The 57,671-nt window shown below is 58.6% G+C and carries 48 protein-coding genes and 4 tRNA genes (2 of these 52 running past the window's edge); 13 read left to right on the top strand and 39 right to left on the bottom strand.

The features are described from left to right. Positions 1-945 carry the 3' portion of a glycerol-3-phosphate transporter gene (glpT, locus tag D8B20_RS00755; RefSeq protein WP_145886228.1) on the top strand. Its footprint begins 396 nt before the window's first position, so 945 of the gene's 1,341 nt are visible here — the last part of the coding sequence; the start codon falls outside the window, past its left edge; it ends in the stop codon at positions 943-945. Positions 946-1,011: 66 nt separating this feature from the next. Here the strand turns inward: glpT and yigL are convergent, their stop codons facing one another. Both yigL and pldB read right to left on the bottom strand, forming a co-directional pair. Next, positions 1,012-1,812, bottom strand: coding sequence for a sugar/pyridoxal phosphate phosphatase YigL (gene yigL / locus D8B20_RS00750; protein ID WP_145886226.1), 801 nt, complete (start codon positions 1,810-1,812; stop codon positions 1,012-1,014). Positions 1,813-1,845: 33 nt separating this feature from the next. Further along, entirely contained in the window at positions 1,846-2,841 is a 996-nt protein-coding gene (pldB, locus tag D8B20_RS00745) for a lysophospholipase L2 (protein WP_145886224.1), read from the bottom strand. 104 nt (positions 2,842-2,945) lie between these two features. Here pldB and rhtB point away from each other — a divergent pair, with 104 nt between their 5' ends. Continuing rightward, the gene (gene rhtB, locus D8B20_RS00740; protein WP_145886222.1) at positions 2,946-3,569 is read left to right on the top strand and encodes a homoserine/homoserine lactone efflux protein; all 624 of its coding nucleotides are present in this window, start codon (positions 2,946-2,948) and stop codon (positions 3,567-3,569) included. Positions 3,570-3,613: 44 nt separating this feature from the next. On the opposite strand, the gene rhtC is transcribed toward rhtB, so the two are convergent. The 3 genes from rhtC to pldA are packed head-to-tail and all read right to left on the bottom strand — an operon-like array spanning position 3,614 to position 6,972. Continuing rightward, a complete protein-coding gene (gene rhtC, locus D8B20_RS00735) occupies positions 3,614-4,237 on the bottom strand; it encodes a threonine export protein RhtC (RefSeq protein ID WP_145886220.1) in 624 nt (207 codons plus the stop codon). A gap of 12 nt (positions 4,238-4,249) precedes the next feature. Then, positions 4,250-6,073 (bottom strand): ATP-dependent DNA helicase RecQ, encoded by a 1,824-nt coding sequence (gene recQ / locus D8B20_RS00730; protein WP_145886218.1) that lies wholly within the window; start codon positions 6,071-6,073, stop codon positions 4,250-4,252. Positions 6,074-6,093: 20 nt separating this feature from the next. Next, positions 6,094-6,972: a phospholipase A gene (pldA, locus tag D8B20_RS00725; RefSeq protein ID WP_145886216.1), complete on the bottom strand. Its 879-nt coding sequence runs from the start codon at positions 6,970-6,972 to the stop codon at positions 6,094-6,096. A gap of 167 nt (positions 6,973-7,139) precedes the next feature. On the opposite strand from pldA, the gene D8B20_RS00720 reads away from it, so the two are divergent. Both D8B20_RS00720 and rarD read left to right on the top strand, forming a co-directional pair. Further along, the gene (locus D8B20_RS00720) at positions 7,140-7,610 is read left to right on the top strand and encodes a thioesterase family protein (protein WP_145886214.1); all 471 of its coding nucleotides are present in this window, start codon (positions 7,140-7,142) and stop codon (positions 7,608-7,610) included. 44 nt (positions 7,611-7,654) lie between these two features. Next, complete coding sequence (rarD, locus tag D8B20_RS00715; protein ID WP_145886212.1) at positions 7,655-8,554, top strand: EamA family transporter RarD; 900 nt, start codon at positions 7,655-7,657, stop codon at positions 8,552-8,554. Here the strand turns inward: rarD and D8B20_RS00710 are convergent. The 9 genes from D8B20_RS00710 to D8B20_RS00670 form a co-directional block, all read right to left on the bottom strand. Continuing rightward, positions 8,525-9,577, bottom strand: a complete 1,053-nt coding sequence (locus D8B20_RS00710; RefSeq protein ID WP_145886210.1) for an AbrB family transcriptional regulator — start codon at positions 9,575-9,577, stop codon at positions 8,525-8,527. The genes rarD and D8B20_RS00710 overlap by 30 nt on opposite strands. A gap of 142 nt (positions 9,578-9,719) precedes the next feature. Then, positions 9,720-10,673, bottom strand: coding sequence for a magnesium/cobalt transporter CorA (gene corA, locus D8B20_RS00705; protein ID WP_145886208.1), 954 nt, complete (start codon positions 10,671-10,673; stop codon positions 9,720-9,722). 317 nt (positions 10,674-10,990) lie between these two features. Then, a complete protein-coding gene (gene uvrD / locus D8B20_RS00700) occupies positions 10,991-13,153 on the bottom strand; it encodes a DNA helicase II (RefSeq protein ID WP_145886206.1) in 2,163 nt (720 codons plus the stop codon). 168 nt (positions 13,154-13,321) lie between these two features. Further along, entirely contained in the window at positions 13,322-14,038 is a 717-nt protein-coding gene (gene yigB, locus D8B20_RS00695) for a 5-amino-6-(5-phospho-D-ribitylamino)uracil phosphatase YigB (RefSeq protein WP_145886204.1), read from the bottom strand. Beyond that, positions 14,038-14,946: a tyrosine recombinase XerC gene (gene xerC, locus D8B20_RS00690; RefSeq protein WP_145886202.1), complete on the bottom strand. Its 909-nt coding sequence runs from the start codon at positions 14,944-14,946 to the stop codon at positions 14,038-14,040. Before xerC ends, yigB begins: the two co-directional genes overlap by 1 nt. Further along, positions 14,943-15,647 (bottom strand): DUF484 domain-containing protein, encoded by a 705-nt coding sequence (locus D8B20_RS00685; RefSeq protein ID WP_145886200.1) that lies wholly within the window; start codon positions 15,645-15,647, stop codon positions 14,943-14,945. The genes xerC and D8B20_RS00685 overlap by 4 nt, the downstream gene beginning before the upstream one ends. After that, positions 15,644-16,468: a diaminopimelate epimerase gene (gene dapF, locus D8B20_RS00680; RefSeq protein WP_145886198.1), complete on the bottom strand. Its 825-nt coding sequence runs from the start codon at positions 16,466-16,468 to the stop codon at positions 15,644-15,646. The genes D8B20_RS00685 and dapF overlap by 4 nt, the downstream gene beginning before the upstream one ends. Positions 16,469-16,497: 29 nt before the next feature. Further along, positions 16,498-16,704 carry an LPS translocon maturation chaperone LptM gene (lptM, locus tag D8B20_RS00675; RefSeq protein WP_145886196.1) on the bottom strand — a complete coding sequence of 69 codons (207 nt, stop codon included), beginning with the start codon at positions 16,702-16,704 and terminating at the stop codon, positions 16,498-16,500. A 125-nt stretch (positions 16,705-16,829) separates the two neighbouring features. Further along, positions 16,830-19,388, bottom strand: a complete 2,559-nt coding sequence (locus D8B20_RS00670; RefSeq protein WP_145886194.1) for a class I adenylate cyclase — start codon at positions 19,386-19,388, stop codon at positions 16,830-16,832. Positions 19,389-19,705: 317 nt separating this feature from the next. Here D8B20_RS00670 and hemC point away from each other — a divergent pair, with 317 nt between their 5' ends. The 4 genes from hemC to hemY are packed head-to-tail and all read left to right on the top strand — an operon-like array spanning position 19,706 to position 23,737. Beyond that, positions 19,706-20,647 carry a hydroxymethylbilane synthase gene (hemC, locus tag D8B20_RS00665; protein WP_145886192.1) on the top strand — a complete coding sequence of 314 codons (942 nt, stop codon included), beginning with the start codon at positions 19,706-19,708 and terminating at the stop codon, positions 20,645-20,647. Beyond that, positions 20,644-21,384, top strand: coding sequence for a uroporphyrinogen-III synthase (hemD, locus tag D8B20_RS00660; protein WP_145886190.1), 741 nt, complete (start codon positions 20,644-20,646; stop codon positions 21,382-21,384). The genes hemC and hemD overlap by 4 nt, the downstream gene beginning before the upstream one ends. 23 nt (positions 21,385-21,407) lie before the next feature. Next, a complete protein-coding gene (gene hemX, locus D8B20_RS00655; RefSeq protein ID WP_145886188.1) occupies positions 21,408-22,538 on the top strand; it encodes a uroporphyrinogen-III C-methyltransferase in 1,131 nt (376 codons plus the stop codon). Positions 22,539-22,540: 2 nt separating this feature from the next. Further along, a complete protein-coding gene (hemY, locus tag D8B20_RS00650) occupies positions 22,541-23,737 on the top strand; it encodes a protoheme IX biogenesis protein HemY (protein WP_145886186.1) in 1,197 nt (398 codons plus the stop codon). A gap of 925 nt (positions 23,738-24,662) precedes the next feature. Here the strand turns inward: hemY and D8B20_RS00645 are convergent. From D8B20_RS00645 to trxA, 18 genes are all read right to left on the bottom strand, one after another. Further along, a tRNA-Pro gene (locus D8B20_RS00645) sits at positions 24,663-24,739 on the bottom strand. Positions 24,740-24,781: 42 nt separating this feature from the next. Next, positions 24,782-24,868, bottom strand: a tRNA-Leu gene (locus D8B20_RS00640). A gap of 16 nt (positions 24,869-24,884) precedes the next feature. Continuing rightward, a tRNA-His gene (locus D8B20_RS00635) sits at positions 24,885-24,960 on the bottom strand. Between the two features lie 87 nt (positions 24,961-25,047). Next, positions 25,048-25,124, bottom strand: a tRNA-Arg gene (locus D8B20_RS00630). A 159-nt stretch (positions 25,125-25,283) separates the two neighbouring features. Beyond that, the gene (gene wecG, locus D8B20_RS00625) at positions 25,284-26,018 is read right to left on the bottom strand and encodes a lipopolysaccharide N-acetylmannosaminouronosyltransferase (protein WP_145886185.1); all 735 of its coding nucleotides are present in this window, start codon (positions 26,016-26,018) and stop codon (positions 25,284-25,286) included. Further along, positions 26,005-27,390, bottom strand: a complete 1,386-nt coding sequence (gene wzyE / locus D8B20_RS00620; protein WP_145886183.1) for an ECA oligosaccharide polymerase — start codon at positions 27,388-27,390, stop codon at positions 26,005-26,007. Before wzyE ends, wecG begins: the two co-directional genes overlap by 14 nt. Beyond that, complete coding sequence (gene wecF / locus D8B20_RS00615; RefSeq protein WP_145886181.1) at positions 27,387-28,457, bottom strand: TDP-N-acetylfucosamine:lipid II N-acetylfucosaminyltransferase; 1,071 nt, start codon at positions 28,455-28,457, stop codon at positions 27,387-27,389. The genes wzyE and wecF overlap by 4 nt, the downstream gene beginning before the upstream one ends. Beyond that, positions 28,454-29,707, bottom strand: a complete 1,254-nt coding sequence (gene wzxE / locus D8B20_RS00610) for a lipid III flippase WzxE (RefSeq protein ID WP_145886179.1) — start codon at positions 29,705-29,707, stop codon at positions 28,454-28,456. Before wzxE ends, wecF begins: the two co-directional genes overlap by 4 nt. After that, a complete protein-coding gene (rffA, locus tag D8B20_RS00605) occupies positions 29,707-30,837 on the bottom strand; it encodes a dTDP-4-amino-4,6-dideoxygalactose transaminase (RefSeq protein WP_145886177.1) in 1,131 nt (376 codons plus the stop codon). The genes wzxE and rffA overlap by 1 nt, the downstream gene beginning before the upstream one ends. Continuing rightward, on the bottom strand, positions 30,837-31,532 hold the full coding sequence (rffC, locus tag D8B20_RS00600) for a dTDP-4-amino-4,6-dideoxy-D-galactose acyltransferase (protein WP_145886175.1): 696 nt from the start codon (positions 31,530-31,532) through the stop codon (positions 30,837-30,839). The genes rffA and rffC overlap by 1 nt, the downstream gene beginning before the upstream one ends. Continuing rightward, positions 31,510-32,391, bottom strand: coding sequence for a glucose-1-phosphate thymidylyltransferase RfbA (rfbA, locus tag D8B20_RS00595; protein WP_145886173.1), 882 nt, complete (start codon positions 32,389-32,391; stop codon positions 31,510-31,512). The genes rffC and rfbA overlap by 23 nt, the downstream gene beginning before the upstream one ends. A 23-nt stretch (positions 32,392-32,414) precedes the next feature. Next, complete coding sequence (gene rfbB / locus D8B20_RS00590; RefSeq protein WP_145886171.1) at positions 32,415-33,491, bottom strand: dTDP-glucose 4,6-dehydratase; 1,077 nt, start codon at positions 33,489-33,491, stop codon at positions 32,415-32,417. Beyond that, positions 33,488-34,747: a UDP-N-acetyl-D-mannosamine dehydrogenase gene (gene wecC / locus D8B20_RS00585; RefSeq protein ID WP_145886169.1), complete on the bottom strand. Its 1,260-nt coding sequence runs from the start codon at positions 34,745-34,747 to the stop codon at positions 33,488-33,490. The genes rfbB and wecC overlap by 4 nt, the downstream gene beginning before the upstream one ends. Before the next feature lie 2 nt (positions 34,748-34,749). After that, a complete protein-coding gene (wecB, locus tag D8B20_RS00580; protein ID WP_145886167.1) occupies positions 34,750-35,874 on the bottom strand; it encodes a non-hydrolyzing UDP-N-acetylglucosamine 2-epimerase in 1,125 nt (374 codons plus the stop codon). A 10-nt stretch (positions 35,875-35,884) separates the two neighbouring features. After that, positions 35,885-36,934 carry an ECA polysaccharide chain length modulation protein gene (gene wzzE / locus D8B20_RS00575; protein WP_145886165.1) on the bottom strand — a complete coding sequence of 350 codons (1,050 nt, stop codon included), beginning with the start codon at positions 36,932-36,934 and terminating at the stop codon, positions 35,885-35,887. Positions 36,935-36,959: 25 nt separating this feature from the next. Then, positions 36,960-38,048, bottom strand: a complete 1,089-nt coding sequence (wecA, locus tag D8B20_RS00570; protein WP_145890324.1) for a UDP-N-acetylglucosamine--undecaprenyl-phosphate N-acetylglucosaminephosphotransferase — start codon at positions 38,046-38,048, stop codon at positions 36,960-36,962. A 263-nt stretch (positions 38,049-38,311) separates the two neighbouring features. After that, positions 38,312-39,571: a transcription termination factor Rho gene (gene rho / locus D8B20_RS00565; protein WP_021506991.1), complete on the bottom strand. Its 1,260-nt coding sequence runs from the start codon at positions 39,569-39,571 to the stop codon at positions 38,312-38,314. A gap of 342 nt (positions 39,572-39,913) precedes the next feature. Then, a complete protein-coding gene (trxA, locus tag D8B20_RS00560) occupies positions 39,914-40,246 on the bottom strand; it encodes a thioredoxin TrxA (protein ID WP_008105741.1) in 333 nt (110 codons plus the stop codon). A gap of 116 nt (positions 40,247-40,362) precedes the next feature. On the opposite strand from trxA, the gene rhlB reads away from it, so the two are divergent. Continuing rightward, positions 40,363-41,658, top strand: a complete 1,296-nt coding sequence (gene rhlB, locus D8B20_RS00555) for an ATP-dependent RNA helicase RhlB (RefSeq protein WP_145886163.1) — start codon at positions 40,363-40,365, stop codon at positions 41,656-41,658. A 6-nt stretch (positions 41,659-41,664) separates the two neighbouring features. Further along, on the top strand, positions 41,665-43,149 hold the full coding sequence (gene gppA / locus D8B20_RS00550) for a guanosine-5'-triphosphate,3'-diphosphate diphosphatase (protein WP_145886161.1): 1,485 nt from the start codon (positions 41,665-41,667) through the stop codon (positions 43,147-43,149). Positions 43,150-43,206: 57 nt separating this feature from the next. On the opposite strand, the gene rep is transcribed toward gppA, so the two are convergent. Beyond that, positions 43,207-45,228: a DNA helicase Rep gene (gene rep / locus D8B20_RS00545; protein WP_145886159.1), complete on the bottom strand. Its 2,022-nt coding sequence runs from the start codon at positions 45,226-45,228 to the stop codon at positions 43,207-43,209. 196 nt (positions 45,229-45,424) lie between these two features. Between rep and ppiC the strand changes: the two genes are divergently transcribed. Then, positions 45,425-45,706 carry a peptidylprolyl isomerase PpiC gene (gene ppiC / locus D8B20_RS00540; RefSeq protein ID WP_145886157.1) on the top strand — a complete coding sequence of 94 codons (282 nt, stop codon included), beginning with the start codon at positions 45,425-45,427 and terminating at the stop codon, positions 45,704-45,706. Here ppiC and D8B20_RS00535 read toward each other — a convergent pair whose 3' ends face one another. Together D8B20_RS00535 and pdeH are read right to left on the bottom strand one after the other, a co-directional pair. Beyond that, positions 45,707-47,767 (bottom strand): AsmA family protein, encoded by a 2,061-nt coding sequence (locus D8B20_RS00535; RefSeq protein ID WP_145886155.1) that lies wholly within the window; start codon positions 47,765-47,767, stop codon positions 45,707-45,709. A 61-nt stretch (positions 47,768-47,828) separates the two neighbouring features. Further along, a complete protein-coding gene (gene pdeH / locus D8B20_RS00530; RefSeq protein WP_145886153.1) occupies positions 47,829-48,602 on the bottom strand; it encodes a cyclic-guanylate-specific phosphodiesterase in 774 nt (257 codons plus the stop codon). 283 nt (positions 48,603-48,885) lie between these two features. On the opposite strand from pdeH, the gene kdgK reads away from it, so the two are divergent. Together kdgK and D8B20_RS00520 are read left to right on the top strand one after the other, a co-directional pair. Continuing rightward, positions 48,886-49,824, top strand: coding sequence for a 2-dehydro-3-deoxygluconokinase (gene kdgK, locus D8B20_RS00525; protein WP_145886151.1), 939 nt, complete (start codon positions 48,886-48,888; stop codon positions 49,822-49,824). Between the two features lie 392 nt (positions 49,825-50,216). Beyond that, positions 50,217-51,089: an alpha/beta hydrolase gene (locus D8B20_RS00520; RefSeq protein WP_145886149.1), complete on the top strand. Its 873-nt coding sequence runs from the start codon at positions 50,217-50,219 to the stop codon at positions 51,087-51,089. 104 nt (positions 51,090-51,193) lie between these two features. On the opposite strand, the gene D8B20_RS00515 is transcribed toward D8B20_RS00520, so the two are convergent. From D8B20_RS00515 to bcsG, 4 genes are all read right to left on the bottom strand, one after another. Then, positions 51,194-52,684 (bottom strand): M16 family metallopeptidase, encoded by a 1,491-nt coding sequence (locus D8B20_RS00515; protein WP_145886147.1) that lies wholly within the window; start codon positions 52,682-52,684, stop codon positions 51,194-51,196. Between the two features lie 245 nt (positions 52,685-52,929). Then, a complete protein-coding gene (locus D8B20_RS00510; RefSeq protein ID WP_145886145.1) occupies positions 52,930-54,210 on the bottom strand; it encodes a dicarboxylate/amino acid:cation symporter in 1,281 nt (426 codons plus the stop codon). Positions 54,211-54,441: 231 nt separating this feature from the next. Next, a complete protein-coding gene (gene hmsP / locus D8B20_RS00505; protein WP_186454417.1) occupies positions 54,442-56,454 on the bottom strand; it encodes a biofilm formation regulator HmsP in 2,013 nt (670 codons plus the stop codon). Between the two features lie 210 nt (positions 56,455-56,664). Continuing rightward, on the bottom strand, positions 56,665-57,671 hold the 3' portion of the coding sequence (gene bcsG / locus D8B20_RS00500) for a cellulose biosynthesis protein BcsG (RefSeq protein ID WP_145886142.1). Its footprint extends 631 nt past the window's final position; 1,007 of the gene's 1,638 nt are visible here — the last part of the coding sequence; its start codon lies off the right edge, out of view; its stop codon occupies positions 56,665-56,667.

The raw sequence follows: 57,671 nt of genomic DNA, 5'->3' as shown, positions 1-57,671 counted from the left end.
TTCCAGGGAATGGGCTGGCCGCCCTGCGGTCGCACGATGGTGCACTGGTGGTCGCAGAAGGAGCGCGGCGGCATCGTATCCGTCTGGAACTGTGCGCATAATGTTGGCGGAGGGATTCCGCCGCTGCTGTTTCTGCTGGGGATGGCGTGGTTTAACGACTGGAAAGCCGCGCTCTATATGCCGGCGTTCGCCGCTATTCTGGTCGCCGTCATCGCGTTTGCGCTGATGCGCGACACGCCGCAGTCATGCGGGCTGCCGCCGATTGAAGCCTATAAAAACGACTATCCGCCTGACTATAACGCCGCGCATGAACAGGAGCTGACCGCAAAGCAGATTTTCATGCAGTATGTGCTGCCCAATAAGCTGCTGTGGTACATCGCCCTGGCCAACGTATTTGTCTACCTGCTGCGCTACGGCATTCTCGACTGGTCGCCCACTTACCTGAAGGAGGTGAAGCACTTCACGCTGGATAAATCCTCCTGGGCCTACTTCTTTTACGAATACGCCGGCATTCCCGGCACGCTGCTGTGCGGCTGGATGTCCGATAAGGTGTTCCGCGGTAATCGCGGGGCGACCGGGGTGTTCTTTATGACGCTGGTGACGCTGGCGACCGTGATTTACTGGCTCAATCCGCCGGGCAATCCGGGCGTTGATATGGCCTGTATGATCGTTATCGGTTTTCTGATTTACGGCCCGGTGATGCTGATTGGCCTGCACGCGCTGGAGCTGGCACCGAAGAAAGCCGCAGGCACCGCGGCGGGCTTTACCGGCCTGTTTGGTTATCTGGGCGGATCTGTCGCGGCCAGCGCCATCGTGGGTTATACCGTGGACTATTTCGGCTGGGACGGCGGCTTCCTGGTGATGATTGCCGGCTCGGTGATGGCGGTACTACTGCTGCTGCTCACCATGATCAATGAGCATAAACATAAAGTATCGCGGGCATGATAGCGACGGGTAGCCGGTCAGGCTGCCCGTCTGTTGCTGCGGTAGCCGGAAACGGCCGCCGCGCGCTTACGCCAGAAACAGCTTGCGCAGCGTGTGCGGCACGGCATCCTCGGCGTTGCTGCCAATCACTTCCAGCGTCGGCAGCGTCTCTTTCAGCCGCTGGTGGGCGTTGCGCATAATGCAGCCTTTGCCCGCCATACTCAGCATCTCCACATCGTTCATGCCGTCGCCAAACGCGATGCAGGCTTTCAGCGAATGGCCCAGCTGCTTCGCCACCGCTTCCAGCGCATGGCCTTTGGAGACGCCGCCGGCCATCACTTCCAGGCAGGTGGGCAGCGAGAAGCTTACGTTCACCCGATCGCCCCAGCGCGCTTCGATAGCCTGCTCCAGTGGAATCAGCCGCTGCGGATCCTCACAGGTGAAAAACACTTTGCTGATACCGTCCGTCGCCAGCATGCCGGGCTCATACACCTGATAGGTGAACACCGACTCGCGGAAGAAATCCACTTCATCCGGATCGTGACGGCTCATGAACCATTCATCATCGCGATAAACGTGGGTGAGAATCCGGGCATCCTGATACTGCAGGGCATACAGTTCGCTGGCGATATCCGCGTCCAGGTTATGGCTGAACACCAGCTCGCCTTCGGCGTTGTGCACGCGTGCGCCGTTTGAGGTGATCATATACGCCGGAATACCCAGCTTGTCGCGCATCTGTCCGACGTCGATATGGTGACGACCGGTGGCAAAAACAAAGTGGACGTCGCGCGCTACCAGCTGCTGCAGCGTGGTGCGCGTGAACGGCGTCAGGCGATGATCGGGGGAAAGCAGCGTGCCATCCAGGTCGGATGCAACGATGTGGTACATGTCAGCCTCGGGTATTGGTGTCAAAAGGGTCATTCAGGAAACGTGGCGCTCGAAGAAATCGACCACCGCGTTAAGCGCTTCGGCACGCATGGCGTCTGTTTCAAACAGGATCTCGTGACGCGCGCCCTGGATTACGTACGGTGTGGTGCCCTCACACGGATGTCCTGCCGCGGCCATCGCCGTACAGAACATATCCTGCGAACGGTTATCCACCACATCGTCTTCACTCGCCTGCAGCAGCAGCACGGGCGTGGTGATTTTATCGGCCTGGCTGATGATGCTGCGTCCGGCCTGGATGCCTTCACGCACCCAGTGAAAGGTTGGCCCGCCGACGCGAATGGCCGGGTCATCGGCGTAGAAACGCAGATTGCGGCGATAGCGCTCGCGGCTGTGCGTCAGGCGGTTGATGCCAAACGGGTGAGCACGCCAGCGGCCGGTGCCCGGCGCATAGCCGTCGCGCAGAACCGGTAATTTTTCTGCCCAGTCGAGAATGCGGTGGGCCAGAAACGGCGGCAGCGGCAGCACGATGCCAAACATCGGGGCGCAGAATACCGCTGCGTGAAACGCCTGCGGCTGACGCGCCAGAAACAGCGCCAGAATCGCGCCACCCATCGAGTGCGCCAGTACGTAGCGCTGCTGATAATGGTGGCCGACGATCTCTTTCAGATAGAGCGTTTCCAGATCGTCAACATAGTGGCTGAACGCCGCCACATGACCGCGATGTGAATCCGGCAGCAGGCGGTCGGAACGGCCCTGGCCACGGTGGTCAATGATCACCACATCATAGCCGCAGTGGAACAGGTCGTACGCCAGTTCCGGGTATTTGATATAGCTTTCAATGCGACCGGGAACGATCAGGATGACACGATGATGGTGCGGTGAGGTGAAACGGGCATAGCGAATCTTCAGGTTGCCGACGCCGGTAAACTCACCCTCTTCACGCTGACGCCAGAAGTCGAGCAGCGGGCCGGTGGCAAAGGCAGAAAACCCTTTTTCCCGTCCGAGCCAGCTCTGTTTATGCTGCTGCATCCGTCCCCCTGAAAAAAACGTCCCGCGCGGGTTGTCGCTGAATAGCCTGCCGCGATGTTCTGGCGTATTGTGTCACACTTCGCTCTCTTCAGGGAATGTCACGCATGACCATTGAATGGTGGTTAACCTATCTGCTTACCACAACCATCCTCAGCCTCTCACCCGGCTCAGGGGCCATCAACACCATGAGCACGGGCATCAGCCACGGCTATCGCGGGGCGGCAGCATCCATCACCGGTCTGCAGCTTGGCCTGGCGGTGCATATTGTGCTGGTGGGGGCCGGTCTCGGTGCGCTGTTTTCCCGCTCGATGCTGGCGTTTGAGGTGCTGAAGTGGGCCGGTGCCGCTTATCTGGTCTGGCTGGGCATTCAGCAGTGGCGCGCCGCGGGCGGTATCGATCTGAATGCGGTGGCGAAAGCCATGCCGCGCCGTCGCCTGTTTCAGCGCGCCCTGCTGGTCAACCTCACTAATCCCAAAAGCATTGTGTTTCTGGCCGCGCTGTTTCCGCAGTTTATTTTGCCGCACCAGCCGCAGCTGATGCAGTACCTGGTACTGGGCGTGACGACCATTGTGGTTGATGTGATTGTGATGATTGGCTATGCCACGCTGGCAACGCGTATTGCCGGCTGGATCAAAGGGCCAAAGCAGATGAAGCTGCTCAACCGGATATTTGGCGGGTTGTTTATGGCGGTAGGTGCGCTGTTAGCCAGTGCGCGGCGCATCGCCTGATGCGCAACCGGGTGCAGCTGTTGGCGCACCCGGTAAAGCAGACGTTAGCGCGAAATAATCAGATGAATGCCGAAGCCGGCAAACAGCACGCCCGCCATGCCGTCGACCCATTTCGCCATGCGCTGATATTTCTCCCGCATCCACGGCAGGGCAAAAATGGCGGCCACCAGCGTAAACCACGCGAAGGTTTCCCCGATAATCAACAGAAACAGTCCCCAGCGCGCCATCGTTCCCACATCATTACCCACAAACAGCGAGAATACGCTGCCGAAGTAGATAATCGCTTTCGGGTTGGAGAGATTGGTCAGGAACCCCTTCAGAAAGCTCATACCGCGTTTCGGCAGTGCCACTTCCGGGGGCGCGCTCTGCGGGTGACGGTGACGCTGCCGCGCCGAGCGCAGCAGTTGCCAGCCCATCCACAGCAGATACAGCCCGCCGCCCACCATGATAATCTGATGCAGCCACGCCATTTTCTGCAGGATCAGATGCAGGCCCATCAGGGCAACGCCGGCCCAGATCACAATGCCCAGCGTAATGCCAAGCACGCCCATCATCGCCTCTTTGCGTGACCGGCTGGCGGCCGTCTGCGATACAAAAAAGAAATCCGGCCCCGGGCTCATCAGCGCCACCAGATGGACCAGCGCAACGGTAGCAAATAACATCAGCATGCGTTAATTCCCTTATTCTTCATCAAGATGTTCTTTAATCATTACCAGAAACGGCCGGCCAAAACGCTCCAGTTTGCGATGCCCGACGCCGTTCACGCTGAGCATTTCTGACGCGCTGACCGGCAGCTGCTCGGCCATTTCTATCAGCGTGGCGTCGTTGAACACCACGTACGGCGGAATATTCTCTTCATCGGCAATGGCTTTGCGCAGCTTACGCAGTTTGGCAAACAGCTTGCGATCGTAGTTGCCGCCATACACCTTTGGCGCACTGCTGCGGCTTTTCACCGTGGCCACGCGCGGCACCGCCAGCATCAGCGGCACTTCCGCCCGCAGCACCGGCCGTGCGGCTTCCGTCAGCTGCAGCGCCGAATGCAGCGCAATGTTTTGGGTGACCATGCCCAGATGAATCAGCTGACGCAGCACGCTGACCCAGTGCTCCTGGCTCTGGTCCCGGCCCAGCCCGTACACCGGCAGTTTGTCGTGGCCGTTGTCGCGCAGCCGCTGATTGGTGGAGCCGCGCAGCACCTCAACGATATAGCTCATGCCAAAACGCTGCCCGGTGCGATAAATCACCGATAGCGCTTTCTGCGCTTCCACCAGCCCGTCGTAGCGGCGCGGCGGATCGAGACAGATGTCGCAGTTGCCGCAGGGCTGCTGGCGACCTTCACCAAAGTAGTTCAGTAGCACCAGGCGGCGGCAGGTTTGCGCTTCGGCAAATGCCCCCATCGCATTGAGCTTGTGGCGCTCAATGTCCTGCAGTGGCCCCGGCGCTTTCTCTTCCAGACATTTGCGCAGCCACGCCATATCCGCCGGATCGTACAGCATCATCGCTTCCGCAGGCAGGCCGTCACGCCCGGCGCGGCCGGTCTCCTGATAGTAGGATTCGATGTTGCGCGGGATATCAAAGTGCACCACAAAGCGCACGTTGGGTTTGTTGATCCCCATACCGAATGCCACGGTCGCCACCACGATCTGCAGGTCGTCACGCTGGAAGGCTTCCTGCACGCGTGCCCGCTGTTCACTGTCGATACCGGCATGATACGCCCCGACGCTGATGCCACGGCTCTGCAGGCGCGCTGCGGTGTCTTCTACCTTGGCACGGCTGTTACAGTAGATGATGCCGCTTTTGCCGCGCTGATCCTGCACATAGCGCAGCAGCTGATCGGTGGGTTTAAATTTCTCCACCAGCGTGTAGCGGATGTTCGGCCGGTCAAAACTGCTGATCTGAATCAGCGGATCGTGCATCTGCAGCAGATGCGCGATGTCGTTGCGCGTGGTTTCGTCGGCGGTCGCGGTCAGCGCCATCACCGGCAGATCCGGGAAGCGCTGGCGCAGCTGGCCAAGCGCACCGTATTCCGGGCGGAAATCATGGCCCCACTGCGAAATACAGTGCGCTTCATCTACGGCCAGCATCACCGGATTCCAGTGGTGCAGGCTGTCGAGGAAGTTGTCCATCATCAGCCGTTCCGGCGCAATGTACAGCAGCTTCAGTTTGCCGCTGCGGCAGTCAGCAAAGACCTGCTGCTGCTGCTCCCGCGTCTGCGTTGAGTTCAGGCACGCCGCCGCCACGCCGTTGGCCAGCAGCTGGTCAACCTGATCTTTCATCAGTGAAATCAGCGGAGACACCACCAGCGTCAGCCCCTCGCGCACCAGCGCCGGAATCTGATAGCACAGCGATTTGCCGCCGCCGGTTGGCATCACCACCAGACAGTCACGCCCGGCAAGGGCGGTTTCAATGATGGTTTGCTGACCCGGACGGAACTGCTGGTAGCCGAAGGTATCCTGTAATACCTGCTGCGCCAGCGTTTCCTGATTAAGCACTGCCGATGTTGCCACGGTAATCCTGTTTTGACTGGTTAGAACAGATCGTTCAGCGTAACGCCTACGCCCAGGCGCGTCTGGCGATGGTTATAGTCGATAAGCGATTCGCCATAGCCGCTGAACAGCTGCGTATAAAAACGCACATGTTCGGTGATGGGATAGCTCCAGGCGAAGGTTGCGCCGCCATAGCCGCTATTCCAGTTGTAGTTGCCTTCCACGCTGAAAATACTGTCGCCCAGCATATAGCCAAGCTTCGCGCGGTAGTAACCCATGTATTTGGTGATGTCCGGATTGTCGTCATTGCTGGCGCTCTCCGGCAGGCGGTACCAGGGCTTGATCTCCGCCAGGAAATTGCCGTTTTCCGCCATCAGACGGGCATAGACCCGGTTCCAGCTGCGGGATGTCGGATCGCTGCGGCCGTTCGACTCATGGTTCAGGCCCAGTTCGACATCGCGCAGCGTCCAGCCGCCCAGGGAGTAATCGGTCGCCCAGCCGAGGAAAATCTGCGGCTCATAGTTGGTTTCACGGAAAGGTGACGATGCGCCGCGGTTCGACAGCTGCCACCACGAACGCTGAGTATAAGATGCCGCCAGTACCGAGTTGTCGCCCAGAATGCCACGCCACAGTGGAAATGCCAGGCTGAGCTGGAATTTTACTTCATCTTTTTTCGCTTTGTCTGCCCAGCTGTAAGAAGAGATTGCCTCTTTATTCATATCGCTGGTGTAGGTGTAAAGCAGGTAGTTGTTTTCATAAGGATAAAGCACGAACGGGTTATCGTGTTTTTCCAGCAGGTTAGCAATAATGCTGCCCTTCACTGCCGGTGCGTCATGCACCTCTTTGATGGTGGCTTCATCAGCCTGCGCCAGCGCAGGCATGGCTAATGCCGCGGCCAGCAAGGCGTATTGCTTACGCATAAAATTCTCCAGTGCGCTGCTCAGGGATATCGTCGGGGCGACGGTGTAAAAAGCAGGTCATTCTACACGCAAAGCGGCGGGTTGATTAGCCTCGTTTTCGGAAACTGGAAAGCCGCCGGAACGCGGCATAATATACACAATTCTTTAACATCTGAAGGCCAGGAATTATGTCATCTGCGATGCTGACACAGCAGGAAGCGCGCCGGCTGATCGGCGAAATTTTTGTCTACCACATGCCGTTTAATCAGGCGCTGGGTCTGGAGCTGGATCGGCTGGAGGCCAGCTACGCTGAACTCGGCTTTGCCAATAAAACCATGCTGGTGGGCAATGCCGCGCAGCAGATTCTGCACGGCGGGGTTATTGCTTCCGTGCTGGATGTGGCTGCCGGGCTGGTGTGCGTCAGCCATGCGCTGTCGCGCCAGGAGAGCATCAGCGAAGCGGAGCTGCGCCAGCGTCTGTCCCGTATGGGCACGATTGATATGCGCGTAGACTATCTGCGCCCCGGCCGCGGTGAACGCTTTGTTGCCGCCAGCAGCCTGCTGCGTGCCGGTAACAAAGTGGCGGTTGCCCGTGTGGAGCTGCACAACCAGCAGGGCGATTATATCGCCACCGCTACCGCCACCTATCTGATTGGTTAACCCCGTGCGGCGCGCTCTGGCCCGCCGCCTTACCGGAAAACAACATGGATTCGCAACAAACCCGCCACGGCATTTTTTATGCGCTGGGCGCCTATTTTATCTGGGGCATTGCCCCGGCCTACTTCAAGCTGATCAGGGAAGTACCGCCCACGGAGATCATGACGCATCGCGTAATCTGGTCAGCGCTGTTTATGCTGGTGCTAATCACCGTCAGCCGCGGCTGGCACCAGGTGCGCAACGTCATCGCCCAGCCCAAAAAAGTGCTGCTGCTGGCGTTCACCGCGCTGACTGTTGGCGCTAACTGGCTGCTGTTTATCTGGGCGGTGAACAATCAGCACATGCTGGAAGCCAGCCTGGGCTACTTCATCAACCCGCTGATTAACGTTGTGTTTGGCATGCTGTTTCTGCGTGAGCGCTTTCGTCGTCTGCAGTGGCTGGCGGTCGCGCTGGCGGCGACCGGCGTGCTGGTGCAGCTATGGCAGTTCGGTTCGCTGCCGGTGATTGGTCTGGGGCTGGCGCTGAGTTTTGCCCTCTACGGGCTGGTGCGGAAGAAGATTCAGGTTGATGCGCAGAGCGGTATGCTGATTGAAACCGCCTGGCTGTTTCCGCTGGCCGCGCTCTATCTGTTCGGCTTTGCCGACAGCGCCACCAGCCACCTCAGCGCCAATCCGCTCAGCCTGAATCTGAAGCTGATTGCCGCCGGCATCATTACCACCATCCCGCTGATGCTGTTCGCCGCCGCCTGTGCGCGCCTGCGGCTCTCGACCGTGGGCTTTTTCCAGTACCTCGGCCCGACGCTGATGTTCCTGCTGGCGGTGCTGTTCTATGGCGAAAGCCTGACGCCGGACAAAATGGTTACCTTTGGTTTTATCTGGCTGGCGCTGGCGCTGTTTATCCTTGACGCCGTGCTGTTTTCAGCGCGAACCCGCGTGCGCAAAGCGTGAGATAAAACGCGCCATCGCCGGGCCGGTCAGCAGAATGGTGAACAGGCGCAGCGTCTGTAGGGCCATGACAAAGGCAATGTCGACCCGGCTGCCCGCGGCAATGATCGCCACCGTGTCCAGCCCGCCCGGGCTGGTGGCGAGATAGGCGGTCATCAGGTCAACATGCAGCACGCGCGTCAGCATCCATGCCAGGCCGCCGCACAGCAGCATCAGGCCAATCACCGATGCAATCATCTGCGGCAGCGTGCGCAGCGCCAGCAGGAAAATCGGCCGGGTAAAGCGCAGCCCCACGCTCCAGCCAATCAGCGCATAGGCCAGCGCCAGCAGCCACTCCGGTACCTGCAGGGTAGCCACCCCGGTGCCCTGCAGCGTGGCACCCGCCAGTGCCGGCAGCAGCAGCGCGCCGGAAGGAATACGCCATCGCTGTCCAAGCCACGCACCCGCCACCATGACCAGCAGCGTCAGCAGAAAGCCACTGTGCAGCGCCGGGAACCACAGCGTCTGCGCCGTGTCGCCGTCGCTGCCGAGGCCAATGCGCGCCACCACCGCCGCCGCCGTGGCGACAAACAGCACGCGCAGATACTGCATAAACGCCACCAGACGCACGTCCGCGCCAAAATCGCCGGCCATTGCGACCATGGCCGATGCGCCGCCGGGCGACGATCCCCATGCGCCGGTGGGTCCCGGCAGATCGCTGAAGCGGACCAGCAAAAAACCGGAGAGCCCGCTGGCGGCCAGCGTCAGCAGCAGCACGGCCAGTACCACCGGCCAGTCCTGCAGAAGCGGGGTGAGAATCGAAGGAGAGAGGCTCTGACCAATCATGCAGCCCAGCACCGCCTGCGCCAGCACGAAAAAACGTTTATCGATGCGCACCGTAGCACCGCACAGGCCCATAACGGTGCCCACGATCATCGGGCCCAGCAGCAGCGCCGCTGGCAGGTGAAACAGCTGGAGCACAAGGCCCAGCACAAGGGAAGCCGTCAGCAGTAGCGTCCACTGCAGCCGCAAAGAGAAACGCGTCATAAGGTGGCAATCAGAAAATGAGCAGAGGCAACAGGTTAGCAGATTTGCGTCAGCGCGTCAGAGCAGGAACCCATCCGCCGCGGAAAGCAACGGAAGCAAGGCGCCTTAACGCCGGGTGCGCGCGGCTGCGCACCCGCGCAGATTAGAGCCAGTTTTTACGTTTGAAGTAGAGGTAGGGAGCCAGGCCGGCGAGGATCATCAGGCCAATCGCGCCCGGATAGCCAAAGCTCCACTTCAGCTCCGGCATAAACTCGAAGTTCATACCGTAGCTGGAGGCCACCAGCGTAGGCGGCAGGAACACCACGGAGACCACCGAGAAGATTTTGATAATGCGGTTCTGCTCGATGTTGATAAAGCCCATGGCCGCCTGCATCAGGAAGTTCACCTTCTGAAACAGCGATTCGTTATGCGGCAGCAGCGATTCGATATCGCGCAGGATCTCCCGCGCCTGCTCCAGCTGATTTGCCGGCAACCGCGCTTTACGCACCAGGAAGTTCAGCGCGCGCTGCGTATCCATCAGACACAGACGCACCTTCCAGCCGATGTCTTCCAGCTCGGCAAGGCGTGACAGCGCGTCGTCGTACTCTTCGCCCTGCTGACCTTCCATGATGACGCGGCTGAGTTTCTCCAGCGCGCTGTAAATGTTCTCGATCTCATCCGCCAGCTGTTCGATTTTGGTTTCAAACAGATCCAGCAGCAGCTCATAGGCGTTGCCGTCACTCAGCTGCTGGTTGCGCGCACGCATGCGGTAGAGGCGGAACGCCGGCAGTTCACGCTCACGCAGCGTATAAAGGCGATCTTCGCGAATGGTAAAGGCCACCGTGGAGTTGCCGGCGTGGTCTTCCGCATCTTCGAAGAAGAAGAAGGAGTGAATATGCAGGCCATCTTCGTCTTCGAAGAAACGTGCCGAGGCTTCGATGTCTTCCAGCTCAGGTCGCGTGGCCAGGCTCTGCCCCAGCTCGGTTTGCACGCGCTCACGCTCGCTGTCATCAGGTTCGATCAGATCGACCCACACCGAGGTGTTCAGGTTATCGTTATGGTCTTCCAGCTCAATACGCGTCAGACGATCGCGTTCAAGTTTAAATGCGCTCAGCATAGCAATACTCCCCATTGCAGATGGAATGGGACAAGGCGGTGAACCGGTGCACCAGAGGCACAACGGGCACGGCAAAGCCTGAACGCGGAAACTTTCGCTTCAAGGGTAAATCAGTGCTGACTCATGCGACGGGATAGAAAAGGGAGGTCGCTGATAACCGCTAAGGCTACCAGCGTAAAGAGGTAGCCTTAGATGTTCCTGTTAACCAGGGGGTAGAGCCAGCATCGACTGGGCGCGTCCAAGGCATTGTCCTCTCATGATAATAGTGCGCGCATGTTACGCTGAGACGAAAAAGTCGTCAAGGTAGCGCAGCCGCACTAGAGGGTTTCCAGCCGGGCATAAGCCGCCACCAGCCATTTGATGCCCTGCCCCTGAAACGCAACCTGCAGGCGGCTGTGTTCGCCGCTGCCTTCCAGGTTAACGATGGTGCCTTCACCGAACTTCGCATGCCGCACGCGCTGGCCGAGCGTGAAACCACTGTCATTTTTCGCCACCGGCGTGCCCATGCGCTGATGGCTGACCGGACGGCTGACGCTGGCGCGCAGCCGCACTTCCTCCACGCACTCTTCCGGCAGTTCGCCGATAAACCGTGATGGGCGGTGATACACTTCCTTACCATAAAGCCGGCGGGTCTCGGCGTAGGTCAGCGTCAGCTTCTGCATGGCGCGCGTTACGCCAACGTAGGCCAGACGTCGCTCCTCTTCCAGCCGCCCGCCTTCATCCAGCGACATCTGGCTCGGGAACATGCCCTCTTCCATGCCGACGATAAACACCTGGCTGAACTCCAGCCCTTTGGCCGAGTGCAGCGTCATCAGCTGCACCGCATCCTGCCACTTGTCCGCCTGGCCTTCACCGGCCTCCAGCGCGGCATGGGATAAGAACGCCTGCAGCGGCATCAGGTCTTCATCTTCATCCTGATAGCTGAACTGGCGCGTGGCGGTGACCAGCTCTTCTAAGTTTTCGATGCGCGCCTGGCCCTTTTCGCCCTTCTCCTGCTCGTACATCAGCCACAAGCCGGAGTCTTTGATTACGCGGTCGGTCTGCACGTGCAGCGGCATCTCTGCTGTTTCACTGGCAAGTGCATCTACCAGCTCGCAGAAGCGCTGCAGCGCCGAGGCGGCCCGTCCGGCCAGCGCTTTGGCCTGCAGCAGCTCACGCGTCGCCTGCCACAGCGTCAGCTGACGTTCGCGCGCCGTCTGGCGCACCACGTCCAGCGTGCGATCGCCCACGCCGCGCGTCGGCGTGTTCACCACGCGCTCAAAAGCCGCATCGTCATTGCGATTCGCCAGCAGACGCAGATAGGCCAGGGCGTCTTTGATCTCCTGGCGTTCGAAGAAGCGCATGCCACCGTAGATGCGGTACGGCATGCTGCCCTGCAGTAACGCCTCTTCCAGCACGCGCGACTGGGCGTTGCTGCGATAGAGAATGGCGCAGTCCTGCAGCGCGTTGCCGTTCTCATGCCAGGTTTTGATGCGGTTAACGACATAGCGCGCTTCGTCCAGCTCGTTGAAGGCGCAGTACAGCGCAATCTTTTCGCCGTCGCTGCCGTCCGTCCACAGCTCTTTACCCAGACGGCCATTGTTATTGGCAATCAGGGCGTTAGCCGCTTTCAGAATCGTATTGGTCGAGCGATAGTTTTGCTCCAGGCGAATCGTCTCTGCGCCAGGGAAATCCTGCAGAAAACGCTGAATGTTTTCGACCTGCGCGCCACGCCAGCCATAAATGGACTGATCGTCATCGCCCACAATGATCACCCGGCCACTGTCGCCGGCCAGCATTCGAATCCACGCGTACTGGATATTGTTGGTGTCCTGAAATTCATCCACCAGGATATTGCTGAACCGCTCGCGGTAGTGATGAAGAATCTGCGGTTTATTGAGCCACAGCTCGTGCGCCCGCAGCAGCAGTTCGGCAAAATCGACCAGACCGGCCCGGTCGCAGGCTTCCTGATAAGCCTGATAAATGCGCAGCCAGGTTTGCTCTACCGGATTGCCATAGCTTTCGATGTGTTTTGGCCGCAGACCTTCATCTTTTTTGCCGTTGATGTACCACATCCCCTGACGCGCAGGCCACTGCTTCTCATCGAGATTCATCGCCTTGATCAGGCGCTTCAGCAGGCGCAGCTGATCTTCGCTGTCGAGAATCTGGAAATCCTGCGGCAGACCGGCATCCAGGTGATGCGCGCGCAGTAAACGGTGCGCCAGACCGTGGAAGGTACCGATCCACATGCCGCCCTGGCTGGTACCGATCAGCTGTTCGATACGATGGCGCATTTCTGCCGCCGCTTTGTTGGTGAACGTCACCGCCATGATGGAGTACGGCGAGCAGTTCTCCACCGACAGCAGCCAGGCGATGCGGTGCACCAGCACGCGCGTTTTGCCACTGCCTGCTCCGGCCAGCACCAGCAGGTTGCTGCGCGGTGCGGCGACCGCCTCGCGCTGTTTATCATTCAAGCCGTCAAGCAGATCAGAAACGTCCATAAGTACCGTTCTCGCAAGGAGTGTGAGGCGTATCCGGCATCCTTCGATGGGCAGCCGGGCGGCGCGCCGTGGCGGCTATCCGTCAGGTAACCGGGCCGGCCGCTCGCGGCTCGCGCGACGGCAAGCCGAAGGATGGCAGATACAACTGTATAAATTTACATGCGTGGATTATAACAGCGAGGTCAGCGATGCCAACTGATGAATTTCCACATGCGGCACCTGACGTGCATCCGCCATCTGCATCAGATTGCCGCCGCGCAGGTTGATCCAGCAGGCCTGCAGGCCGGCGCGCAGCGCACCGGCGACATCGGTGGTGAGATCATCACCAACGTGCAGTATCTGTCCCGGCGGCAGGGCCAGCCGCCCGGCTGCAAGGTGATACATATCCTGCCACGGTTTCGCCCGTCCATGCGGCCCGGCGCGCAGCGCAAAGTGAAAATAGTGGCTGATACCCAGTTTTTCCGGGTCAGCATTACCGTTGGTGATGGCCACCAGCGGCACGCGTTCAGCCAGCCAGGCCAGCGTCTGATGCGTCTCTTCCGGCATCTCTACCACGCTGCGCCACTGATGAAACACCTTCATCACTTCATGCGAACCTGCCGTGGCTTCCGCCGCGGGCAGCCCGACGTTGCTGAGCGCCAGCTCCACCGAGCGGCGACGCCATTCAGACACATCGTGATAAATCTCCGGCTCGCGTGCCAGCAACTCATCACGCAGCGCCTGATACTGCGCCGGGGTAAAATCACGCAGTGCCGGATGATAAGCCTGCAGCGCGGCGTGGGATTCCAGCGCGGTCTTGCGGATCACCGGATGGTTATCATACAGCGTATCGTCGAGATCAAAGGTGATCGCGCGGATCGCGCCGAGCGGACGATAAAACTTCATTAAGACTTCCCTCGTTTGGCACGTGGATGCGCTGCATCATACACCGACGCCAGATGCTGGAAATCCAGGTGGGTGTAGATCTGCGTGGTGGAAAGGTTGGCGTGGCCAAGCAGTTCCTGTACCGCGCGCAGATCGCCGCTCGATTCCAGCAGATGGGTGGCAAAAGAGTGACGCAGCTTGTGGGGATGAATGTGGCTGGCAACGCCCTGTTTGATGCCCCATTCGGCAAAGCGCTTTTGTACGTTACGCGCGGAAATGCGGCTGCCGCGCGTGGAAACAAACACCGCATCATCCTGAGGCGCAAAACCACTGCGCAGCGGCAGCCAGTGCTGCAGCCAGGTCACGGCGGTGCCACCAATCGGCACGCGGCGCTCCTTGCTGCCTTTACCCACCACCCAGACTTCGCCGGCCTCCAGATCCAGATGGCGGCAATCCATCCCTGTCAGTTCCGACAGACGCAAACCGCCGCCGTACATCGTCTCCAGCATGGCGCGATCGCGCACCGCCAGCGGGTCGCTCAGGTCGATTTCCAGCAGCTGACTGACTTCATCGACATCCATATTTTTAGGCAGATGGCGTGCGTTGCGCGGGGTCGCAATGCCTTTTGCCGGATTGGCGCTCAGCATGCCCTGGCTGACCTGCCAGTCGAGAAAGCTGCGCAGCGCCGACATGCGTAACGCCAGGCTGCTGGCCTGCAGGCCGCCGCGCCGGCTGCGGGCCGCCAGCTGGCGTACCTGTGCCGGTTCCAGCTGCGTCCACGCCGTCAGGCGCATCTCATCGGCCATGGCGATGATTGCCTGCAGCTGACGGGCATAATTTTTTTGCGTAAGCGGGCTGAGCTGGCGTTCAACTTTTAGATAACGCAGAAAGCCCTCAACGGCCGGCAGCAGCGGGCTGGGGCTGCTCATGCCCGTTCAACCCAGCGCGCCAGCAGGTCCGGCAGCATTTGTGCCAGATGCTGCAGCAGCAGCGTGCCCATGCCCGCCTGATAGTGCTGATTGTCCCGGCTGCTGAAGATCAGCACGCCCAGATCGCCGCGCTCACCCATCAGCGACATCGCCACTGAACCGATGGCTTTGCCCTGCGGCAGCAGCAGCAGCAGCTCCGGGCCGTTCAGGCTACCGAGGTAGTGGTGTTCATGACCAAAGCGCTGAATGCGCAGCGGCTCAAAAGCCTGCCGGGACAGGCCCAGCTGGGTAAAATCAGAGGGCGCACCAATGTGCCATTTGTCGCTGAACAGCCGCACGTTCGCCCCCGCCAGCCCCAGCTCGCGTGCCCAGCGATGCAGGCGCGTCAGCATCTCCTGCAGGCTATCCGCCGCCGCCAGGTGGCTTTGCAGCGACAGCAGGCGATCAAACAGCTGATGGTTAGCCGTGGCCTGCTCCATCAGCAGCGTAATCTCCTCTTCCAGCTGCTGGATATGGTTGCGCTGGCGCGCCATGTGCCACTCCACCAGCGACACGCTGCCGCGCACCGGATGCGGCACCATCATCTGCTCAACCTTACGGGCGTTCCGGATAAAGAAATCGGGGTTCTGGCGCAGAAAAGCGCTGACCGAGTGATCGTCCAGCAAAACCGGGCTATCGGTTTGCTCGTCGATATTTTTCATAGATGAATAAACCCATCGTAAACATGTGTGGCCGGACCGGTCATAAACAGGGGCTGTCCTGGCCCTTTCCAGGCGATATGCAGCGTGCCGCCGGGCAGATCGACGCGCACATTCTCCGCCAGGATGCCCTGCTGAATGCCGCACGCCACTGCGGCACAGGCGCCGCTGCCGCAGGCCTGCGTTTCGCCGGCACCGCGTTCATACACGCGCAGGCGAATGTGCTCCGGATTGACCACTTCCATAAAGCCAACGTTGACGCGTTCCGGGAAGCGTTCATGGCTTTCCAGCGCCGGCCCCAGCGTTTCCACCGCTGCGGTTGTGACGCTCTCCACCTGCATCACGCAGTGCGGATTACCCATAGAAACGGCACCAAACATCACCGTTTGCTCGGCAACGCGCTGCAGATAGAGGTTTTCTGCTTTGTTGGCACGCAGGGGCACCTGCTGCGGATCAAAATTGGGTTCACCCATATTCACGCGCACCAGCTCTTCGCTGTTAACGCTGAGCACCATGCGTCCGGTCTGGGTGCTGACGCGGATGTCGCTTTTGTTGGTCAGCCCTTTCAGCCGCACAAAGCGGGCGAAGCAGCGCGCGCCGTTGCCGCACTGCGCCACTTCACTGCCGTCAGCGTTGAAAATGCGATAGTGGAAATCAAGGTCCGGATCGTAGGGCGGCTCGACGATCAATAGCTGATCAAAACCGATCCCCAGATGCCGATCCGCCAGCCGGCGAATCAGTTCCGGCGAAAAAAAGACGTTTTGCGTCACGGCGTCCACGACCATGAAATCGTTACCGAGACCGTGCATTTTCGAGAACTGCATTTTCTGCTCCGCCGGGTTGCTCATTACGTTTAGTTCGCTTGCGTACCAGCAGATTTGCCGGTCACCAGACCGCCGGTGTCAGCCTGCTTTGCCGCTTTTTGCTGCTGCGCAGTAGCCTGCTGACTCTGGGGTTGTGACTGATCTTTGGGCGGGAAATACAACGGTCCTTTCAGGCCACAACCTGCCAGGCTGACCAGCGCCAGCGCCATGCCCAGCTGGCTCATCACTCGTATCATTCTGTCTGCTCTTTTTGTCCAAATCCCAGCTGCTTATCATCGCAGTTGACGATGTAAAAGCAACAGGAAATATCCGGCAGTCAGTGTGAGGCGCGGCGCAGTTCCGTGCAGCAATACGGGCGGGATCAGTGCATCTGATAACGCGGCTGGAAGTCGCCGTTGTCGTTGTCCGGCTGCGTGGCGCACAGCTGCGTCAGCGTCTGGCTGCGGAACGGAATCACCTGGAAGCGATCGCCGGTGTTCACAATCTGATAGAACTGCGGCAGGTTGAAGTTAATAAAGCTGGAACCGTAGGTAAAGCGATCGTGCGACGATGAATAGAAACGGCTGACGTCACGAACCAGCTCTTCTTTGCTGCCTTCGCAATGGTGATAGACCTCAACGCGATTGGTCTCATCAAGGATATAAATGTTGAAACCGCGATCGTCGCTGGTGTCTTCAAAGAAGAACTGAATAATGCCTTCACTGGCGTAGCCGTTAACCACCGGCGGCAGCGGCGTCTGGTTCGATTCGACTTTGATCGACAACCCGTGCAGTTTGTTATTGGAAATCGCACCGTAGAACTCGACGGCGTTTTCCAGCTTCTGCACCGAGACACTCATACGTTCAAAGAACAGGCCCCAGGTCTGTCCGGCCATGCGCAGGGCTTTGAAGCGTCCCGGCTCCTGACGCGTACTCGACAGGCGCAGCTCAATGCATTCAGAGACCAGCTGCTGCACGCGGGTGCGAATCAACCCGCGCAGATGCTGGCTGTAGCAAAATACCTCAACCGTATCCGGCGGGGCGGCATCCTGATGCATTTTACCCAGAATGGTCTTCAGCGCGTCGATCATCGCCTGCTCGCCGCTGAAGTGCAGCGTGCGCACTTCATTCCAGGAGTTGCGATAGAGCAGGTCAATGCTGCCAATCAGGCACTGCTGCTGCTGACCGAAGCTGAACACATCCAGCTTGCGGAAATCAAAATGCACCACCTGATTACGGAATGCGGAAGTTGGATCGTGCTCCAGATTGACGATAATCGCCAGGTGACGAATTTCGCACGGGCTGTAGAGCGCTTTCGGCGTAGGCGCAGGCAGGCGCAGCGGGAAGTGTCCCGATACGTCATTTACCAGCTCCTGCAGGCGCGGCAGATCGCACAGCTCGTTGCCCTTCATATGCAGGCGGGTTTTACGCGTCAGCAGACCGTTGAACCACGCCCAGGCCACCAGCTTGTTAAGATAGCGGTTATATTCCAGCGGCTGATGGCTGATGATGGAGCTCATGTCCGGCGCCTGATTGTACAGATACCAGCCCGCTCGGTTGGCGCGCCCTTCAGGCACGTGAATAAAGGTCAGGTTCTCTTCGGAGAGATCGGGCGAGATCTGCGGGTTAACCAGCGTCACCTTTCCCGGCAGCGCTTCAAACGCAGCATACAACTTACGCGTCAGCACGCCGATATCCTGCGGGCTGGCGCTGACGCTTAAATTGTTGCGACGGGCAAAACGGATCAGGTTGCGATAACTCTGCATCATCGCATCCAGCAGTTCATTGTGCGCTTCGCGGACACGCTCAATTTTCCACTGCGCGCGGTTATCCAGCACGGCGAGTTTGTCATCATCCCAGCCCCACGCTTTCACCAGCTGCGACAGAATTTCCCGCCGCCAGCCGGAACGCGAATGCGGCTCTTCGCTGGAGAGCTTCTCGCACACTTTCAGATAGAAACAGCGACGAACTAAATCAAGCCGCGCCGTATCTTCCACGCTGGTTAGGTAACGCGTGACGCGCTCCAGCATCATGCAGTAAGGATCGAGGCCGAAGCAGACAATTTCGCCGTCGTGCAGGCGCTGTTTGATATCCATCGCCAGCAGTTGCGTATTCGGGTATTCCCAACTGTACGCCTCCAGCAGCAGGGTTTTCAGCACGGCTTTGTAGGGCGAATCGATACTTTTATACAGCTGCCACAGGCTGGCACCGAAGTACTCTTCTGCCGATAGCGTGCCAAGGCCGCCCAGGTCCAGCCACTCATTGGGCGTCAACACGCCCTGCGAATAGAGCGACATCACGTAATCGTCGTAGTGATGCTCCTCATCGCCTGGCACCATATTCCACAGAATGCGTTTCCCGGCCATGCGCACGGCTGTACGGTAAAACTCATCCAGCAGCAGGATGTGCTGGGTTGAACCACAGTCTTCACCGCCCAGGCTGCCGCTCTCGTTATGGCGGAAACGGTTTTCGTCGATCAGGAAGAAACTCACTTCCACACCCATCGACACACACCATTTCTGCAGCAGCGTACACTTACGCTGCAGATTGAGGCGCTCTTCATTATCCAGCCACGACTGATGGCACACCCAGATATCCAGATCGGACACGCTGTTCTGCCCGACAGAAGAGGTGCTGCCCATGGAGTAAATGCCGGTGATTGGGCGTTCACCGTTTACGGCCGTGCTGAGGTCAAGCGGCTGATCGCCGGCTAAGGCCTGTAATAACTGCTGCTGGTTTTCATCAGGCGTGAAGAAGCTGACGCCGTGGGGAACGCTACCTTCAAGGTAACCCGGCATCAGCGGATGATGATAATGCAGTAATGTTGGCAGCAGACTGTAGACGTGCTGGAAAGCAGGTCCCATGGCAGCCAGTGCGCGATCGACACGCAGCTGGTTAATTGCATCCAGTCTCTGTTTCAGTGTCTCAATGTAGAGGTACAAGACGTTTCGCCTGATTGTCCCAGTGTTAAGCACCCTGTTTCCACAATCTGCCGCTTAATAATAAAGATGTCGGGCAAATTATTGCTGGAAACGTGATCAATCTAACACCTGGAAGATTGACCGTAAAGAAAGTTGCGCTACCTGACAGTTTAGCACGTTCCGCACGTCGTCCTGCTTTTTATGACTTCTATCCCGGATTGTCGCGACCGTTCACGCGGGCGCGGGTCCGGGATGGCGGCCTTTTCAATCCGTTGAAACTGACAGCATTCCCCTATCGATGATAGGATAATCGATGAACGATCAAAATGGTTAACAGCATGTTAAACAAAATTTTCAGAATTGCTACCAGACAAAGTCCTCTTGCTTTATGGCAGGCACAATATGTCCAACAGCGCCTGATGGCGGCTCACCCCGGCCTGCAGGTTGAGCTGGTGCCGATGGTGACCAAAGGGGATGTGATCCTGGATACGCCACTGGCGAAAGTGGGCGGTAAGGGATTGTTTGTCAAAGAGCTTGAGCTGGCGATGCTGGAAAACCGCGCCGATATGGCGGTGCATTCGATGAAAGATGTCCCGGTTGATTTCCCGGAAGGTCTGGGGCTGGTGACCATCTGTGAGCGCGAAGATCCGCGCGATGCCTTCGTCTCAAATCACTATCACTCTGTTGATGAACTGCCGCAGGGCGCAGTGGTGGGAACATCCAGCCTGCGCCGTCAGTGCCAGCTCAGCGCCCGCCGCCCTGACCTGGTGATCCGCTCCCTGCGCGGCAACGTGGGCACGCGCCTCGGCAAGCTGGATGCCGGCGAGTATGATGCCATTATTCTGGCCGCTGCCGGACTGAAACGTCTGGGGCTGGAGGATCGCATTCGCCAGGCGCTGCCTGCGGAACTCTCGCTGCCTGCTGTGGGCCAGGGCGCAGTCGGCATTGAATGCCGCCTTGATGACGATGCCCTGATCACGCTGCTGCAGGCGCTGAATCACGATGATACCGCCGTCTGCGTACGGGCGGAGCGCGCGATGAATACCCGCCTGGAAGGCGGTTGCCAGGTGCCCATCGGCAGCTTTGCCGTGCTGGAAGATGACCAGCTGTGGTTACGCGGTCTGGTGGGTGCCCCCGATGGCAGCCAGATGGTGACCGGCGAACGTCGCGGCCCGCGCGATCGCGCGACAGAAATGGGGATTTCGCTCGCTGAAGAGCTGCTGGACGGCGGCGCGCGCGAGATCCTGCGTGACGTCTATCAGGGGCAGCCGCCAGCATGACCATTCTCGTGACCCGACCGGAACCCGCCGCCAGCGAACTGGCTGCACGCCTGCGCACGCAGGGCAAGCTGGCGTGGACGCTGCCGCTGATTGAATTTACCCCGGGTCGCGATTTACCCCAGCTGCCGCAGCAGTTAGCTGCTCTGCAGCCCGGAGATTTGGTCTTTTTACTCTCGCAGCAGGTGGTGCATTTCGCCCAGCCTGCGATGCAGCACAGCGCCAGCGCATGGCCGGCGTTTCTCGACTATTATGCGATTGGGCGCAGCACCGCACTGGCGCTGCATACCGTCACGAATCTGAAAGTAGACTATCCTCATGCGCGGGAAACCAGTGAAGAACTGGTCCGCCTGAACCGACTGCAGCAGGTCAGCGACAAGCGCGCGCTGATTCTGCGCGGCAGCCCCGGACGCGAATTGCTGGCGGAAACGCTGATCGCACGCGGCGCACAGGTGCAATACTGTGAATGCTATCAGCGCTGTGAGAAGCATTATGATGGCGCTATTGAGGGCCGTCGCTGGCGCGATCGTGGCATTACTACCCTGGTGGTAACCAGCGGCGAAATGTTACAACAACTGTTTGCGCTGTTTCCGCCGATTGATCGTCGGGAATGGCTACTGCACTGTCGATTAGTGGTCGTCAGTGAACGTTTGGCTACCCAGGCCGCTGAACTCGGCTGGCAGGAGATTGTGGTAGCCGATGGTGCCGATAACGATGCGCTGCTGCGCGCGTTACGCTGAACTTAACAATGGGATGAGCCATAATGACGGAACAAAAAGCCGCCTCCGCCATGGTTGAAGAGACCACCCCAGCGGACACTTCCCCGACGCCAGAAACCCCGCCGCCGCGTGACAACAAGCGCGATGGCAAAGTGCTGAGCGCGGTGGCAATTGTCATTGCGCTGGCGATGGGTGCGGGACTTTACCTGAACGGGAAACACCAGGCCGACTTACAGGCTCAGACTAATCAAAACCTTAGCGAACAGCTGAGCGCCCTGCAGCAGCAACTGGGCAGCGACAAACAGCAGCTGACACAGCAACTGGCCAACGCCAATACGGCGTTACAGGAAGCGCGCTCCCGCCAGGATAACAGCGCCAAAGAGCTGGAAAGCCTGCGTGAGAAGGTTGCCACTATTTCCGGTAATGATACGCACACCTGGCTGCTGGCGCAGGCGGATTACCTCGTCAAACTGGCGGGCCGCAAACTGTGGAGCGATCAGGATGTCACCACCGCGGCAGCGCTGCTGAAAAGCGCGGATACCAGCCTGGCGGAGATGAACGATCCCAGTATCATGAATGTGCGCCGCGCACTGACACAGGATATCAGTTCCCTGTCGGCGGTCAGCCAGGTGGATTATGACGGCATTATCCTCAAGCTGAACCAGCTGTCGAACGGCGTGGACAATTTGCGTCTGGCAGATAATGACAGCGATGATTCGCCGATGGATGCCGACGGTGGCGAGCTGTCCAGCTCCCTGCACGAATGGCGGCAGAACCTGGTGAAGAGCTGGCATAACTTTATGGATGACTTTATTACCATCCGTCGCCGCGATAACACGGCTCAGCCGCTGCTGGCACCGAATCAGGATGTCTACCTGCGGGAAAATATCCGTTCGCGCCTGCTGATTGCTGCCCAGGCGGTACCGCGCCATCAGGACGAGATCTACAAACAGTCGCTGGATGCGGTCTCAAGCTGGGTTCGCGCCTGGTACGATACCAACGATGCCGCCACTAAAGCCTTTCTCGCCCAGCTGGATGAACTGAGCCAGCAAAGTATCTCAATGGACGTGCCGGAAACCCTGGAAAGCCAGGCGCTGCTGGAAAAACTGATGCAAACGCGCGTGCGTAATCTGCTGGCGCAGCCTGCTGCTGCGGCCGATCAACAGGGAGGCTAAGCATGCTGAAAGTATTGGTGCTTTTCCTGCTGCTGATCGCCGGCATTGTGCTGGGGCCGATGATTGCCGGCCATCAGGGCTACGTACTGATTCAGACCGACAACTGGAATATCGAAACCAGCGTGACCGGTCTGGCGATCATTCTGATTCTCAGCCTGCTGGTTATTCTGCTGGTGGAGTGGATTCTGCGTCGCCTGTTCCGCACCGGCGTACGTACCCGCGGCTGGTTTACCGGACGTAAGCGTCGCAGCGCGCAGCGTCACACGCAACACGCCCTGATGAAGCTGGCCGAAGGGGATTATCAGCAGGCTGAAAAACTGCTGTCGAAAAATGCCGACCATGCCGATCAGCCGGTGGCCAACTACCTGCTGGCGGCTGAAGCAGCACAGCAGCGCGGTGATGAAATCCGTGCCAATCAGCACCTTGAGCGCGCGTCGGAGCTGTCAGAAAACGACACGATCCCGGTTGAGATTACCCGCGTGCGTTTACAGCTGGCGCGCAATGAAGATCATGCAGCCCGTCACGGCGTGGATCGCCTGCTGGAAGTGGCGCCGCGTCATCCTGAAGTGCTGCGGCTGGCGGAACAGGCCTATATCCGCACCGGCGCCTGGGGCGCACTGCTGGACATTCTGCCGGCGATGCAAAAAACCCGGGTTAATGACGAAACTCAGCGCAACGCGTTGCAGCAGCAGGCCTGGCTGGGTCTGATGAATCAGGCCATGGCGGATCAGGGCAGCGAAGGGCTGAAAAAATGGTGGCAAAGTCAGAGCCGTAAAACGCGGCAGGAGACCACGCTGCAGGTGGCGATGGCAGAACACTTAATCGAGTGTGACGATCCTGATACCGCGCAGAGCATTGTGCTGGAAGGCCTGAAGCGCCAGTACGACGACCGCCTGGTATTGCTGATGCCGCGGATCAAAAGTGGCGATCCCCAGTCGCTGGAAAAAGCCCTGCGCCAGCAGATCAAACAGCATGGTGCCACCCCGCTGCTGCACAGCACGCTGGGTCAGCTGCTGATGCGACACGGTGAATGGCAGCAGGCGGCAGAGGCTTTCCAGCAGGCACTGGCGCAGCGCCCGGATGGATTCGATTACGCCTGGCTGGCAGATGTTTATGACCGCCTGCACCGTCCGGAAGATGCCGCGAAAATGCGGCGTGAAGGCCTGTTACTGACGCTGAAGAGTAACGGCAATCCATAATTGTATGCTTGTTGTATTTGTGCACGCCGGGCTTGTCCCGGCTTTTTTTTGCCTGCAAACCGCGCCGTGCGCCAGACAACAGATAAAAAAACACCTGCCAGCAGCAGGTGTAAGATCAGGTCGGTAAGACAACTGATGGTATCCGACTCAACGTAATGTCCTTCTAACTGCAGTAGCGCGTGCACGTTACTGCCAGGCGGACAACGGATACCGTAAGGGGCTCTGCATCATTCCCAGGTTTATGTCGCCGCAGCGAACATAAGAGGTGGAATGAGCATCTACGCGCTAAGTATTGCACAAGGCGTGCCAGCCGGAAGAAAAAACAAATAAATAATTATAAATCAATTAGATAAAACAAAGATTATTTTCACGGTAATGAAAGGTGTAGTAAAACAGCAACAGGCCGGCTGAAAGCTGTCACCTCCAGGCGACAGGCAGTGTCGGAAATTGTCATTACTCTCTAAATCAATAGCTTATATGTCTCATTACGACGACAACCGGATAAGATTTTGACACCGGACAGGCTACATGACGTTCGCAGGTTTCCGGCTGACATGCAGGCAGGGCCCTTCTGTTCGCGCACACCCGACAGTCATCAGCCGGGCAGTTAATCCGGTCGTCAGGACGGTAAGGGGATACGTGCGGCATACGCAGCACAGACGATCAGAGGTGGAACAGCGGTGATTCTCGCCTTCCCTGCTTCAGCCGTTTTCGTTTGCTACAGACAAAAAAACCCGCCTTTCAGGACAGAATTTTCAAAGAGGGCCGGCGGAAGAGGATAACGCCTCTCTGTGAGCAGCGCCCTTCAGGCTATGGCTGATGCCATACTGTCTCGCTTCGCCCGGCGCACACCGCCTGCGGCAGCGCGCATTCTCTTTACCACAGACGAAAAAAAACCTGTCTTTTCAGACAGGTTTTTCGAAAATGGTCGGCGAGAGAGGATTCGAACCTCCGACCCACTGGTCCCAAACCAGTTGCGCTACCAAGCTGCGCTACTCGCCGATTTTTTACTGCTTTACTGCTTTACTGCTGTATCGTTTTGCCTGGTGCGAAGAGAGGGACTTGAACCCTCACGTCCGTAAGAACACTAACACCTGAAGCTAGCGCGTCTACCAATTCCGCCACCTTCGCATGTCCCAGCAAAATCTGGGGTGGCTAATGGGACTCGAACCCACGACAACTGGAATCACAATCCAGGGCTCTACCAACTGAGCTATAGCCACCATAATTCTGGTGCGTAAGCTTTCGCTTACTATTCACTGCATAACGCGGTTAAAACCAACCACCGAAGCTCTTGCGCCCAAACAAAATGGCGCGCCCGACAGGATTCGAACCTGAGACCTCTGCCTCCGGAGGGCAGCGCTCTATCCAGCTGAGCTACGGGCGCGTAGCGCCGTTGCGGATGGGCATACTACGGATTTGACTTCGGACTGTCCAGTGCTTTTTTAGAAAAAAATCCCGTTTGCTTACGCTTTGTGCATTCCGTCGATAAATAACGCAGTTTACGCGCTTAACCCGCCGGAATTGCTGCAATAATCAGCACGCCTCACAGATCGCCACGCCAGTGATAACGCAGGTATTTCAGCAATTTTAACTGACGGCGCAGGCGTGAAGGCTGGCGCAGCAGGCGATAAAGCCATTCCAGCCCCAGATTCTGCCACAGTCGCGGTGCACGAGGCACGTGGCCGGTAAACACATCATATGTGCCGCCAACGCCCATATAAAGCGCATGAGGCCAGTGCTGACGACAGTCGCGCATCAGCAACTCCTGCCGCGGCGAGCCCTGCGCGACGGTAACAATCTGCGCCCCGCTGGCGGCAATACGCGCAAACAGCGCTTCGCGCTCTGCAGGCGCAAAATAGCCATCCTGACTGCCAACAATGTTGACGTTCCACTGACGACGCAGCTTTGCGCAGGTCTCCTGCAGCACCTGCTGGCGTCCGCCAATCAGAAACACGGGCGTGCCACGCTCGCCCGCGCGCGCCATCAGCGCTTCCCACAGGTCCGCACCGGCTATCCGGTTCACATGAAGCTGCGGATATTTTTTCCGCAGCGATCGTACGATGCTGATGCCATCGGGGTATTTGAATTCCGCTTCCGCAATCAGCGCCCGTAACTGCGCATCCGCTTCCAGCGTCAGCATTTTCTCAGCGTTGATGGCGACCAGTGTGCCGCTGCGCGGCACGCCGTGCGGCATAAGAAAGTGGACGAAGCTGTCCATATCACTGAACGCGTGAAGATCGACGCCGCGCAGGCGATAGCGCGGCTTATCGGTTTCCATGATCTGACATTCCCGTTGTGCCCGCAGAATAAGTGGGGCGAGATAAAACCGGCTCGCGCCGCGGACGGATCAGACCCGCCCGCGCCAGCAGCCAGTAAAGCAGCCTGGCTACCCACAGACAGGCAGCAAAAATCAGGCAAAAGAACACCACGCGTGACCCGAAGGCATCCAGCCCTTCGCGTGCCAGCACGATCATATTAAACACCGCCCCGAAACAGAAACTCTGCAGAATGGCGCCGCTGTAGCGATTACTGGCGTCACACCCCTGCTGGTACAGGTAATCGAAGCCCTTCATCAGCAGGCCCACGGCGATGGCCCCGAGCGGGATAAACCCCACGCCGCCCATTATCAGCAGCGAGCCCAGCAGCGTAGGGGAAATCGCCAGTCCGGAGTGGTTGTTCAGCACTTCCCAGGTAAAATAGTTGGCGCTGTTGAGCACCATGGCAGGACGATCCGGCCACAACCAGCCGGGGATAAAGACATAAAAGTCACGCCAGAGGGGGGCCAGCCCCTGGAAATCAATTTTGTCGTAATTCTGCAGCAACAGCGCCAGATTCTCCCACGGCGAAAAGGTATCACGCGTCAGATAGAGGAAGGTATAGAAAGCCTCGTCGCCCGCCACGTCCAGATTGTAGCGGCGCAGCGCCAGCCAGAACATGCCGGTAATCGCCATCACGCCTGCACCAATCAGCATCCACAGCGTAATCCAGCCGCGGGTAATACCAATAAACAGGAACAGCGCAAACGCGATGATGATATTGGCGCGCGTCCCGCCCACCAGCGCATAAGTCAGTAAACCAAACGCCACCGTTACCAGCAGAAACAGCAGCCACTGTCGCCGGGTCGGATTCAGAAAGTAGCGAATCAGCATTGCCGGGATAAAAAAGTAGAAGAAGCGCTTGAGCGCCACGCCGGAGACATCGCTGGAGAAAATCTGATTGTAGGCAGAGAGCCGGAACAGCAGCAGGCCATTATGCATGAAGAACACCGTCACGGTGCCCGCCGCCACCAGGGCCAGCAGCAGACAGGTGAGATGCGTTTCTACCCGGTTCATCTCCAGCCAGGGTTTACGCGGCGCGGCCTGCACCGGTCGCAGCCGCACTTTATAGCTGACGTAATAGATCGCATAGAAGCTGGTTGCCGCCAGCAGCGCCTGCAAAAGAAACGCCGGCGGCACCACGTTTACATTAAAGCGAAACACCAGCACGCTGGTCAGCGGAAAACCAAAATAGAAGGTCAGCAGAAACAGCAGGGTAAAAAACAGATGGAAATTAAAGCGTACGCGCCGGAACTCCCGCCAGGTCAGCGTCAGAATGAAGCCCAGCGAGAACAGATACACCACCAGCAGACCACTAAACTGCAGCAGGTTCATGTCATCTCCCTTTCACTCAGCGTCAGCGCCTGTCGCCATCCGTCCAGATAGCCCGGGGCAAAAAAGGCAATCGCTGATTTATCGCACGCCACCAGCTGGCGTCTGGCTGCGTCAATGCGCGCCCGATCGAGCGGATCGCTGCTGAACAGCACCGGCAGGCCCTGCTCGCTTACATCGCGCCAGAATGGATTTTTGCGGTTCAGCACAAAGGGCACGTTCGCCTGAATCAGCAAACACAGCGTGCCGATGCCCTGCTGACGTTCGAACATAAAATAGCCGAGCTGACAGCGACTGAGCAACGCCAGATAGGCGTTAAAATCGATGTTGTCGCGCAGCAGCGTCACCTGACCACCCGGAAACAGCCGCTGCGCGGCAGTATCAATCTCATCAATATAGTCATAGTTGCTGGCCGGATAGCCCAGCGGGATCAGGATCTTCACCTGTTCACCAAACTGGTCGCGAATCGCCTGCAGCCCTTCAATATGACGGTTGCTGCGATCGCCCGAGTTACCCAGCAGAATCGTCAGCCCCTCCTCCTGCTGCGCCACCGGCACTGCTGCTTCCGGCATGCGAGCAGGAAAATAGAGCAGCGAAGCCGGGACGCGCGGATGGCGCTGCTGGAAGAAGTGCAGATCGCCACGGGTGGCGAACACCCGCGCCACGCGCCCCTGCGCCAGACGGCGTAGCAGATAGAACAGGCGGTATTTCAGGCCTGCGCCCTCTTCATATAAATCCGCGCCCCAGACGTGCCAGAACGCCTGCTGACGGCGCAGTTTGCCACTGAGCAACGCCAGCCACAGTCGCGGGTTAAACTGACCGTGAAAAAAGAAGCGCTGCGTCCGGTCGGCGGCCTGTGCGATGACCGCACTGGCCAGCGCCCGCTTGCCGGGATAGACCTCAATCTGCAGATGCGGGTAAGCGTTCAGGCTTTCCGGCGCCGCAGAGGCCACCATAAAGCGGCGCGGCGCGTCAGTGGGCATGTCGACGCTCATCACGTCGTTAAAGAAGCGCAGTACGGTGTGATTGTGATGTGGGATATCCGATCCCAGCACGTGAATTAACGTCATTTTTTCCGGCAATAAATCAAAAAGGCACCACAACACAGGGCGAAATAGAGCACATAGGTCGCCATATAGGCCTGCACGGCACCGGTTGTGCCATGCAGGGGGATAAGCCAGTGGGAGAAGGCGGTGAGCAGTGTGAACTGGCTCAGTTCCGTCAGAATATAAAAGCGCAGCGAGGCTTTGGCGATCACCAGGTATCCGAAAACATAGGCGCCGACTTTAAAGACATCGCCCACCAGTTGCCAGATAAACAGATCGCGCATCGCCGTGAACTGCGGTGAAAACAGCAGCCAGATCGCTACATCGCGCAGCAGCCAGACGCACAGACTTGCCGCAGCCACCGCCGGCAGGACAAAACGCAGCGCGCGGCCGATCTCCCGGGCTATCTGCTGTTTATCCTCCAGCTTTGCCAGCGTCGGCAGCAGCCAGACGCTGAAAGTGGCGGTGATAAACTGCAGATAAGCGTCGGAAATGCTGGTGACGCCCTGCCATAAACCCACCTGCGCCCAGCTCTGCTGTTCTGCCAGCAGGTTTCGCATCATGACCCACGCTACCGGCAGGGTCACAGCAGTCATCAGCGCCATCAGGGTGAATTTTGCCAGACTGCGCGCCAGCGAAGGCTGCCACTGCGGCTTCAGCCAGCAAAGCGGCAGCACAGCCTGATGGCGCCGCAGCATCCACAGCGCTGGCAGCGCCAGCAACGCAGGCACCAGCGCCAGGCCGACCAGCGCGCCGGCATAGCCGCCTGTCCACCAGCACAGCACATACCCCAGCACGCCGATCAGGCTGCCGGCGATCAGCGCCAGGGCATTACCGCGCGCGTCGCGAAAGCCCTTTAGCAGTGCCAGCATCAGGTTGGCCCAGGCGATACCCAGCTGCAGGAATGCGACAATGCGCACCACCCCCTGATAACCCGCATGGCCGAACAGGGCCTGGCTGATGGGCGCGGCCGCCAGCAAAAACACCAGCGCCAGCAGCGTGGAGAAACCCAGCACCATGGCGGATGCCGTGCCGGTGACAGCGCGCAGCTGCGCCGGATCCTGCCGGGAACGGGCAACCCAGCTGGTGACGCCGTTGAAAATGCCCGCTCCCGCCAGAACCCCCAGCACGGTAATCAGCTGCCGGAAGTTACCGGCCTGACCGACCCCTTCCGGGCCAAAGCTGACCGCCAGCAGTTTGACGACCAGCAGTCCCGCCACAATTTTTACCAGCGTGGAAGAGGCGGTCCACACTGATGCGCTGGCTAACGACATCAGGCGAAAAAGCTCAGCAGCGAACTGATCACGGTGCGCTGGTTGTTGTCCGTCAGGTTATAAAACAGCGGCAGACGCAGCAGCCGTTCACTTTCGCGCGTGGTGAAGGTGTCATCACCGTGAAAACGCCCGAAGCGTTCACCGGCGGGTGAGGAGTGCAGCGGAATGTAGTGGAAGACCGTGAGGATTTCCGCCTCTTTCATCCAGTTAATCAACGCCTGACGATCGTCGCTGTCGCGCAGTTTGAGGTAGAACATGTGCGCATTATGGCGACACGCGTCCGGGACTGCCGGCAGGGCAATCCGACCGGTTGCCGCCAGCGGCTGCAGCGCCGTGTAGTAGCGCTGCCACAGACGCAGGCGCTGATCGTTAATGCGATCAGCCACTTCCAGCTGCGCCCAGAGCCAGGCCGCCTGCAGATCAGACATCAGATAGCTGGAGCCGATATCACGCCAGGTGTACTTATCGACCTGACCGCGGAAAAACTGGCTGCGGTTAGTGCCTTTTTCGCGAATAATCTCTGCACGCTCAACCAGTCTGGCATCGTTAATCAGCGTGGCACCGCCTTCGCCGCCCGCCGTGTAGTTTTTGGTCTCGTGAAAACTGAAGCAGCCGATGTGGCCGATGGTGCCAAGTGCCCGGCCCTTATATTGCGACATCACGCCCTGCGCGGCATCTTCAATGACCATCAGCTGATGCTTCGCCGCGATCGCCATGATGGTGTCCATTTCACAGGCAACGCCGGCGTAGTGCACCGGCACAATGGCGCGGGTACGGGCGGTGATGGCGGCTTCAATCCGGGTTTCATCGATGTTAAGCGTGTCCGGCCGCACATCCACAAACACGATAGTGGCACCGCGCAGCACAAAGGCATTCGCCGTAGAGACAAAGGTGTAGCTCGGCATGATGACTTCATCGCCGGGCTGAATGTCGATCAGCAGCGCGGCCATCTCCAGCGAGGCCGTGCAGGAGGGCGTCAGCAGCACTTTTTTACTGCCAAAGTGCTGCTCCATCCACTGCTGGCAGCGGCGTGTAAACCCACCGTCGCCGCACAGCTTGCCGCTGGCCATGGCCGACTGCATATATTCAACTTCCGTGCCCACAATCGGGGGCGCATTAAACGGGATCATCAGGCTTTCCTGTAAAACCAGTACGCGGTGCTTTCCAGCCGCGCACCGCTGCGTAAATAGAGGCGCATGGCCGTAAGATTACTGAGCTGGGTGGCCACACGCAGCCGCTCCAGCTGCCGGACACGGCCCCAGTCGGCGGCGGCCAGCAGCAGACGCTGCCCGACGCCTTTGCCCTGAGCGTCCGGTAGTACCGCCAGCAGGCCGATACGCACATCGCCTGCCACTTCACGCATGGAGACATAGCCCTGCAGCGCCCCCTGCTCATCGCAGGCGATCAGGCACTGGTTATCGAAGATGCCGCGCACCGCGTTCTCAATCCACTGCGCATAAAAGCGCCCGCTGTCGTCTGCATCAAACCAGGGTGCCCGGAACCGGCTCTGGCTGAATGCCGCCGCCGCTGCGGCGCGCAGCGCCGGAATCTGCGCCTCACGCGCAATGCGCACGCCGGTTTGGCGTTCGGTACGCTTGATGTTCAGCGCCAGGTCCGCTTCCCCTTCTACCAGCTGAAAACCGTGCAGGCTGAGCGCATCGATCACGGCGGTACGCTGCGCCGGCACTTTCACCTGCAGCAACGCATCGGACTGCGCAATGGCACCGGCCAGCGGCAGCGCGCCGTCCAGTTCGAGCCGCGCCACCGGCTGACGGAAGAAATCACTTTCCCAGGCGAGCGGGTTAATATTGACGTGGACGGGCATGTAAAATATCCAGCAGATACTGGCCGTAACCAGTTTTGGTCAGTGCCTGGGCGGCGGTCAGCAACTGCTCATCGCTCAGCCAGCCATTGCGCCAGGCAATCTCCTCCAGACACGCGATCTTAAAGCCTTGCCTTTTTTCCACGGTCTGCACGAACACACTGGCGTCAATCAGACTGTCATGCGTTCCGGTATCCAGCCAGGCAAAACCGCGTCCGAGCAGCTCAACTGACAGTTCGTTCTGCTCAAGGTACATTTGGTTAATGGCAGTGATTTCCAGTTCGCCGCGTGCCGATGGCGTTACCTGTTTGGCAAACTCCACCACCCGATTGTCATAAAAATAGAGGCCGGTAACGGCCCAGCGCGATTTGGGCTGAGCAGGCTTCTCTTCAATCGACAAGGCGTTGAAGTCGTCATCGAATTCCACCACGCCAAAACGCTCCGGGTCCATGACCTGATAGGCAAACACCGTGGCACCCCGACTGCGTGCCGCGACTTTTTTCAGTTTCGGGCTAAAGCCCTGACCGAAATAGAGATTATCGCCCAGCACCAGACAGCAGTTGTCGTCACCGATAAACGCTTCACCGATGATAAAGGCCTGCGCCAGCCCCTCCGGATTTGGCTGCTCGGCGTAACAAAGTTGCAGGCCAAATTCACTGCCGTCGCCCAGCAGCCGCTCAAAATGCGCACGATCTTCGGGTGTGGTGATGATTAACACCTCGCGAATCCCTGCCAGCATCAGCACCGACAGCGGATAATAGATCATGGGCTTGTCGTAAACCGGCAGTAATTGTTTGGAAATTGCCCGGGTAATCGGGTGCAGGCGCGTGCCCGAACCGCCCGCTAAAATAATGCCTTTCATCACCGCTTCTCCTGCATCGTGGCTCAGCGCGGCGTTGTTAAGCCGAGGCGCTCACCCCGGTAGCTGCCGTTGAGAATAGCCTGCCACCATTGTGGATTTGCCAGGTACCACTCCACCGTTTTGCGGATGCCGCTTTCAAAGGTTTCCTGTGGTGTCCAGCCAAGCTCGCGCTCAATTTTACTGGCATCAATGGCGTAGCGAAGATCGTGACCAGGACGATCGGTGACAAAGGTAATCAGATCGCGATAGCGGGTGATGTCACTGCTGCGCTGCCGGGGGGCCAGTTCGTCCAGCAGGTCACACAGGATTTCCACGACGTCAAGATTACGGCGTTCGTTGTGGCCGCCAATGTTGTAGGTTTCGCCCACTTTGCCGCTGCTGACCACGGTGTACAGCGCCCGGGCATGATCTTCGACATATAACCAGTCACGAATCTGGCTGCCGTTGCCATAAACAGGCAGTTTTTTCCCCGCCAGCGCATTGATGATGGTGAGCGGGATCAGCTTTTCCGGGAAGTGGTAAGGTCCGTAGTTGTTAGAGCAGTTGGTGACAATGATCGGCAGACCATAGGTCCGCATCCAGGCCCGGACCAGGTGATCGCTGCTGGCCTTACTGGCTGAATAGGGACTGCTCGGCGCATACGGCGTGGTTTCAGTGAAAAACGTGTCTGTACCGTGCAAATCGCCAAACACTTCATCGGTAGAGATATGGTGGAAAATAAAGCCTTTTTTGCGCTCGTCGGCCATGCCATTCCAGTAATGCCGCGCGGCTTCCAGCAGGTGATACGTCCCGACGATATTGGTTTCAATAAACGCCCAGGGACTGTCAATGGAGCGATCAACATGGCTTTCCGCCGCCAGATGCATGATGCAATCCGGCTGGTACTGCGCAAGGATGCGGTCCAGCGCTGCGCGATCGCAAATATCCACCTGCTCAAAGGCAAAGCGCGGATTGTCCTGCACCGGTGCCAGCGAGGCCAGATTGCCGGCGTAACTCAGCTTATCGACGACCACTACCCGATGATCGGTACTTTCTGTCAGAAAGCGAACCAGCGCTGAACCGATAAAACCGGCTCCGCCCGTAATTAAAAACTGTTTCATTGCCATATACCTTTGGTATCAACGATCCAGTGCTGCGTCACCTGCGCGCGATCAAGGGCGCGGAACTGAGCGTGATCAACCAGCATGACCAGAATATCGGCGCGCTGCAGGGCTTCTGCGGCGCTAACCAGCGTGGCGTGTTGCGCGAGGGCTGCCGGCAGCGCGGCGATGTGCGGCTCAACGGTCAGCGTGCTGCCGCTGTGCCATTCGGCGATACGTTGCGCAAGGCGCAGCGCCGGGCTTTCGCGTAAATCATCAATGTCAGGTTTGAACGCCAGGCCAAAACAGGCGATGGTGACGTCGCTGGCCCGCTTGTTGCTGGCCGTCAGGCACTCCGCCAGCGCCTGCCTGACCTGATCCAGCACCCAGTCAGGTTTGGCATCATTGACTTCGCGCGCGGTGCGAATCAGCCGCGCCTGCTGCGGATTCTGCGCGATGATAAACCAGGGATCGACGGCGATGCAGTGACCGCCTACCCCCGGGCCCGGCTGCAGGATATTCACGCGCGGATGGCGGTTAGCCAGCGCAATCAGTTCCCACACGTTAATCCCCTGTTCCGCACAAATCAGCGACAGCTCGTTGGCAAAGGCGATATTCACATCGCGGAAACTGTTTTCGGTCAGCTTGCACATCTCTGCCGTGCGCGCATTGGTTTCCACGCAGTGACCGCGCAGAAAAATACGATACAGCTCGCTGGCGCGGGCCGAACAGGCTGGCGTCATGCCGCCGATCACCCGATCGTTTTCCAGCAGTTCCACCATCACTTTGCCTGGCAGCACCCGCTCCGGACAATAGGCAATGAACACATCCGGTTCATCGCCATGTTGCGGGAAGCGTAAATCCGGACGCGCATCGGCCAGCCAGCCGGCCATCTGCTCGGTCGCGCCTACCGGCGAGGTGGACTCCAGAATCACCAGATCGCCGGCTTTCAGAACCGGCGCAATCGAGAGGGCTGCCGCCCGGACGTAACTCAGATCGGGCTGATGGTCACCAGTAAAGGGTGTGGGAACGGCGATCAGAAACGCATCGGCGGCTTCCGGCTGCGTGGTGGCACGCAGATTACCGTTTTGCACCGCCGCGCGGACCACGTCGCCCAGATCGGGCTCCACGATGTGAATATCGCCGCGATTAATGGTCTCCACCGCACGCGGACTGATATCCACGCCGATGACTTTTTTCCCCCGTGAGGCAAAAACGGCCGCGGTTGGCAGCCCAATGTAACCCAGTCCGATAACGGAAATGGTGGTAAAACGCATAGTTAAACTCTGTTTTGTTTGAGTGCCTGCAAAATACGCGCGCAGGCATGGCCATCGCCATAGGGATTATGTGCGCGGCTCATCGCCTGCCACGCCTCGTCATTCTGCAGCAGCAGGCTGACTTCAGCGACAATGGTTTCGATATGGGTGCCGACCAGCTTCACCGTACCGGCGTCAACGGCTTCCGGCCGTTCGGTGGTGTCGCGCATTACCAGCACCGGTTTGCCCAGCGACGGCGCCTCTTCCTGAATGCCACCCGAATCGGTCAGGATGAGCCATGCACGGTTCATCAGCCAGACAAACGGCAGATAATCCTGCGGCTCAATCAGAATGATGTTTTCAATACCGCTGAGGATGCGGTTAACCGGCTCGCTGACGTTAGGATTGAGATGCACCGGATAGACAATCTGCACCTGGGGATGCTGTCGCGCAATGCGCGCCAGCGCGCTGCAGATGCGCTCAAAGCCGTCTCCAAAGCTCTCACGGCGATGGCCGGTAACCAGGATCAGCTTTTTATCTTCAGCCAGGAACGGATAGCGCGACGCCAGGCGTGCGTTGAGTTCGGCATCGTCCAGCACGCGGTCGCGTACCCACAGCAGCGCATCAATCACCGTATTACCGGTGACGAAAATACGGGCATCCGGCAGATTTTCCCGCAGCAGGTTTTGCCGTGAGTTTTCCGTTGGCGTGAAGTGATAGTTTGCCAGATGACCGGTCAGGGTGCGGTTCGCCTCTTCCGGCCACGGTGACATCAGGTTGCCGGTGCGCAGCCCGGCCTCCACATGTCCGACCGGAATCTGATGATAGAAGGCGGCAAGGCTGGCGGCGAGGGTGGTCGTGGTGTCGCCATGCACCAGCACCACATCCGGCTGGAAATCGGCCAGTACGGTTTTCATCCCCAGCAAAATGCGGCTGGTGATTTCGGTCAGGCCCTGTTCAGGGCGCATAATATTCAGATCATAGTCCGGCTGCAGCCGGAACAGACGCAGCACCTGATCCAGCATCTCGCGATGCTGGGCGGTCACGCACAGGCGCGATTCAAACGCAGCATCCTGCGCCAGCGCCTGCACCAGCGGAGCCATTTTGATCGCTTCAGGGCGCGTGCCAAATACGGTCAGAACTTTCACGCTGATTCTCTTAGTGACTTGTGGCTAATGCGGCGCGCGGACGACGCACCAGCGCCACCCCTGCCCCAACCAGCGCACCAATGATACCCCACATCACCATCATAAACAGGCGGCGCGGGCTGTCGCGCGTGACCGGTTCTTCTGGCGTACGCAAATAGCGATAGGTCTGGAACTGTTTATCCAGCTGCGGCCCGGCCTGCAGCGTGCCCAGCATCGCCCTGTTTTGATCATAGCTCAAATCGTAAGCAGGTCCGCTGGCCTGCAGGGTGTCCAGCTGCGCCTGCAGCATGGACTGCCCGAGCAGAAAACGATCGCTGTCCTGCAGGGCTTCGCCATTGGCGGGGGCGCGGTTTTCCCGAATCCCCTGCTCACTTGCCACTTTCAGCGCCTGTTCAATGCGCTGACGCTGACGATCAAACACGGCCTGCGCGACCGCCTGCTGGCGATTGACCTGCGCCTGAAGCTGCACGCTGCGCGCCTGCCAGGCGCCTTTCAGTTCGTCATTGAGGTGCCGTGCTGCTCTTTCGCTGGCGTACGCAATGTACTGGCGCAGCAGGTTATTGGCATCGCTGGCGGTTTCCGCTACCAGCTTAATGTTATCCTGCGTATTGTGCGCGGCATCGGCGGGCGTGTACTGGATATTGATGATCAGATCGTCCAGCAGGGCGGCATCATTGTGCGCATTGCCGCTTTTACGGCTTTTGAAATAGTCCGTCTGCTGCCAGAAGTCGCGACGCGTATCCCAGGACGCCAGCTGCATCGTAAACTCCTGGTACACTTCATCCATTACCGTCGGTGCAGGGGTGCTCAGGCTGACAGTCTGATTACGGATATCCAGATTATTGAGGAACTGCTGCTGCACAAAGAATGCACCCAGCATATTGACGGTGGGGCGATCGGTTACGGCGGTCGAACTCCAGGACTGCTTCATCACCAGCGAAGCCAGCCATGCCAGCAGCGCAAACAGCAGCGCCAGGCCGATAATCCAGCGCTTCCCACGCCATAATGCGCAGCCGAGGCCGCGCACGTCCAGTTCGTTCTCCACAACGACAGAGGTCATAACAAAAGAATCCTTATCCGGGTACTTATCTGGGTGTCTGTTTTTTCTCTTCACCGCTGTGTTGCCAGCGACGTTTTATCCGGCGAATTTTACGGGCTACGCGCCAGGCGTGTTTCAGGCAATAACCGTAGAGGAGGAACGCCATCAGGAAAAGCAGCAGCATCACCCACTCAGGAATAAACGCCAGATACTCTCCCAGTACGCCAACGCCTGCCAGCAGCGCGGCAGCGACGGTGATCAACAGGAACGCCTGACGGGAAGTAAACCCGGCACGCATGATGAGATGATGAATGTGCTGACGATCGGCAGAAAAGGGGCTCATGCCTTTACGCAGGCGACGGTACATGATCGCCACCATGTCCATCAGCGGGATCGCGATCAGCCACAGCGCGGTAACCGGCGTGATGGGGTGGCTTAACCCCTGGGTGGTTTCCAGCAGAATCCAGATAATAGTGAAACCAATCATGGTGCTGCCGGCATCGCCCATAAAGACTTTGTAGCGGCGGCCCAAAAACCCCAGATTGAGCAGAATATAAGGGATGGTGGCGGCAATCATGGCAAAGCACCACATCGCCAGGCTGCTCTGGCCATCCAGATAGAGGATGATACCCATCGCGGCAAACGTGACGCTGGATAACCCGCCCAGCAGGCCATCAATACCGTCCACCATGTTAAAGGCATTAATGGCAGCCCAGACCGCAAACAGCGTGAGCACGTAGCCAAACGGGCCGACGATAAGCTCAACCGGCCCGATAATAAAGCCGAGACTCAGCAGATACAGCTTGGCGCCCACCATCATGACAATCGCAACAGCCGCCTGCACCATGGCGCGGATTTTCACGCTGATATCAAAGCGATCGTCAAGCGCACCCACAAAAACCAGCACACCGGCGCAGCCAAGATACAGCAGGGAATGGGGCAGATAATAATTTGAGATCGCGAAAGCGAAGCAGATCCCCGCATAAACGGAAATGCCACCGACTAAAGGAATCGCGCCATGGTGTCGTTTTCTGGAGTTAGGCGTGTCCACCAGCCCGATTCTTTTGGCTGCTTTACGGGCAAAAAACAGGAACGCTAACGAAAAAAGAAAAACCAACCCCAGTTCTGTACCCATAGTGAGTAAATTCACATCAACGCTCTCAGCTAAAACTGTGGACAACAATACGCCAGAAACGCGTTATTGCCGTATATCCCTGCTCTGAATTCTGAAGCAACGTGCGTGGCTGCTGAAAAAACCATCGCCTGCTGCATCAGTCTTTATCATTGCTTCCTGACTGGCATAATCCTAATGCGCACGAATGAAAAACGCCACGTTAAGACGTGGCGTCGGGCATAAATCCGGGCAATTTGTGCGGGGTGACCCCGCACCGGGCAAAATTACGAGCGTTTCATCATATCGAAGAATTCGTCGTTGGTTTTGGTCATTGCCAGTTTATTGATGAGGAATTCCATCGCGTCAATTTCACCCATTGGATGGATGATTTTGCGCAGAATCCACATTTTCTGCAGTTCTTCCTGCGAGGTGAGCAGCTCTTCTTTACGGGTACCGGAACGGTTGTAATCAATGGCCGGGAACACGCGTTTTTCTGCGATTTTACGTGACAGGTGCAGTTCCATGTTACCTGTACCTTTAAACTCTTCGTAAATCACTTCGTCCATCTTCGAACCGGTATCCACCAGCGCAGTCGCGATGATGGTCAGGCTGCCGCCCTCTTCCACGTTACGTGCCGCACCGAAGAAGCGCTTCGGACGATGCAGGGCGTTCGCGTCCACACCACCGGTCAGCACTTTACCGGAGGCCGGTACCACGGTGTTATAGGCACGCGCCAGACGGGTGATGGAGTCCAGCAGGATGATCACATCTTTTTTGTGCTCAACCAGGCGCTTGGCCTTCTCGATAACCATCTCCGCGACCTGGACGTGACGTGATGCTGGCTCGTCGAAGGTGGAGGCGATCACTTCGCCTTTTACCAGGCGCTGCATCTCGGTCACTTCTTCCGGACGTTCGTCAATCAGCAGGACCATCAGCACGCAATCCGGATAGTTGTACGCAATGCTCTGTGCAATGTTCTGCAGCAGCATGGTTTTACCGGCTTTCGGCGGTGCCACAATCAGACCACGCTGCCCGCGACCAATAGGGGAAGCCAGATCCAGCACGCGGGCGGTCAGGTCTTCGGTTGAGCCATTACCGCGCTCCATACGCAGACGGTTGTTTGCGTGCAGTGGCGTGAGGTTTTCGAACAGAATCTTACTGCGCGCGTTTTCCGGCTTGTCGTAGTTAACTTCGTTAACTTTCAGCAGCGCAAAATAGCGTTCACCTTCTTTTGGCGGGCGGATTTTGCCAGAGATGGTGTCACCAGTGCGGAGGTTGAAGCGGCGGATTTGGCTGGGAGAAACGTAGATATCATCGGGACCGGCGAGGTAGGAGCTGTCTCCGGAGCGGAGGAAACCAAATCCGTCCTGCAGTATCTCCAGCACACCATCACCGAAGATGTCTTCGCCGCTCTTCGCGTGTTGCTTGAGGATGGCGAAAATAATGTCCTGTTTGCGCATACGCGCCAGGTTTTCCAGCCCCATATTTTCGCCGAGAGTAATCAGCTCAGAAACCGGCGTATTCTTTAATTCGGTAAGATTCATAGTGATGGGTTCTTAAACTCGGGGTAATTCTCGAAATGTTTGTCGTGAATGGTATGGCAAAAATTCCATGCCTGTTAATGGCTCTTTTTCAACTGTGCTCGACGATTATCGTCAGGTGTGGCGATAGGGAGCGTTGAGACGGTCGAAAGGTGTTGCCGAATGTGCTAGCCGTCAGATTGCCAAACCACGAAAACGTTCAATGCGAGCGGGGTCTGACAAGGGAAATCTTTAGATGCAAACTACAAAGGTAAGTGCGTAATGCAGTGAGGTCAAATTAGCACGCCTGAAGGGAGACGTCCAGCAGTGGCGAAAAAATTCGCCACTGCAGAACGCACGCCGGGATCAGGCCAGGTTAGCGTTCAGGAACTCTTTCAGCTGACCTTTAGACAGCGCGCCCACTTTTGTCGCCGCCACTTCGCCGTTTTTGAACAGCAGCAGGGTCGGGATACCGCGGATACCGTATTTCGGCGCCGTACCTGGGTTGTCATCAATGTTCAGCTTGGCGATGGTAAGCTTACCTTCGTACTCTTCTGCAACTTCATCGAGAATCGGGGCGATCATTTTGCAAGGACCACACCATTCAGCCCAGAAATCAACCAGCGTCACACCGTCGGCTTTCAGCACGTCAGTGTCGAAACTGTCATCGGTCAGGTGAACGATTTTATCGCTGCTCATGTTTAACTCCAAAGATTATGCCTGGCGAATTGGCGTAAAATATACCAACGTAGGTTGACTTTATTTCATCGGATACGCTTTCGTAAAGCGATAGTAAGCTGATATTCTACCACACTATGAGCAAAACACACTTAACTGAACAGAAGTTTTCCGACTTCGCCCTGCACCCACAGGTGGTGGAAGCCCTTGATAAAAAAGGCTTTCATAATTGCACGCCCATCCAGGCGCTCGCGTTGCCTTTTGCGCTTTCAGGGCGTGATGTCGCGGGTCAGGCGCAAACCGGTACCGGCAAAACGATGGCGTTCCTGACGTCAACGTTTCATCATCTTCTTTCTCACCCTGCGGCTGAAGGTCGTCAGATTAATCAGCCGCGCGCGCTGATTATGGCCCCGACCCGTGAGCTGGCCGTGCAGATTCACGCCGATGCCGAGCCGCTGGCGCAGGCCACCGGGCTGAAACTGGGCCTGGCTTACGGCGGTGACGGCTACGACAAACAGCTGAAAGTGCTGGCTGACGGCGTCGATATTCTGGTCGGTACCACCGGTCGTCTGATCGACTACGCCAAACAAAATCACATTAATCTCGGTGCCATTCAGGTCGTGGTGCTGGATGAAGCGGATCGCATGTTCGATCTCGGCTTTATCAAAGATATCCGCTGGCTGTTCCGCCGCATGCCGCCGGCTACGCAGCGTCTGAGCATGCTGTTCTCCGCCACGCTCTCTTATCGCGTGCGTGAACTGGCGTTTGAACACATGAACAACGCCGAGTATGTGGAAGTCGAACCCGAGCAGAAAACCGGCCACCGCATTAAAGAAGAGCTTTTCTATCCGTCAAACGAAGAGAAGATGCGTCTGCTGCAGACCCTGCTGGAAGAAGAGTGGCCGGACCGCGCCATTGTTTTTGCCAACACCAAGCATCGCTGTGAGGATATCTGGGGCCATCTGGCCGCAGACGGTCACCGCGTCGGGCTGCTGACGGGCGACGTGGCGCAGAAAAAACGCCTGCGTATCCTGGACGACTTCACCAAAGGCGACGTGGATATTCTGGTGGCAACCGATGTTGCCGCGCGCGGTCTGCACATTCCGGCCGTTACCCACGTCTTTAACTATGATCTGCCTGACGATCGCGAAGATTACGTGCACCGTATCGGCCGTACCGGTCGTGCGGGTGCCAGCGGGCACTCCATCAGCCTGGCGTGTGAAGAGTACGCGCTGAACCTGCCTGCCATTGAAGAGTATATTGGCCACGGCATTCCGGTCAGCAAGTACAACAGCGAGGCACTGCTGAGCGATTTACCGCCGCCGAAACGTCTGCAGCGTAGTCGTTCCGGTAACGGTCCACGTCGTGGCGGTAACAACACTAACCGTCGGGGCGGCGCACCGCGCAATAACAACCGTAAACGTTCGGGTTAAGCACACATGCTAAGCGCATCGTCACTCTATGCTGCGATTGATCTGGGATCTAACAGCTTTCACATGCTGGTGGTGCGCGAAGTGTCCGGCAGTATTCAGACCGTCGCGCGTATCAAACGTAAGGTACGCCTGGCGGCCGGCCTCGACGCCAGTAACCAGCTCTCCACCGAGGCGATGCAGCGCGGCTGGCAGTGCCTGAAACTTTTCTCCGAACAGCTGCAGGACATTCCTGCCGATCAAATCCGCGTGGTGGCAACCGCCACGCTGCGGATTGCCCGCAACGCGCAGGATTTCCTCACCCCGGCTGAATCCCTGCTTGGCTGCCCGGTCAACGTCATCAGTGGCGAAGAAGAAGCCCGCCTGATTTATCAGGGCGTGGCGCACACCACCGGCGGCTCCGATCAGCGTCTGGTGGTCGATATCGGCGGTGGCAGTACCGAACTGGTCACCGGCGAAGGCGCGCACGCCACCACTCTGTTCAGCCTGTCGATGGGCTGCGTCACCTGGCTGGAACGCTTCTTTGGCGACCGGCACCTGACCCGGGAGAATTTTGCTCAGGCGGAACAGGCGGCGCGCGACATGATCCGTCCGGTGGCTGCGGCACTGCGTGAGAAAGGCTGGCAAATCTGCGTCGGCGCCTCCGGCACCGTACAGGCGCTGCAGGAGATCATGGTGGCGCAGGGCATGGACGAGCGCATCACGCTGAGCAAGCTGCAGCAGCTGAAACAGCGGGCGATTCAGTGCGGTAAGCTGGAAGAGCTGGAGATTGAAGGCCTGACGCTGGAGCGCGCGCTGGTCTTCCCGAGCGGGCTGTCGATTCTGATCGCCATCTTCCACGAACTGAATATTGAAAGCATGACGCTGGCAGGCGGTGCGCTGCGCGAAGGGCTGGTCTACGGCATGTTGCATCTGCCGGTGGATCGCGACATCCGCAGCCGGACGCTGCAGAACGTGCAGCGCCGCTTTACCATTGATGTTGATCAGGCCGGACGCGTGCGCCAGCTGGCTGAGAGTTTCTTTCGTCAGGTCAGCAGCAGCTGGAAGCTCGATCAGCGCTGTCGCGACCTGCTGCTCAGCGCCTGCTCCCTGCACGAAATAGGCCTGAGCGTTGATTTCCGCCAGGCGCCCCAGCACGCGGCCTATCTGATTCGTCACCTCGATCTGCCTGGATTTACCCCGGCGCAGAAAAAAATGCTGGCCTGCCTGCTGCAGAACCAGAGCGGCAGTATCGATCTCGCTCTGCTGACCCAGCAGAACGCGGTGCCGCCGCGCATGGCAGAGCGGCTGTGCCGCCTGCTGCGCCTGGCGATCATCTTCTCCAGTCGCCGGCGGGACAACACGCTGCCGGCAGTACGGCTACAGGCGGATGATGACGCGCTGCATCTGACGCTGCCTGCGGGCTGGCTGGAGGCGCATCCTCTGCGTGCTGAACTGCTGGAGCAGGAGAGCCACTACCAGTCCTATGTGCACTGGTTACTGACCATCGCGTAACAGGCGCGGCCCGCGCCTGTTGCCTGACGCTGGCTCTGCGCCAGTCCGCCCGATCCCTCACCCTTTTCGGGCGTTTTCCAGCATGGCACGCAGGCCGGCAACCCGCGTCTGGCCGGTCTTCATGCGCTCCTCCGCACTGACTACCTTCTTTTCACGCTCCCACACCACATCGTCCTGCGGCAGCTCAAGCAGAAAACGGCTGGGCTCAGGGCGTACCAGCTCGCCATACTGCCGCCGTTCGCGGCACAGCGTAAACGTCAGCTCTTTCTGTGCCCGGGTAATGCCGACATAGGCCAGGCGGCGCTCCTCTTCGATGTTGTTCTCATCGATACTGCTCTGATGCGGCAACAGGCCCTCTTCCATGCCCACCAGGAACACATAGGGAAACTCCAGGCCTTTTGAGGCGTGCAGCGTCATCAGCTGAACCTGATCCAGCTCCTCGTCGCTTTCGCCGCGCTCCATCATGTCGCGCAGAGTAAAGCGCGTGACCACCTGCGCCAGCGTCATCGGTTCGTTCAGCTCATCGCCTTCCAGCATCTCCGTCATCCACTGAAACAGCGTATTGACGTTCTTCATGCGCATTTCAGCGGCCTTCGGGCTGCCCGAGGTTTCAAACAGCCAGCTCTCATAATCAATGCCGCGAATCAGATCGCGTACCGCATTCACCGGCTCACGCTCTGTGAGCTGTACAATCTCGTTGAGCCAGTGGGTAAAGCGCTGCAGATGCTCCAGGCCGCGCCCGGTCAGCGTCTGCGCCAGCCCCATATCAAAGCTGGCATTGAACAGGCTCTTATTACGCAGCGTGGCCCACTCTCCCAGCTTCTGCAGCGTGGCCGGACCAATTTCGCGGCGCGGCGTATTGACGATGCGCAGAAACGCGCTGTCGTCTTCCGGGTTGGTCAGCACGCGCAGGTACGCCAGCAGGTCTTTGATTTCCGGACGGGAAAAGAACGACGTACCGCCGGAAATACGATAAGGGATGCGGTTCTGCATCAGCAGCTTTTCAAACACGCGCGACTGATGGTTGCCGCGGTAGAGAATCGCATAATCCTTGTACTGGGTTTTGTGGATGAAGTGATGGGCGATCAGCTCGCCGGTGACGCGCTCCGCTTCATGGTCTTCATTATTCGCGCTCAGCACCTTCAGTTCGCTGCCCACGCCCAGCTCGGAAAACAGGCGCTTCTCAAACACGTGTGGGTTGTTAGCGATCAGGATGTTTGCTGCCTTGAGAATACGCTGTGAAGAGCGGTAGTTCTGCTCCAGCTTCACCACTTCCAGCGCCGGAAAATCCTCTTTCAGCAGCACCAGGTTTTGTGGCCGCGCGCCGCGCCAGGAGTAAATCGACTGGTCGTCATCGCCCACCACGGTAAAGCGCGCCCGCGCACCCACTAGCAGTTTTACCAGCTCGTACTGGCTGGTGTTCGTGTCCTGATATTCATCCACCAGCAGATAGCGAATGCGCTGCTGCCAGCGCTCGCGCACTGTCTCATTGCGCTGCAGCAGCAGCGTGGGCAGCAGAATTAAATCGTCGAAATCCAGCACGTTGCACGCTTTCAGATGCTGATCGTACAGGCCGTAGCAATGGGCGAAGATCTGATCGCGCTGTGATTTCGCCCTGCCTGCCGCGCCCTGCGGATCGACCAGGTCATTTTTCCAGTTGGAGATGGTCGAAATCAGCTGTTGCAGCAGGGTTTTGTCCTCTTCCAGCCACTGTTTTGTCAGGTTTTTCAGCAGCGCCAGCTGGTCCTGATCGTCAAATAGCGAGAAGGTGGACTTCATGCCCAGTGCCGCATATTCCCGTTTTATGATCTCCAGACCCAGCGTATGGAAAGTGGAGATCATCAGGCCGCGCGCCTCTTTGCGGCCAAGGGTTTGCGCCACGCGCTCTTTCATCTCGCGCGAGGCTTTATTGGTAAAGGTCACTGCCGCGATATGGCGCGCCTGATAGCCGCATTCGCGAATCAGATGGGCAATTTTGTTGGTGATAACGCGGGTTTTACCGGAACCCGCCCCCGCCAGCACCAGGCAGGGGCCGGTGACAAATTCGACAGCTCGTTGTTGGCCGGGGTTTAAACGCATAAGGTAATTTCACTCAACCTATTGAATTATCTGGGATGGTTCCCTGCATCGTACAGATTGCAGCAAGGCGCAAAGGGCGTCTTCGCAAGCTTACCGGGGTAAGTGACCGGCGCGGGCACGCGCGGCCAGCGCCTCTGCAATTTGCAGCATGACGGGGATATAATGCGCCGCACATTATACATAACCGGAGAGCATCATGGCGAAAACCGCGGCGGCTTTACATATCCTCGTCAAAGAAGAAGCACAGGCGAAAGCGCTGCTGGCGCAGCTGGAAAAAGGTGCCAGTTTTCAGCAGCTGGCAAAAAAACACTCAACCTGCCCGTCCGGGCGCAACGGCGGCGATTTAGGGGAGTTTCGCAAAGGCCAGATGGTACCGGCCTTTGATAAGGCGGTATTTACCTGCCCGCTGCTGACGCCGTTCGGGCCGGTAAAAACCGCTTTTGGTTACCACATCATCAAAGTGCTGTGGCGCAACTGATTATTTGCTGTTTTTCATCTGCTGCAGCACGGTGCTGCACTGATTGGCATCGGTTTCGCTTGGCGAAATCAGCGCCAGCAGCGCTGCCGCCGGTGCCACCACCGCACCCAGCGCGACGGCTGCCGCGCCGCGCGCCAGCAGCGGGCCGGCTTTGACACCGGCATCCGGGTTTTTAAAGGTGCCGCGCACGTACAGCGGTGAGCGCAGGGTGATGATACGAATGCCCTTGCTCTCCGGATTAATCGACAGATCCAGCCGCTCGGTGGCGAAATTCGCGTTACCGGTGACGTTAATCACTGCATTTTCTGTATCAAAGATAAACAGCTGTGGCGTTGCCACACCCTGACGCACCGTGAGATTGGTCGCCGCACAGTTAATGCGCACCTCATCATCACCAAACAGCTTGCCCACCACATAGTTGCCGACGTTCAGCCCGGCAATTTCCATCAGGCTGCGGCTGATCAGCCCATCGTTCATCAGCAGCTTCAAATCGCCGTTGCTGGTTGCCAGCAGATCCGCCACCGAATTTCCGCTGCCGGTTAAGCTGGCGTCACCGTTCAGCTGGCCCAGGCTGCGCTGCATGGCGGTAACACCGGGGAACAGCTGACGCAGTTGCAGCTTGCGCGCATGCAGATCGGCACGGCCGCGCATCGGGCTGCGATTGCCTTCCAGACGAATGGTGGAGTTAATGTTGCCGCCCGCCATGCCGAAACGCAGCGGGTCCAGTAGCAAATCGCCGTTTTTCAGCTGCAAATGGGTGTAAAGATCGCTCAACGGCAGCTTGCTGCTGTGTTCAATACGCTTGCCGCTGAATTTCACATCGGCATCCATCACGTCCCAGCTTTGGGTGTCAAAGCGATCGTGCGGCAGCACGCGATCTGCCGGCTGCGCGGCGTCATCGCCGCGCTGTGCTTTGGCCTGCGCGGTTTTATCACTGCCTTTGCCGGATTTCACGCCAATCAGCGGCCCCAGATCCGCCATGCGCAGCTGCTCAGAAGTGAGTTCCCCGGTCAGCGACGGACGCGGTTTGCCCTGCCGGTAGACCAGCGAACCGTGAATATCGCTGTCGCCAATGTGACCATTGAATTTTTCGTAACGGTACAGCGCGCCCCGGGCGTCATTAAAGCGCGCAATCAGATGACCATCCGTTTCGTACGGAGGCGTATCCGGCAGCAGGACGCCGGTTAAGCGGTACAGATTCGCCAACGTGTCGCCGGAAAAGCGCAGGCGCAGATTCAGCCCACCAAGGTTAAGCGGGTCCTGCAGCGTGCCGTCAGCGCGCACGCGCGTGGTGCCATTGCGCACGTCCAGCTGTAGCGGGAACGGGGTGGTTTTGCTGCGCAGCGACAGCATGCCGCCAATTTTGCCCTCGCCGTCGAGCTGCTGTTTGTTATAGGTGCCGCTGGCCTGCCAGCCAAACACAAAGTCACCCGCCCCTTTTTGCTGGTCGCTGCCGCCCGCCACCTGCGCATACGGCACCGGCTTGCCCAGCGGATTAATCTTCACGGTAACGTCCGCGTCATTGACAGCATCGCGGTAGCGCAGCGTACCCTGATCAAACAGGATATTATCGAGGCGGAAAGACCACGCCGACGGCGGCGCAGCGGGATCGCTGTTTTCACTGCTGGCGAGGTTAAAGGTCCAGTTGTTTTTTTTATCGGCGGTCTGCACCAGCCGCGCATCCGGCTGCTGCATCTTGATCCACGGCAGGTACACTTCTTTGTGCAGCAGCGCCAGCGGCGCCAGCGTGGCTTCCACACGCTGTAAATGCACCATGGTCACATCCGGAATAGCGGGCGGATTGCCGAGCATCACATCGTCAGCGTGCACCTGCGGCCACGGCACCCAGCTGCGCCAGCCGGGCTCTTCCCGGTTGCGCACCCAGGCCACGCCCAGATCGCCGCGAATCGCAAACGGCCGGTTCAGCTCTGCTGAGACTTTCTGGTTGATGGTTGGCTTCAGGCGATTCCAGTCAAAGGTGGCGATAATGACCACGACCACCACAACCAGCAACAATAAAATCCCAATGATCCAGCTGACAATTTTTCCCGTGCGCGACATTTTTCCTTCTCCATGCCCTTCCTCGTCCTCTTAAAGATAGTCGAGACGCAGGGGAACGGGATCAGGGAAGCGACAGCACCAGCGTTTCCAGCTGGCTGAACGGCAGCGGACGGGAGAAAAAATAGCCCTGCGCGGCCATGGCCGGCGAAGCCTGTACCTGGCGCCACTCCTCTTCCGTTTCCACCCCCTCCACAATCACGCCATTGCAGTAGCGATTGATCAGCGACAGCAACATAGAGAACAGCGAGCGGCCTTCATCAGAAGCCCGCAGCAGCATAAAGAGTTCGCGCGAAAGTTTAATGTAGTCATAACGCAGCTCGGTCAGCGCGGAGAAGTTAGCCATACCGGAGCCGAAATCATCCAGCCACAGCGGGCCCAGCTCTGGCATCTGCGCCACCATCTCCTCCTGCGGCAGCGCGTGGTGCTCGGTCAGTTCAAAGCGTACCCACGGCAGCTGCGCGATCAGCGTACGGATCGCCGCGTGCTGCTGAATGGCGATGAGCGAAGGGCCGTCAATGTTCACCGAAGCCACCAGCTGATGCTGGTGGAAAAACGGCGACCACTGCAGCAGCAGTTCCAGCTGCTCCTGCACGATCGCCAGCCGCTGCTTTATGGTCATCGCATCAAAATAGGTTTCCGGCGAAAGGCGCTTTTCCGGCGCTAAGGGGTGCGTGACAGCGGTCAGCAGTTCAATGGCCAGCAAGCGCCCGGAGACCTGGTAAATCGGCTGGAACGTGTAGCAGCGCTGGCACTGCTGCCAGAAGAGACTGGTTTCCTGATGTCGCGCAAGCTCATGAGAAGAAGGCAGCCGATGAATCAAATTCTTCATCACCATGGTTTTTTCCTGATTGGTGTTGCGTGCCGCGGGCAGCCTCACAGCGGCAAATATCGGCTATCCCCTGGATAACAGTAAGGGTCTGATCCGTCACAGAAGCGGTTGAGTCTAACAGCGCAGCGGGAGCTTAATCGGCAAAACAGACCGTGCTTTAGCCGCTAAATCACGCTAAAACGGCCGGTTTCCGCCTTAAGTTAAATTAAAACGCCGTTTTAAAAAATATTGACGGCTGCCATACCAGACGCGAGACTGTGAGGCAGATTTCCACTACAGGCCGAACACCATGACGCAGAAAAAAATCGCCGTGATTGGCGAATGCATGATTGAACTGTCCGAAAAAGGCGAGCATATCAAACGTGGCTTTGGCGGCGACACGCTCAACACCGCCGTCTACCTGGCGCGTCAGTCTGACAGCCGGCAGCTGCGCGTGGATTATGTCACCGCTCTTGGCACTGACAGCTTCAGCGATCAGATGCTGGCCGCCTGGCAGCAGGAACAGGTGCAGACGCAGCTGATTCAGCGCCTGGCGGATAAAATGCCCGGCCTGTATTTCATCGAAACCGATGCGCACGGCGAGCGCACCTTCTGGTACTGGCGCAGCGATGCCGCCGCACGCTTCTGGCTGGATACGCCGCAGGCTGAGGCAATCTGTCAGCAGCTGGCGCAGTACGATTACCTCTACCTGAGCGGCATCAGCCTGGCGATTCTGCCCGCGGCCAGCCGGGAAACGCTGATGACGCTGCTTGCCCGCTGCCGCCGCAACGGCGGTAAGGTGATTTTTGACAATAACTACCGCCCCCGCCTGTGGGCCGACCGCGCCAGCGCGCAGCAGGCGTACCAGGCCGTGCTGCAGCACACCGACATGGCGTTCCTGACGCTGGATGACGAGGAGATGCTGTGGGGCGCTCAGTCCGCTGACGCCGCAATAGCCCGGACGCGCGCCGCGGGGGTAGCAGAGATTGTTATCAAGCGCGGGGCAGCGCCCTGCCTGGTTGCCTGCCACGACGCGCCGCTGCAGGAGATAGCCGCAGTACCGCTCGCCAGCACGCAGATTGTCGATACCACCGCCGCCGGTGACTCGTTCAGCGCGGGCTATCTGGCAGTGCGCTTAGCCGGGGGCGAGGCCGCCCAGGCTGCGGCAAACGGGCACCGGCTCGCCAGCACGGTGATTCAGCACCGCGGCGCCATTATTCCGCGCGAAGCCATGCCGCCAACGGCCTGACAGACGGCAGGTGCCGCGTTCACAGCCCGTCAGCGTGGCGCGCACCTGCTCTGGCCAGACCCGCTAAACGCATTATGATTACTGACACAACAGCCCGGTAAATTTGGCTTATTGCTTTAGAATGCTCGGGTAATTTTTGTTACGGCAGCGCAGCTGCCAGCCTGCCAGCCGACCCGCCGTCGCCACTTCACTCCCGCTAATCAAAATCGCTTAAATTCAATGGATTATGCAGCGCTGAGTCGCTGCCAGGCATAGTCCGAATCTGCCATAAAGCGCAGGATTCGGCTGGACGCGCGCCGCGAAAAAGACCATCTTTTAATCAACAATAGCAGGATGCTGTTACGCCGGCCGCGAACACAATAACGACAACTCGCCTCGCTCAGGACAGGTTTATGCACACAGAAATTATCAATATCTGGCCGCACGGTGATGCGCCAGGCGCGAGTGATTCGCGCGCTCAGCCGCAAATTGTCGATCTTGCGAAAGAGTATGAGCCGTACGATCGGGCGGCAACAGGCGTACGCTGCCCGGAAATGGCTATCTGGCATCCGGAAACGTCCAACGGCATTACGCTGCTGGTTGCACCGGGCGGCGGTTATCAGCGCGTACTGATAGACCGCGAAGGCAGCGCACTCGCTACCTTCTTTACTTCCATGGGCTATACGCTGGCGGTGATGACCTATCGCCTGCCCTATGATGGTCATCATGAAGGCGCGGACGCGCCGCTGGCAGATGCGCAGCGCGCGCTGCGCGTGCTGCGGGAGCGTGCGCAGCGCGGTATGAATGGCAAGTACATCGTGATGATGGGTTTCTCTGCCGGCGGTCACGTGGCGGCCAGCCTCGGCACCCGTTTCAGCGAAAAGCTCTATCCGGTGCAGGATCAGGCCGACAGCCTCTCGCCGCGTCCCGATGCGATGGTACTGATCTATCCTGTCATCAGTATGCGTGACGGTCTGGCGCATGAAAGCACCCGCACCCGTCTGCTGGGTGCCTGGCCGGATCAGAAAACCATTGAGGCGTATTCGCTGGAAACCCGCGTGCACAGCCAGACGCCGCCCACGCTGCTTATCCATGCCGCTGACGATGAAGCCGTCTCGGTTAACCACAGCATGGTGTTTTTCAGTGCGCTGCGGGAACACAAAGTACCGGCAGAGATCCATTTTTATCAGAAAGGCGGCCACGGCTTCGGCATCCGCGGCGTGGCCGATTTACCGCTCGCCAGCTGGCCAATGCTGGTGACCGAATGGCTGCGCGCCAAAACCTGAGGCCGAGCCCGGCCCTTGTGGCCGGCGCAATCGCGATCCGCCATCAACGGCGGACGCGAACGGCCACGGCGCAGCACCGTGCCCGATGCGAAAAACCGCGCCGCTTAGCCGGCAGGCGAGGCGGCGTCAGCCGGTGCGGTACTGCCGTCAGTTTTGGTGGCGTCATCGGCACTCAGCGGGGTCATGACTTTGTCCCAGCTATCCTGCAGCATCTTCACATTGGTTTCGGCTTCACCCTGCGGCTGAATCAGCACCATGGTCAGTTCCTGCGTCAGCTGCTGGCGCAGTTCCTGATTCAGCTGCTCGCGCGTCAGGCCGCTGAGAAACGCCTGGCGCAGTTTCTGATACTGCTCCGGTGCAATGTCCACAACCGCATTCTGCTGCGAACGCAGACGCTGCCCCATCAGGATATCGGTATCGGTGCGCGCGTAGGTGGCAAACAGCTTGTTCAGCTCCAGCAGCTTTTGCGCCATCAGGGCGTCAAACTCCTCCTGCGGCAGCCCTTTATCGCGTACGGCGGCCAGCTCTTTCGCCACCTGATTCATATTCTGCGCCAGCGAGGCGTTCGGGCTGTCCATGTTGATGGAACACTGCGCGCGCTGAAACAGCACCCGGCAGTCAAACCCCACCTGCACGCTTTGCGCTTTGCTGTCCGCCAGCGCGCGCTGCACGTGCCAGAACAGCGCTTCCCGCGCCAGATCGCTCTGCCAGTAGCGCTGCAGATTCTGCGAATCACGAATAGGCTGCCACGGCGTATCCCAGACCAGCGACAGCCGGTCCTGCGCCATGCCGCCGTTGACCAGGTTTACCGGCTGGTGCGGCAGGGGTGACAGCGTCGGCAGCGGTGCCGGTGACACGCGCTTGCCGGTGAGCGGTGAAAACGCTTTGTTGATTTGCTCCGCCATGCTGCGGCTGTCCACGTTGCCGACCACATACAGCGTCATGGCATCCGGGGTGTACCACTGCTGATAAAAGCTGTATAGCTGGGCAATATCCACCGGCGCGCGCGGCTGCTCGCCCGGGTCGTGCGCCAGCATGGTGGAACCTTTCAGCCGGTAGCGCCACCACACATCCTGGGTATTGGGCGGCCAGGTGGCGATCGGATCGGAAGCCGCGATCGCCGTTGAGACCACCTGCTCATTGATGGCCATTTTGCCCGCCGTCGCGGCCAGCCAGCTCAGCGCTTCTTTCAGCAGCTCCGGCCGGTTATTGGGCAGGCTCAGGTTATATTGGGTGTAATCGTAGGACGAGATAGCCGGCGGCAGCGGGCGCTGCGGATCCATGGCCTGTTGCCATAATGCGCGCTGCTGATTGGTGTCCAGCGCGGTGTTATGCACCATCGCCAGACGCGGTAATAAGTGGCTGAAGCCGGTCTGCTGCGCGCTCTCCACCAGCGAACCGGTGTTGACGATCAGACGCAGCTCGATGCGATCGCTCGGTCGCTGCGGCGTGGTCAGTAACTGCCAGCTGAAACCGTTGTCCAGCTTACCTTCCTGCCAGGCGGGATCGGGCTGAAGTGTTTCGGCGTGCACGCCGAAGCCGGATGCCGCAAGGATCAATCCGCCAGCTAAAAGCCGAATTCTGGTGCCCTGCATGTGAACCCCTACTCAAACAGATAAACGCTCGTTAGCGCGGCATAGGCGGCCCCTTTTTAGGTAGCCGCTGCGGCGAATGACCGCCACGTTTATTTCACGACAGAGTGTTTGACCACAGGATGGTCAGGATGTCGCGCCACGAGGAAAAAAATCAGGAAAAAAATCAATGGGGTTTATTATGCAAATGCCCGCTGTCAGGGCAAGCGACAGCGGGCATTTCACGGGAAATTAGCGAAATTAGCGGATTACGCGCGGGTATGTGAAGCGTTAGTGACCTTTTTCGCTGAAGAAAGCGTCGATTTCATCTGCTGCTCATCCAGCTGGCCGACCCACTTCGCCACCACCACTGTCGCCACACCGTTGCCCACCAGATTGGTCAGCGCACGGGCTTCCGACATAAAGCGGTCGATCCCCAGAATCAGCGCCAGGCCTGCCACCGGCAGATGCCCGACCGCCGACAGCGTGGCCGCCAGCACGATAAAGCCACTTCCGGTCACGCCCGCCGCGCCTTTCGACGACAGCAGCAGCACAACCAGCAGCGTGATCTGGTGGAAGATATCCATATGGGCGTTTGTTGCCTGCGCAATAAACACCGCCGCCATCGTCAGGTAAATCGAGGTGCCATCCAGGTTGAACGAATAACCGGTTGGAATCACCAGGCCGACCACCGATTTTTTACAGCCAAGCTTCTCCATCTTATCCAGCATACGCGGCAGCGCAGACTCCGAAGATGAGGTGCCCAGCACAATCAGCAGCTCTTCTTTGATGTAGCCAATAAAGCGGAAGATATTGAAACCTGCCCAGCGTGCAATCGCGCCCAGCACAATCACCACAAACAGCACGCAGGTGATATAGAAGCAGACAATCAGCTGGCCCAGCTGCACCAGCGAACCGACGCCATATTTACCGATGGTAAAGGCCATGGCACCAAAGGCTCCGATCGGCGCGAGGCGCATGATCATGTTGATGACGCCAAAGATCACTTTTGAGAAGCTGTCGATGACGTTGAACATCACCGTGCCGGCGTTGCCAAGGCGATGCAGGGCGAAGCCAAACAGAATCGCGAACAGCAGCACCTGCAGGATGTTACCGCTGGCAAATGCACCGATAACGCTGTTCGGGATCACATCCAGCAGGAAGGCGACCACGCCCTGCTGCTCTGCCTGCTGGGCATAGACGGCGACCGCTTTGGCGTCCAGCGTTGCCGGGTCAACGTTCATGCCGGCGCCGGGCTGGATCACGTTCACCACCACCAGGCCGATGATCAGCGCAATGGTACTGACAATTTCAAAATAGAGCAGCGCCACTGCGCCGGTCCGTCCAACTGCTTTCATGCTCTCCATGCCGGCAATACCGGTCACCACCGTACAGAAAATCACGGGGGCGATGATCATCTTGATCAGCTTAACAAAGCCATCGCCAAGCGGCTTCATCTGCGCGCCTAACTCAGGGTAGTAGTGGCCTAACAGGACGCCGATGCCGATGGCAACCAGCACCTGAAAGTAGAGGCTTTTGAACAGTTTCATAACAGGTGTCCAGGTATTGACGGCATTCACCGCCATGGTTATTGGAGACGCATGCGGCAAGCCGTCCGGAAGCGTATGACCTGACCGATGGCGAGGAAAATAACACTCCGTTAACAGGATTAGTATCCCCTTACATTCCTTACAAAAGTTACAAAACTCTAACTATGAACTGAAACGCTTCAGCACCCCATCAGGGCGCAATTGTGTAAGGAAAATCAATAAATAAGGTGATTATTCTGCGGGTGATGAGCTGTTCAGCCAGCGGTGATTGAATACCGTGAGCGGCAGAGCTTCTGCGTAGAGATAGCCCTGACCGAGGGTGATACCGCGCGCCAGCAGCCAGTCGCGCTGCTCGGCCGTCTCGACGCCTTCGGCAATCACATCAAGGTGAATGATTTCCGCGATCGCGGCGACAATGCGCACCATGGTGTCGTCATCCGGCAGTGCGGCAACAAAACTGCGATCCATTTTTAACTTATTCACCGGCAGCGCTTTGAACTGGTGCAGATAGTTGAGGTTGGAATACCCCATGCCGAAATCGTCCAGCGCCACCGCCACACCGGTTTGCTGCAGCGAACGCAGCAGCGCCATCGCCTGTTCCGCATCGCCCATCTGCGCGGTTTCAGTAATCTCCAGCACAAAACTGCCGGGTGCGATGCGGTGCCGCTCCAGCAGACCCTGCAGATGGCTGACCATGCTGGCATCGCGCAGCTGCATCGCGGAAATATTCACGCTGAGCGGAAGATGAATGCCGCGCCGCTGCCAGCCGGCAATGATGCGGCACGCCTCTTCAAACACCCAGCGGCCGATGGCGGAAATCACGCCGATCTCCTCCGCGCTGGCAATAAACTCTTCCGGCAGGCCATAACTGCCATCCGGCATGCGCATGCGCAGCAGCGCTTCGGCGCCGGTCAGCGCGCCGGTTGCCATATTAATTTGCGGCTGCAGATAGAGCGTGAACTGCCCTTCCTGCAACCCCTGCAAAATGTCGTGCTCCTGCGTCAGCCGTTTCTGCGCGCGCTCGGTGAGCGCCGGATCAAAGAACAGAATCTGGTTCTTGCCGTGATGGCGTGCAGACATCATCGCCGAGGTGGCGCGGTCCAGCTGTTCGCCGGCGGAGAGCGTGGCGTCATCGTGCAGCGCCAGGCCAATACTGGCATTGGGCCGCAGCTGCAGCTGGTGCAGGTTCACCGGCTGGTTAATGCGCAGCATCAGGTTGCGCGCCAGACGCATCGCGCGGAACGGGTTGTGCGCGCGCTTCATCAGCAGGGCGAAGTCGCTTGGTCCGGTCTGCGCCAGCAGCGTGTGGTCATCAATGGTGCTGCGAATCTTTTCCACCAGCGTCAGCATCAGCGTGTCGCGCTGTTCATCGCTCAGTACGCCGTTGGCTTCCTGCAGGGTCTCAATGCGAATGGCCATCAGCCCCCACGGCTGGCGTCCCTGATAATGGCGAACGTGCTGGTCCAGCAGCGCCAGAAACAGCGCACGGTTGGGCAGGTCGGTCACGGCCACGTGCGTGGTCAGACGGCTCATTTCATCGTGAATCGATTCCAGCACCTGCTGGTTGCGATTGTAACTGCGGATCAGCATGCCGATTTCATCATCCCGGTGGTCAGGCGGCAGCGCCAGCTTATGGGTGAGGATGGCCGGTGGTGGCAGCTCCTGCAGCTCACGCGAGATATGGCGCAGCGGATGGACAATCAGGCGGTTAATACACCAGCTGATGGCCACGGAAAGGATCAGGGCCAGCAGCAGATAGGTGGTGATCATGGTGGAGAGCGTGCTGAGCAGGAACTGGTAAACCCGTGAAGAGTCCGCCTGCAGCACCAGATAGGCAATCGGCTTCGGCAATCCGCCGCGCTCGACGGAATAGAGCGGCAGCGTGATTTGCACCGGCAGCTCAAACAGCCGGGCAACCAGCCGCGGCACCGGCTTTTCCGGCGCAAAATCCGCGTGCAATGCCTGGAAGGCGTTGGGCAGTACCACATCGGCGCGCGATAAAATGCCGGCGGGTTTCAGGGTGTTGAGAATGCGCTCCGCCTGCGGAATGTCCGCTTTCAGCACCGCTTCAGAGAGCGGCTGCCGCACGGTATGCGCCACGTTTTCCATTTGCTGGGCGTAGTCGACTCTGCGCTGCTGCACAAAGTGGAATAACTGGATAACGATAAAGATACAGATAGTAATCAGCGCCACGGCGGAAACGGTGGCCATCTGCTTTATCGTGAGCGAGCGACTGACGCGCAACAAAAATTCTCCTGGCTGCAGTGAGCGATGGTAGTGCCTGAAATGCGCAGCAAGTATATCCCAGGTCAGCGGGTATGTGCGCCGGGATCAGGGGGAAAATCGCGGAAGTGAACGCCTTTGTGCGACGTTTCGGAATTTTAACGCTGCCGGCCGTGCGGCAGCGTGTGCGCAAAGAGGCGGCAGGCAGCCCCGGCTGCCTGCCTGCTAAAGCTACTGCGGATAAGCCACCCAGTCGCCGCCATTCAGGCGGATCCAGGGTTTGCCCTGATACATCATGACGACGGCGTTGTCGTTTTCCGAAACCACCGGCGTCTGCGGCAGATGATCCGTCAGCACCGACATATTGACGTTTGGCGCGTTAAACACCTGGCCATCCACCACGCGCGACACCAGCTCAGAGATCGCCAGCAGGCTGGTCGGGGTATCCACATTCAGCGGCTGTCCCTGATGCGGGGCTTTCATACCGACAAATTTAATGCCCACCGGTACGTGCGTAATGGACGGACTGGGAATGTCACGCAGGCCGGACATCTGCATTTTGTCTCCCTGCAGCGCCGCCCCGTGCTCCGGCACGACCAGCACCATCACGCGGCGCCCCGATTTCTCCAGATTGGTCAGGAAAGTATCCAGCTGATCAAACAGCACTTTGGCGCGTGGCTGCCAGTCAGCGGTACGAGTGCTGCCCAGCTCGCGCGTGCCGTCATGCAGCGGGATCAGGTTGTAGAACGTGGCGCTGCGCGCATCGCTGCTTTTGCTGCGCTCGTCGAGCCAGCGCTGCATCAGCTGGCCGTCGTTAAACACCGGCGAACCATCGAACGACGTCAGCTCCGGCGCGATACCTGTCTGCGACATCAGCGGCGCCTGCATGTTGCCATCCTCGCGCAGCTCTTTGAGGTAGTTACCAAATACGCCGGTGTGGTCCATCATCAGCTGCTGCCTGAAGCCCAGTCTGGCGAGATTATCAAACAGGTAGCAGCGCTGGTCGGTGGTTTTATACAGATCGCTGTGGGAGGTCTGGCCGCAGCTGGCGCGCAGCAGCCGGATGCCCGCCGGGCCGCTGTAGCCGGTCGCGGAGTTGTAGTTGTTGAGCACGATATCAAAATGGCGCCACAGCGGATGATCGCGCAGCTGCGCCACGTCAATATCTGACCACGACAGCGAACAGATGTTGATCACCAGAATATCAAACGGCTGCGAATCCGCCGGCAGCGCATCGG

Origin of the sequence: Candidatus Pantoea soli (assembly GCF_007833795.1) — a bacterium.
Classification (GTDB): Bacteria; Pseudomonadota; Gammaproteobacteria; order Enterobacterales; family Enterobacteriaceae; genus Pantoea; species Pantoea soli.
Note: the sequence above shows the minus strand (reverse complement) of the source record. Positions and strands in the feature narration are given on the sequence as shown.

Excerpts from the sequence above, each read along its gene's own strand:
- hemY (WP_145886186.1), top strand. The coding sequence starts at position 22,541 with ATGCTGAAAGTATTGGTGCTTTTCCTGCTGCTGATCGCCGGCATTGTG.
- rhtB (WP_145886222.1), top strand. The coding sequence starts at position 2,946 with ATGACCATTGAATGGTGGTTAACCTATCTGCTTACCACAACCATCCTC.
- wecA (WP_145890324.1), bottom strand. The coding sequence starts at position 38,048 with ATGGGTACAGAACTGGGGTTGGTTTTTCTTTTTTCGTTAGCGTTCCTG.
- gppA (WP_145886161.1), top strand. The coding sequence starts at position 41,665 with ATGCTAAGCGCATCGTCACTCTATGCTGCGATTGATCTGGGATCTAAC.
- D8B20_RS00515 (WP_145886147.1), bottom strand. The coding sequence starts at position 52,684 with ATGCAGGGCACCAGAATTCGGCTTTTAGCTGGCGGATTGATCCTTGCG.
- corA (WP_145886208.1), bottom strand. The coding sequence starts at position 10,673 with ATGCTGAGCGCATTTAAACTTGAACGCGATCGTCTGACGCGTATTGAG.
- wecF (WP_145886181.1), bottom strand. The coding sequence starts at position 28,457 with ATGACGTTAATTCACGTGCTGGGATCGGATATCCCACATCACAATCAC.
- wzyE (WP_145886183.1), bottom strand. The coding sequence starts at position 27,390 with ATGAACCTGCTGCAGTTTAGTGGTCTGCTGGTGGTGTATCTGTTCTCG.
- trxA (WP_008105741.1), bottom strand. The coding sequence starts at position 40,246 with ATGAGCAGCGATAAAATCGTTCACCTGACCGATGACAGTTTCGACACT.
- hemC (WP_145886192.1), top strand. The coding sequence starts at position 19,706 with ATGTTAAACAAAATTTTCAGAATTGCTACCAGACAAAGTCCTCTTGCT.
- D8B20_RS00510 (WP_145886145.1), bottom strand. The coding sequence starts at position 54,210 with ATGAAACTGTTCAAAAGCCTCTACTTTCAGGTGCTGGTTGCCATCGGC.
- rhtC (WP_145886220.1), bottom strand. The coding sequence starts at position 4,237 with ATGCTGATGTTATTTGCTACCGTTGCGCTGGTCCATCTGGTGGCGCTG.
- lptM (WP_145886196.1), bottom strand. The coding sequence starts at position 16,704 with ATGATACGAGTGATGAGCCAGCTGGGCATGGCGCTGGCGCTGGTCAGC.
- xerC (WP_145886202.1), bottom strand. The coding sequence starts at position 14,946 with ATGAGCAGCCCCAGCCCGCTGCTGCCGGCCGTTGAGGGCTTTCTGCGT.
- pdeH (WP_145886153.1), bottom strand. The coding sequence starts at position 48,602 with ATGGTGATGAAGAATTTGATTCATCGGCTGCCTTCTTCTCATGAGCTT.
- yigB (WP_145886204.1), bottom strand. The coding sequence starts at position 14,038 with ATGAAGTTTTATCGTCCGCTCGGCGCGATCCGCGCGATCACCTTTGAT.
- rhlB (WP_145886163.1), top strand. The coding sequence starts at position 40,363 with ATGAGCAAAACACACTTAACTGAACAGAAGTTTTCCGACTTCGCCCTG.
- rffC (WP_145886175.1), bottom strand. The coding sequence starts at position 31,532 with ATGCCCGTCCACGTCAATATTAACCCGCTCGCCTGGGAAAGTGATTTC.
- rfbB (WP_145886171.1), bottom strand. The coding sequence starts at position 33,491 with ATGAAACAGTTTTTAATTACGGGCGGAGCCGGTTTTATCGGTTCAGCG.
- wecC (WP_145886169.1), bottom strand. The coding sequence starts at position 34,747 with ATGCGTTTTACCACCATTTCCGTTATCGGACTGGGTTACATTGGGCTG.
- ppiC (WP_145886157.1), top strand. The coding sequence starts at position 45,425 with ATGGCGAAAACCGCGGCGGCTTTACATATCCTCGTCAAAGAAGAAGCA.
- uvrD (WP_145886206.1), bottom strand. The coding sequence starts at position 13,153 with ATGGACGTTTCTGATCTGCTTGACGGCTTGAATGATAAACAGCGCGAG.
- D8B20_RS00535 (WP_145886155.1), bottom strand. The coding sequence starts at position 47,767 with ATGTCGCGCACGGGAAAAATTGTCAGCTGGATCATTGGGATTTTATTG.
- kdgK (WP_145886151.1), top strand. The coding sequence starts at position 48,886 with ATGACGCAGAAAAAAATCGCCGTGATTGGCGAATGCATGATTGAACTG.
- pldA (WP_145886216.1), bottom strand. The coding sequence starts at position 6,972 with ATGCGTAAGCAATACGCCTTGCTGGCCGCGGCATTAGCCATGCCTGCG.
- wecG (WP_145886185.1), bottom strand. The coding sequence starts at position 26,018 with ATGGAAACCGATAAGCCGCGCTATCGCCTGCGCGGCGTCGATCTTCAC.
- pldB (WP_145886224.1), bottom strand. The coding sequence starts at position 2,841 with ATGCAGCAGCATAAACAGAGCTGGCTCGGACGGGAAAAAGGGTTTTCT.
- wzxE (WP_145886179.1), bottom strand. The coding sequence starts at position 29,707 with ATGTCGTTAGCCAGCGCATCAGTGTGGACCGCCTCTTCCACGCTGGTA.
- rarD (WP_145886212.1), top strand. The coding sequence starts at position 7,655 with ATGGATTCGCAACAAACCCGCCACGGCATTTTTTATGCGCTGGGCGCC.
- yigL (WP_145886226.1), bottom strand. The coding sequence starts at position 1,812 with ATGTACCACATCGTTGCATCCGACCTGGATGGCACGCTGCTTTCCCCC.
- hemD (WP_145886190.1), top strand. The coding sequence starts at position 20,644 with ATGACCATTCTCGTGACCCGACCGGAACCCGCCGCCAGCGAACTGGCT.
- rffA (WP_145886177.1), bottom strand. The coding sequence starts at position 30,837 with ATGATCCCGTTTAATGCGCCCCCGATTGTGGGCACGGAAGTTGAATAT.
- dapF (WP_145886198.1), bottom strand. The coding sequence starts at position 16,468 with ATGCAGTTCTCGAAAATGCACGGTCTCGGTAACGATTTCATGGTCGTG.
- rho (WP_021506991.1), bottom strand. The coding sequence starts at position 39,571 with ATGAATCTTACCGAATTAAAGAATACGCCGGTTTCTGAGCTGATTACT.
- rep (WP_145886159.1), bottom strand. The coding sequence starts at position 45,228 with ATGCGTTTAAACCCCGGCCAACAACGAGCTGTCGAATTTGTCACCGGC.
- rfbA (WP_145886173.1), bottom strand. The coding sequence starts at position 32,391 with ATGAAAGGCATTATTTTAGCGGGCGGTTCGGGCACGCGCCTGCACCCG.
- D8B20_RS00710 (WP_145886210.1), bottom strand. The coding sequence starts at position 9,577 with ATGACGCGTTTCTCTTTGCGGCTGCAGTGGACGCTACTGCTGACGGCT.
- D8B20_RS00720 (WP_145886214.1), top strand. The coding sequence starts at position 7,140 with ATGTCATCTGCGATGCTGACACAGCAGGAAGCGCGCCGGCTGATCGGC.
- D8B20_RS00520 (WP_145886149.1), top strand. The coding sequence starts at position 50,217 with ATGCACACAGAAATTATCAATATCTGGCCGCACGGTGATGCGCCAGGC.
- wzzE (WP_145886165.1), bottom strand. The coding sequence starts at position 36,934 with ATGACCTCTGTCGTTGTGGAGAACGAACTGGACGTGCGCGGCCTCGGC.
- D8B20_RS00685 (WP_145886200.1), bottom strand. The coding sequence starts at position 15,647 with ATGAAAAATATCGACGAGCAAACCGATAGCCCGGTTTTGCTGGACGAT.
- hemX (WP_145886188.1), top strand. The coding sequence starts at position 21,408 with ATGACGGAACAAAAAGCCGCCTCCGCCATGGTTGAAGAGACCACCCCA.